This is a genomic window from Microcoleus sp. PH2017_08_TRC_O_A (genome assembly GCF_020738665.1).
Classification (GTDB): Bacteria; Cyanobacteriota; Cyanobacteriia; order Cyanobacteriales; family Microcoleaceae; genus Microcoleus.
This window is the reverse complement of sequence record NZ_JAEQCE010000047.1, coordinates 1-41432: the sequence shown is the minus strand read 5'-3', so window position 1 is coordinate 41432 and position 41432 is coordinate 1. Positions and strand designations below refer to the sequence as shown.

The 41432-nt window shown below is 46.6% G+C and carries 25 protein-coding genes and 3 pseudogenes; 13 read left to right on the top strand and 15 right to left on the bottom strand.

From position 1 onward, the window contains the following. The first annotated feature begins 351 nt into the window (after positions 1 to 351). From JGK22_RS17915 to JGK22_RS17895, 5 genes are all read left to right on the top strand, one after another. On the top strand, positions 352 to 1524 hold the full coding sequence (locus tag JGK22_RS17915) for an RNA-guided endonuclease TnpB family protein (protein WP_293206648.1): 1173 nt from the start codon (positions 352 to 354) through the stop codon (positions 1522 to 1524). Positions 1525 to 1746: 222 nt separating this feature from the next. Continuing rightward, complete coding sequence (locus JGK22_RS17910; protein WP_293313336.1) at positions 1747 to 6072, top strand: hypothetical protein; 4326 nt, start codon at positions 1747 to 1749, stop codon at positions 6070 to 6072. 274 nt (positions 6073 to 6346) lie between these two features. After that, complete coding sequence (locus JGK22_RS17905; protein WP_293185763.1) at positions 6347 to 7057, top strand: sugar transferase; 711 nt, start codon at positions 6347 to 6349, stop codon at positions 7055 to 7057. Between the two features lie 428 nt (positions 7058 to 7485). Next, the gene (gene pgsA / locus JGK22_RS17900) at positions 7486 to 8004 is read left to right on the top strand and encodes a CDP-diacylglycerol--glycerol-3-phosphate 3-phosphatidyltransferase (RefSeq protein ID WP_293185762.1); all 519 of its coding nucleotides are present in this window, start codon (positions 7486 to 7488) and stop codon (positions 8002 to 8004) included. A gap of 635 nt (positions 8005 to 8639) precedes the next feature. After that, entirely contained in the window at positions 8640 to 10091 is a 1452-nt protein-coding gene (locus JGK22_RS17895) for a methyl-accepting chemotaxis protein (RefSeq protein ID WP_293185761.1), read from the top strand. 158 nt (positions 10092 to 10249) lie between these two features. Here the strand turns inward: JGK22_RS17895 and JGK22_RS17890 are convergent, their stop codons facing one another. From JGK22_RS17890 to JGK22_RS17880, 3 genes are all read right to left on the bottom strand, one after another. Then, positions 10250 to 11995: a diflavin flavoprotein gene (locus JGK22_RS17890; protein ID WP_293185760.1), complete on the bottom strand. Its 1746-nt coding sequence runs from the start codon at positions 11993 to 11995 to the stop codon at positions 10250 to 10252. 348 nt (positions 11996 to 12343) lie between these two features. Continuing rightward, positions 12344 to 14071 carry a diflavin flavoprotein gene (locus JGK22_RS17885; RefSeq protein ID WP_293313334.1) on the bottom strand — a complete coding sequence of 576 codons (1728 nt, stop codon included), beginning with the start codon at positions 14069 to 14071 and terminating at the stop codon, positions 12344 to 12346. Positions 14072 to 14485: 414 nt separating this feature from the next. Continuing rightward, positions 14486 to 16582 carry a GAF domain-containing protein gene (locus tag JGK22_RS17880; protein WP_293313332.1) on the bottom strand — a complete coding sequence of 699 codons (2097 nt, stop codon included), beginning with the start codon at positions 16580 to 16582 and terminating at the stop codon, positions 14486 to 14488. A gap of 318 nt (positions 16583 to 16900) precedes the next feature. Here JGK22_RS17880 and JGK22_RS17875 point away from each other — a divergent pair, with 318 nt between their 5' ends. Further along, a complete protein-coding gene (locus tag JGK22_RS17875; protein ID WP_293185755.1) occupies positions 16901 to 17800 on the top strand; it encodes a pantothenate kinase in 900 nt (299 codons plus the stop codon). 398 nt (positions 17801 to 18198) lie between these two features. Here the strand turns inward: JGK22_RS17875 and JGK22_RS17870 are convergent, their stop codons facing one another. From JGK22_RS17870 to JGK22_RS17850, 5 genes and pseudogenes are all read right to left on the bottom strand, one after another. Continuing rightward, complete coding sequence (locus JGK22_RS17870; RefSeq protein ID WP_293185754.1) at positions 18199 to 19005, bottom strand: alpha/beta hydrolase; 807 nt, start codon at positions 19003 to 19005, stop codon at positions 18199 to 18201. A 158-nt stretch (positions 19006 to 19163) separates the two neighbouring features. After that, on the bottom strand, positions 19164 to 19619 hold the full coding sequence (locus JGK22_RS17865) for an NUDIX hydrolase (protein ID WP_293185753.1): 456 nt from the start codon (positions 19617 to 19619) through the stop codon (positions 19164 to 19166). A 69-nt stretch (positions 19620 to 19688) separates the two neighbouring features. After that, positions 19689 to 19988: pseudogene (locus JGK22_RS17860) on the bottom strand (peroxiredoxin); the annotation flags it as partial. Between the two features lie 63 nt (positions 19989 to 20051). Then, on the bottom strand, positions 20052 to 21350 hold the full coding sequence (iscB, locus tag JGK22_RS17855; protein WP_293270809.1) for an RNA-guided endonuclease IscB: 1299 nt from the start codon (positions 21348 to 21350) through the stop codon (positions 20052 to 20054). A 239-nt stretch (positions 21351 to 21589) separates the two neighbouring features. Further along, positions 21590 to 21751, bottom strand: a pseudogene (locus tag JGK22_RS17850) (redoxin domain-containing protein); the annotation flags it as partial. Positions 21752 to 22636: 885 nt separating this feature from the next. Between JGK22_RS17850 and JGK22_RS17845 the strand changes: the two are divergent. Beyond that, positions 22637 to 22828, top strand: a complete 192-nt coding sequence (locus JGK22_RS17845; RefSeq protein ID WP_194066729.1) for a hypothetical protein — start codon at positions 22637 to 22639, stop codon at positions 22826 to 22828. A 104-nt stretch (positions 22829 to 22932) separates the two neighbouring features. Here JGK22_RS17845 and argH read toward each other — a convergent pair whose 3' ends face one another. From argH to JGK22_RS17815, 6 genes are all read right to left on the bottom strand, one after another. Further along, positions 22933 to 24318 carry an argininosuccinate lyase gene (gene argH, locus JGK22_RS17840; protein WP_293174966.1) on the bottom strand — a complete coding sequence of 462 codons (1386 nt, stop codon included), beginning with the start codon at positions 24316 to 24318 and terminating at the stop codon, positions 22933 to 22935. A 315-nt stretch (positions 24319 to 24633) separates the two neighbouring features. Continuing rightward, complete coding sequence (locus JGK22_RS17835) at positions 24634 to 24873, bottom strand: hypothetical protein (RefSeq protein WP_293174963.1); 240 nt, start codon at positions 24871 to 24873, stop codon at positions 24634 to 24636. Beyond that, positions 24863 to 26350 carry a PP2C family protein-serine/threonine phosphatase gene (locus JGK22_RS17830; RefSeq protein ID WP_293174960.1) on the bottom strand — a complete coding sequence of 496 codons (1488 nt, stop codon included), beginning with the start codon at positions 26348 to 26350 and terminating at the stop codon, positions 24863 to 24865. Before JGK22_RS17830 ends, JGK22_RS17835 begins: the two co-directional genes overlap by 11 nt. Before the next feature lie 614 nt (positions 26351 to 26964). Then, entirely contained in the window at positions 26965 to 28668 is a 1704-nt protein-coding gene (ftsY, locus tag JGK22_RS17825; RefSeq protein ID WP_293206663.1) for a signal recognition particle-docking protein FtsY, read from the bottom strand. Positions 28669 to 28905: 237 nt separating this feature from the next. After that, the gene (gene nusB / locus JGK22_RS17820; protein ID WP_293174954.1) at positions 28906 to 29538 is read right to left on the bottom strand and encodes a transcription antitermination factor NusB; all 633 of its coding nucleotides are present in this window, start codon (positions 29536 to 29538) and stop codon (positions 28906 to 28908) included. A gap of 508 nt (positions 29539 to 30046) precedes the next feature. Then, on the bottom strand, positions 30047 to 30772 hold the full coding sequence (locus JGK22_RS17815; protein ID WP_293155504.1) for a DUF502 domain-containing protein: 726 nt from the start codon (positions 30770 to 30772) through the stop codon (positions 30047 to 30049). Between the two features lie 359 nt (positions 30773 to 31131). Here JGK22_RS17815 and JGK22_RS17810 point away from each other — a divergent pair, with 359 nt between their 5' ends. The 4 genes from JGK22_RS17810 to JGK22_RS33305 all read left to right on the top strand — a co-directional run bounded on the left by JGK22_RS17810 (position 31132) and on the right by JGK22_RS33305 (position 38151). Beyond that, positions 31132 to 31284, top strand: a complete 153-nt coding sequence (locus JGK22_RS17810) for a hypothetical protein (RefSeq protein ID WP_293206666.1) — start codon at positions 31132 to 31134, stop codon at positions 31282 to 31284. Positions 31285 to 31493: 209 nt separating this feature from the next. Further along, entirely contained in the window at positions 31494 to 34292 is a 2799-nt protein-coding gene (locus JGK22_RS17805; protein ID WP_293206669.1) for an NHL repeat-containing protein, read from the top strand. A gap of 729 nt (positions 34293 to 35021) precedes the next feature. Next, positions 35022 to 37844 (top strand): PAS domain S-box protein, encoded by a 2823-nt coding sequence (locus JGK22_RS17800; protein WP_293206672.1) that lies wholly within the window; start codon positions 35022 to 35024, stop codon positions 37842 to 37844. A 64-nt stretch (positions 37845 to 37908) separates the two neighbouring features. Further along, positions 37909 to 38151 (top strand): hypothetical protein, encoded by a 243-nt coding sequence (locus tag JGK22_RS33305; RefSeq protein WP_366026045.1) that lies wholly within the window; start codon positions 37909 to 37911, stop codon positions 38149 to 38151. Positions 38152 to 38931: 780 nt separating this feature from the next. Here the strand turns inward: JGK22_RS33305 and JGK22_RS17790 are convergent. Continuing rightward, positions 38932 to 39126, bottom strand: a complete 195-nt coding sequence (locus tag JGK22_RS17790) for a hypothetical protein (RefSeq protein WP_293155487.1) — start codon at positions 39124 to 39126, stop codon at positions 38932 to 38934. Positions 39127 to 39508: 382 nt separating this feature from the next. Between JGK22_RS17790 and JGK22_RS17785 the strand changes: the two genes are divergently transcribed. After that, entirely contained in the window at positions 39509 to 39853 is a 345-nt protein-coding gene (locus JGK22_RS17785) for an STAS domain-containing protein (protein WP_293174936.1), read from the top strand. Positions 39854 to 40008: 155 nt separating this feature from the next. Then, a pseudogene (locus tag JGK22_RS17780) lies at positions 40009 to 41331 on the top strand (radical SAM protein); the annotation flags it as partial. Positions 41332 to 41432: the final 101 nt, after the last annotated feature.

Below are 41432 nucleotides of genomic sequence, written 5' to 3'. Positions count from 1 at the left end.
TATTCCTGTAGTTTTAGGACTGTGGACTAAAATTACCAACGTAGATGTCTAACATTGACTACTTTTGGGTAGCTTTGTCCATGTTTTTACGAGCGGTTATGGGTGAGGCAGTGGCAGTTCGGGCGATCGCTGCTATCCGTCTTCGGGTATCGCCTGTCTGTGTCCGGAAACAAGGAAAGCAGCCGCAGAATTGGAGAGCGCTTGCAGTCAACAGAAGCGGGCATTTGATGCGGAAGTACCGCCTAACCTATCATCAGAAAAATGGGTAGAAACCCCGTCCTTATAAAACGGATTTACAAAAATATACAAAACAAATCGATTGCCTTACAAAAGACCTGATACTATGTGAAGATGGAAAAAGCCTACCGCTACCGATTCTACCCAACCACCGAGCAAGAAAATATCTTGCGACGGACAATGGGTTGCACTCGGTTAGTGTACAACAAGGCTTTAGCCGCTCGCACGGAAGCCTGGTATGAGCGTCAAGAGAGGGTTGGATACAAAGAAACCTCCTCAATGCTAACAAATTGGAAACAAGAAGAAGAGCTTGATTTCCTGAACGAAGTTAGTTGTGTACCCCTTCAACAAGGACTTAGACACCTTCAAACAGCTTTTACCAACTTCTTTGGAGGACGAGCTAAATATCCTAATTTCAAGAAAAAGCACAGCGGCGGTAGCGCTGAATTTACTAGATCAGCTTTCCGTTGGAAAAATGGCCAACTGTTTCTCGCAAAGTGTAACGATCCGTTACCTATTCGCTGGAGCAAGCAAATTCCCGAAGGGTGCATCCCGTCTACTGTTACCGTAAAACTAACACCCGCTGGACGTTGGTATGTCTCCATACTCGTAAATGACTATACGATTAAACCGCTTCCTAAAACCGATAAAACTATCGGATTGGATGTAGGGATCGCTAGCCTGATTACCACCAGTAATGGCGACAAGATAGCTAATCCCAAACAATTCAAAAAACTTCGCAAAAAATTAAAAAGAAAGCAAAAAGCCCTAGCCAAAAAGCAAAAAGGAAGTAACAATCGATACAAGGCACAGTTGGAAGTGGCTAGAGTCCACTCACAAATAGTCGATATTCGCAAAGACTTCTTGCACAAGCTGACAACTCAAATTATTCGTGAAAACCAAACGATTGTAGTTGAGGATTTAGCTATCAAGAATATGGTGAAAAACCATAAATTAGCTCTTGCTATTAGTGACGCTAGTTGGGGTGAGTTGATTCGCCAACTAAGTTACAAGTGCGAGTGGTATGGGCGAGAGTTTGTAAAAATAGACCGCTGGTTTCCTAGTTCTAAACGCTGTGGAAACTGCGGTCACATTGTTGAAAAATTGCCGTTGAATGTTCGAGAATGGGAATGTCCTAAGTGTGGGATAAACCACGATCGCGATATTAACGCTGCAAAAAATATTTTGGCGGCTGGGCTAGCCGTTGCAGTCTGTGGAGCGACCGTAAGACCCGAACAGAGCAAGTCTGTTAGGGCGGGTGCTATGAAGCAGAAACCCGATCGGTGACGATTGGGAATCCCCGCTCATCAAAAAAGTGGGTGGATGTCAAGGCAATAGAAGTCAACAGCAGGCAAAAGCAAAAGGTTAATTCAAAGTTGTCAGCAAATATTAGTCAATTATTGACCGACTCGCATTCAGATGATTCTATCTATTGGCATAGCTGCCGCCTGATTTCAATCTTTTTTCAATTAAAATTTCTCTCTAGCCGCATTCCCAGAGGTTCCGCCCTTGAATTCTCAGAAGTATAAAATTCAAGCACTGATTGCTGAGATTGATGAGGTACTCAGCAAGCCCGCACCCCGCTTGCCTTGGACGGGTTCGATCGATACTGTCCACCAGCGCCAACTTTTAGAGCGAGTTCGCACTTATCTGGTTTCCTCAGAGTCAAAGGTAGCTGCCCGCAAGGGGCCCGCCAGCCCAACTGTCCGCCCGGAACCAGTTCCAGTACCCAAAATGCCCCCGAGGGTCGATCGCCCCTCAGCAACAGAGCAAATTATGCTTGCCGTCACTGAGGAAATCACCAACCTGCGATCGGGTTTGACGGGGCCGCTCCAAGAAGAAATAGTAGCTCTGCGACAAGAGCAACAAGCCCTCATTCAAGAAATCAAACAGCTAGAAGCAAAACGGCAGCAACAACAATCCCTAGCTCAGCAACAAGCAAACCAACAGCAAATCATTTCTGAATTCTTGCAGGTACTGACGGGGCGCTTGGAAGAAACCTTGGATCGCGATTTATCCCAAATTTTTGGTAGCCTAGAAAATCAATTATTACCAAGCACTGCTGCACAATCGCAGCAATCGGCTTTCAGCGCACAAACCTCAGAAGAACTCCCGCTGCTAACACCGGCTCAGAGATTGGAGCAAATGCAACGGTTCCAAGCTAGTGCTGACAGTCTGCTGATGAGGCTCGATTCTACGATGGGTATCGTGTTCGAGGCTTTGGAAGCAAATCTGCAAAGCTATCAAGCTTCCTTGTCCCAAGGACTTGAAAATATGCATGGTTTGAGCCAGCAGAGCGAGGCAATGTTCGCGACTTTTGTTAATCACTTGGTCGCACAGTTGGGACGAGAAGCCTCTTCCTACGTGCAGCAGCCGATCGCCCTGGCAAATGTCCAAACAGGTTCCCCAACCGCATCCGATCGCTCTGTTGCTACTGGCGGCTTCTCAAATACCAAGATCCACTCATCAGCCGATGCCGAAAGTGAAGAGCGCAGTGGCGAACTCCCAGAACAAGACAGATTGCCCTACGCCGGGACAGAAATTTCTTCGCAATTCGGAAAGTTGAGGCGCGATCGCGATCGCATTGAAACTCCTCTCTCGCTCCCGGATTTGGAAGATAATTTGTTCGGTTCTTCACCGGAAATCCCTCCACAGCCAACTCGCTTTTCGGGTGCTGATTCGGAAAATTTCTTAGCAGAAAATGACGAAAATGTTGAGGATTTGTACGCTAGTTTGTTCGCGGGAGAAACAGTCGCAGAACTAGAATTAGAACTGGAAGATTTCACGATCGAAAATACGGAAAGTGCTGCCGCGACAGAAGCGGTACTATCTCCATCAGTGGCAGAGCGTGAAACTACAGAACCCCTAAATTCTGCGGAAGATTTGTTTGCAAATCTACTGGATGAAGGCGAATCGCTGGAAGATGTTCTAGCAGATGAAGATTCAGAATTTGCAATCGGTAATTCTGTAGAGGCTCTAACTTTAGATACTGAAGATTTATTTGAACCGCAAGTTACAACAGTAGCTGAAGTTTCAGCACCGTCAGCCTTAAGTTCGATCGAGCCTCAACTTGAGTTGGACGATCGAGAAAATCTAGAAATGGCTCAAAACCTAGGCGAGCATTTCGACACTGCTGCTGTGCCGGGGCCGCGTCCTGAGCAGGGGCCCCCGACTGCGAGCGCGGGCGATCGAATTAGCTCGAACCAACCCAGGAACACCCGTGTACCCAGTGCCCGTGATGTTCAAACTGGAGATTTTGGAAGCTCGTCCCAAGGGCTCAACGATGTTTACATCCAAGCTTCGCCGGAGGAGGATTTGCTGCCGGTTGAGGCATTAGAAGATGACCTGGATCGAGCTCTCAAGTTGGATGTGAGTACGATGGAACTGTTGGAGGCAGACCTCTACAATCTCGAGGGTTCGGATAATAATGCTCCAAGGCGATCGACTTCAAGTGCTTCTAACAACTTGGATTTATTGGGGAGTTCCCCTGACGACGGTGCAGACAATCCCTTTGCGGAAGCGGCGGAGGAAGAACTCGGATCGCTGGAGGATTTGTTCTCCGATGAGTTGGAACTTTCATCTGAAGATGAACCCTTTGTTTTGGAGGATGAACTTGAGGATGATTTGTTTGCTGGTGAAGATGAATCGAATTTGACGCTAGACGAGATTTTGGCGAGTTTGAAGGATACCGATCCAGAAGTGGCCCAAACTCCGGAAACCGAGGAACTGCCGTCAAATCCTCCAAAAAGTCAAAAAAAAAACCTAATTTCCAGACAGAGTAAAGCCGGGGTTGTTGAGGAGATAACCGAATCTAGAGAGTTTGCTGTTGGGCAGCAGCAAGAGTCAGCGCTACATTCTGTTCCAGGTGCGATCGCCCCTTCATCCTCTCAATCCCAAAAACGCCCGAATTCTCTCTGGTATTTGGGCCTTGATTTTGGTTCCAGCGGGCTGTCGGCGGCTTTGCTCGATCGCGCCAGCGGCCAGTTGCACCCAATTTACTGGGAAACAGCCCAGGCTGAGGTTTCCGCAGCCAGCGCGAGCTTTCGGATTCCCTCAGTCGCGGCGATCGAGGAAACAGCCCCAACCGCCACCAGCGGCCCGCAGGTGACAGTCAAGTCAGTGGGATCCCCGCAGTTGGATTTGCGTGCGGGAGAATTTTTATTGCAAAATTTTAAATTGCCTTTAAAGGTGGGCATTCCTTATCAGCGGGCAACTGGTGGGATGTACGAACCGCTGTTGCAGTGGTCATCCGATCTGGCTGTGTCGATCGCCCTACCGCTGCACGCTGTGCGGGCGCTGCTGGCTACTTTGAATCGAAAGCACCAGGGGAAAAAATTTCGCACATCGCCGGAAGTTTTGGATTCTGCCAGCCCGGAGGCGAATTCTGCTCTATTGCCAATTTCCCATTTAATCTGTAAAGCTTCGGGACTGACGCCAGAAATTCTGGATGCGGCGCTGCAAGACTTGCAGGGCGTGATTTTGGGGACTCCAGCAAGCTGGTCTCAGGCCTATGGGTTTAACCTGCGGGAGGCTGTTTTGGGCGCGGATCTGGTGGCTTCGGGCGCGCAAATTTTTGTGGTTCCCGATGCGATCGCCACTTTGGTTGCTGCTGTAACTCCTATAAAAAATGCCACAGGAGTGCAATCTGCGGCAATGGATACTATTGAAAGCTCCCTTGCAGAAGCTGCACCGCTAACTGTCAATGCTTCCTCTTTTAGCGGGGGAACTTTGATTGTGAATGCGGGGGCTGCCACGGTGGAATTAGCTGTAGTTGAGTTGCAGGAAAATCTTCAAAATTTAACTCGTGCTGATTTTACTTGCCAAAGTTTTGATGCGGCTGGCAATGCTTTCGATCAAGATATTATTTGTCAGTTGTTGGCTAAGAATGAAACTTGGGGAATGTCGATCGATTTGCCGCGTCCAGGGCATCCAGATTTGCCGAGTCGCTATCAATTGCAGCAGCGGTTGCAAGGTTCAGATTTTGGCCTGCAATTGTTAGAGGCGGCAAGGCATTTGAAAGTTATTTTGCAACATCAAGAAAGTTTTGCTTTTGATATTGACCAGCAGCATTGGGAAGTGAAGCGTCGAGATTTGGAAAGTTTGGTTTTAGTGCCTTTTGTACAGCAGTTGAATCGTGAATTGAATGCTTTGCTCAGCCGCGCGGGAATGTCGCCGGCCCGAATCAATCAGGCGATTTGTACTGGGGGCATGGGTGGTTGGCCTGCGATCGCCCGATGGTTGCGGCAAAAGCTGCCGAATGCGATCGTGGTTCAAGATCGCGAATTGGAGAGCGATCGAGATATTTCGGAAATTTACAATTTTGCCTCAAATTCCGTATCTCAAAGCACAAACTCTTCAAAAACAAGCGGTCAAGTTGCCTGCGGGTTGGCAAGTTTAGCTCTCTATCCTCAAATTTTGGATGTGCGACAGCAACAGTACAGCGACTTTTTTCTGCTGTGGGAATTAATGCAGATTTTGGGCAGAAAAACTCTGAGCTTTGAGGAAATTTTGCAGTTGCTCGAACGCCAGGGCGTGAACACCCGCACCTGCGAGCCCCGAATTCTGCGGATTTTGGAAGGAAGATTGCCGGCGGGGCTTTTGCCGGAGGAGGAAGATTTCATGCTGCTAGCCGAGGAGTCGAGGCAAAATCCGGATTGGCACGCAATTTTGGCCGAGCCCCTTTTCTTTGAAGATGTCTCGCGGGGTTATCGTTTGAATGTGGAACACGCCTCTGTTGTTCGCGAATATTTAGGCCTCCTTGCCTCTAGCAGCCAGCAAAAATTGTTAGAGCCACTAACAATTGCTTGGGATATTCGCACGGATATCGATCGGTAAACTGCAAAAAACCGGTTTTCTCAGTGGAATCTTTTTTGTCTTCCCCAAATATTCTCCGTAGAAACCGGGTTTTTGAGCACAAAAACTCAGTTTTTTCAGTAAATGTACTTGATTTTACGGAATATTTATATTTTTATAAATGAAATATACAGAAACTTTATAAAAGTGTTGCAGCTTTTTAAAGATTGTGCAAAGCCAAGGAGTTCATCTTCTTCAGATGGGGAGAGTCTCATAAGATAGACGTGAGTTCTAGTTAAATCTTGAGACAAATCAGATGAAATTAGTGATGGGTGCTTCTAAATTATCAGTATTATCAGAAATGCTTTCCTTATTTATCCCGAAACCTACTTACAGAGTTTGTGTATCAAAACAGCCCCTTCACCGATCCGTAACAAGTAAGGTCAAGCGGTCGATCGATATTTTGGGCTCGTTGTTAGGACTGGCAATTGCTGTGGCGTTAGCCGTGCCGGTAGCGCTAGTGATGCTTTTGGACAGTCGGGGCCCGCTGCTGTACAGTCAGGTTCGCTGTGGCTTCAAAGGACGGCATTTCAGAATCTGGAAATTTCGATCGATGGTTGTAGGTGCAGAAAATCTCAAACACCTAGTTACCAACCAAGCCAAGGGTCACATTTTCAAGAATGATAATGACCCGCGAATTACCCCCATCGGTCGCTTTTTGCGGTGCACGAGCTTGGACGAGTTGCCTCAATTCTGGAACGTGCTAGTCGGGGACATGAGTTTGGTGGGAACTCGACCGCCAACTCCCGATGAGGTCGCAGGCTACGAGGACTTTCACTGGCAGCGTTTAAATGTCAAACCCGGTCTGACTGGGGAGTGGCAAGTCAACGGACGCTCTGGAGTTAAAGACTTTGACGATATTGTGCACATGGATCTAGACTATCAGCGCAAGTGGTCTGTTGTCTACGACATCAGCCTGATTTGCAAAACTATTTGGGTTGTATTGAATAAACACGGTGCGTGTTAATTGATTTAGTCGATCGGTTGTTTTGGGTTGTTTTTTGTGAGCTTCGATTAGATGAATATTAAGTTAAAAGCTGTTTTGCTCAAAGTTAAACAGCTACCAAAAAATGCTAAATTAAGGGCAAGCTTGTAAAAAGCTTGCCCTTAATTTTTTTACTATTCTTTTATTCCTTCATCTTTCTTCTTTCGGTCAACTGTCAGCCCAACGACCAGCTCTCTTCGACTGCGATCGGGGGCATCTCAGTTTTGCATTTACAGTGCGAGCGGGGACGCTCGCACTACCATAAAAAATGCTTCTTGCAAAACTGAGATGCTCCCTCTTCGACTGCGATCGGGGGGCAGGCTGTCAACTGTCAACTCTTCGACTGCGTTCTTCGGACAAGCTGTCAACTGTCAACTGTCAACTGTCAACTGTCAACTATTAACTGTCTTATGAATTTGCCTAATTTGATTACTTTTTCTCGCTTATTGGGAGTGCCGTTTCTGCTCTACGGTTTGTACGACCCAAGCGCGCAAAGCCGTTGGATTTGTACCGCGATTTTTGTGGTAGCGGCGGCTACTGATTGGCTGGACGGGTATTTGGCTAGAAAGCTGAACCAAATTACCGATTTGGGTAAGTTTCTCGACCCTTTGGTGGATAAATTGTTGGTACTCGCACCGCTTTTAGTATTGATTGAGTTGGGTAAAGTCCCGGCTTGGGCAGTGTTTTTAATTTTGGGGCGGGAGTTGACAATTGCGGGGTGGCGTGTTAATAAAACTACGATTTCGGGAGCTAATATTTGGGGCAAGTTGAAGACGGTGAGTCAGATTGTGGCGATCGCACTTTTAATCGCTCCCCTCTCCGAAGACTGGAACGTTCCGGCATTAATTGCGTTTTGGGTTTCTGTGGGTTTAACTTTAATTTCTGGCGCTATCTATCTCTGGCCGTCCAAGACTGCTGAGGAAAAGTAAGGATGAGCAAGTTATTGGTTTGAATACAAATTGGATATTCTAGCTAGCTAAGGTCGCAACGGGCGATCGAACTTTGCTGGAATGTACACAAAAACGTTTTTGACGAAGAATTCTGGATGCACTAATCTGCTATACAAGCACTTTGTGGTATGGCAAATTGCCATGCTTGAGATCGCACATTCCGCACCCGCTTAGGAATAGGCTCACACAGTATAATTACTGAGAATAATCCATCCTTACAGTAATAAATTATGCCTTTAAAAAAGTTTTTCATTACTTAACACGCGGTATAAAAGTATAATTTATAGCTTAATAGCTCTATAAAAACAAGTAAAAACCGAGGGCGCCCAATGTGGGAAGAGCCAATCTGTGGCGTTCTTGCGTCCATAATTGACCCAAAAATATCCTGGATTGCGATCGCCACAATTGAAACAGTAGTTGACTAGACTGGAATTGTATCTGCGGTTAACATATCAGTCAACCGCAGATGTAAGGCAGATCGACGCAGATGAACGCAGATCGTTCAAAGAAAAGCGAGCTAATGAATGCCATGCAAGTCTATTGAATGTTGGTGCGTCCATAACTGCTATTAATAGCGCTGCTAGGAAATACTCTATTGCAAATTAGCAAAAATAATGAACTTAGGAATTCGGGCTAAATTGTTGGCTAGCTTTGGAGCTTTGACGGCTTTACTCGCAGTAGTCGGATTTGTGGGTTGGCGGAATACTGTTGAATTAGCACAAGATGCGGAGAAAATGTACGCATATCAAGTTAAGGGGACGGTGGCTCTAGCCAACTCAGAGTCAGCTTTGTGGAAGCTGCGTTACGGCTTCCCACAGTTTCTAGTTTTACCATCCAAGCGATCGGACATTTTGACCGAAGAGCCACAATTATACAAAATAATTGACGATAACCTGCGAGAATATGCCAAAGGCGAACTCACCGCAGAAGAGCAAGTTGCTTTCCATAAGCTGCAAGATGCTTATCACAGGTATATTGCGGCCAGACCTAAGTGGTTTGAGTTGCAGCAAGCAGGTAAACTTAAGGAAGCAGCAGAGTATCGCGCAGCTACGACAACTCCTTTTGGTGCCGAAACAGTTGAGGCTTTTTCAGAACTAATCCAACTCCAGCGAAAAGTTGGCGAAACAAAACATCAGGAAATTGAAGCCAATATTCAGGGTTTGACAGTTTTGCTAGTCTGTACTCTGAGTTTTGCTTTGTTGTCCGCAGTAATCTTGACTGCGATCGTCAGCCGCGATATTGTTAACCCCATAGTGCAATCTGTCAAGAAGATTGCTTCTTCTTCCATGGAAATTACTGCCGCAGTCGAGCGACAAGAATACACGATATCTCAGCAAGCTAATGCTGTGAATCAAACTACTGCGACGATGAACGAGTTAAGTGTTGCATCGTCTTTGTCGGCCAAGCAAGCAGAAGCATCGGCAGTCTCGTCGCATCAAGCACTAACCCTAGCTGAGTCTGGAAATCAATCTGTAGAAAAGACGATGAAGGGAATAGTAACTCTGCAAGAAAAAGTAGACGCGATCGCCAAACAGATTACATACTTGAACGAAAATACTGTTAAAATTAGTGGGATTTCTGACCTGGTAGCCGATCTCGCTAACCAAACAAATATGTTAGCTCTTAATGCTGCTGTGGAAGCAGTCCGTGCTGGGGAAAACGGCAAGGGTTTTGCTGTTGTCGCGACAGAAATTCGGCGACTAGCTGATGAAAGTAAACAATCAGCCGATAAAATTAATGTTCTAGCTAAAGAAATTCAAGTTGCGATCGGCTACACGGTGATGGTAACGGATGAAGGTTCAAAAACCGCAGCACAAGGAATTACACAAGCTAGGGGGACAACAGAAATTTTTGCTGGTGTAGCAGAGGCGATAGACAAGGTATTTTTGAACAATCAACAAATTGCTCTAAATGCTAACCAACAGGCGATCGCAATTGAACAAGTGCTCGCAGCAATGAACCATGTTAATTTAGGAGCAACAGAAACTGCTACTAGCATTGCTCAAGTTAAAGTTTGTACGGAACTGCTCAACCAAACCGCAGCAGAACTAAATAAAATGGCTTAGTAGAAGGAAGAAGTAAAAAGCTGTAAGGTGCGGTTTAATTGTCAGGATAGCATATATAAAACTACCAAAAGGCTGGCTAAGGTATGTTGTTGCGCTTCAGCGCTCTTTCCGGATCTTAGGAAAGAGCGCGCTGAAGCGCAACAACGTACCTATGCAGCTTAATAATGACTCCCCGATTTCCGGTAGTGCACGGCTGTCACCCCGTCATTTTTCAACAAATGACCGCTTTCAACCGCCGCATAAACCACCCAGTGATCCCCGCATTCCATCCGACCGATCACTTCGCATTCGAGATAAGCTAAAGCATCAGTCAAAACTGGACAGCCGTTGCTAGCTTCTGTTGTTTCAACTCCGGCAAATCTGTCTTCTCCCGGAGCAAAGTTTTTCATGAAATACTTCCGCAACTGTCGCCCTTCTGCTAAGATGTTGAGCACAAATTTATCTCCGGCGTACATCAAAGCTTCGATCGATCGATCTTTAGCCACCGCAATCGTCAAACCCGGAGGGCTAAACGTGGCTTGCGACACCCACGAAGCCAACATCGCACTCGTGACATCCCCGCGCCGCGCCGACAGTACACACAGGGAACCTACCAATCTTCCTACAGCTTGTTCCGTGCGATCGCTCCCACCAGTCAACTGCGGTTTCGGCGCCCGCAATTTTTGCGACTTAATCAAGGCTTGAGCAAAATCCGTTCCCGCTTCTTTGCACTCGTGAATCGTCGCAGCCGTCGGCTTAAACTTGGCTCGAATCGGCTCAAATCCAATCCGATAGCCAGCATCTTTTAATTTTCCTTCCACTAAGTCGATCGCCTCGCCACTCCAGCCAAAAGAACCGAAAACCCCCGCTAATTTGCTTTTAGTTGCTGTAGACAACACAATTCCCAAAGCCGTTTGAATTTGCGTCGGTGCGTGTCCGGCTAGCGTCGGAGTACCGATGATAAATCCGGCACATTTCTCGATCGCCTCTTGAATTTCTCCCGGTTCGGCAAATTCGCAATTGATGCTTTCTACAGCAACACCGGCCTTCGTAATCCCTTTGGCGATCGCCTGCGCCAAAGTAGCAGTATTGCCGTAAGCCGAAGCATAAATCAAAGCAACTGTCAAGTCTTTTGAATTTTGTTGTTGGCTCCATTCCCGATACAAATTGCTCAATTCGTGGAGGCCGTAACGGACGATCGGCCCGTGACCGGGAGCGTAAAATGCTGTTGGCAAATCAGCTAATTTATCCATTGCTGTCAGCACTTGTTTCGCCTGAGATGCGTGCAGGGAATCGTAATAATAGCGCCGATCTTCGCTGTAAACGCTCCAGCCTTCATCAAATACTTGATCGCCGCAAACGTGAGAACCAAAAAATTTGTCAGTGAACACGATTCGAGTTTGCGGATCGTAGGTGCAAAGTTCATCAGGCCAGCGCGGAGTCGGAGTCGCCAGGAATTTTAATTTGTGACCTTTACCTAAATCAAGAGTTTCTTCACCCCGAACGATCATAATGTTTAACTCTTGTTCGGGAAAAGCCGATCGCAAACCAATAGCCGCCGGATTCGTACAAACAAAAGCTACTTGTGGAGCCAATTCTAACAAAGCTTTGATCGTGACGGATCTGTTAGCATTGAAATGCCCCAAAATTATGTAATCCAGCATTTTCAAGTCCACCCGTTTCTGCAAAGATTCCAGATAATTTTGGGTGAAAGATTCTCCCGGCGGGTCGAACAAAGCAGTTTTGTCAGCTTGAATGAGATAGCTGTTGGCTGTTGTCCCCCTTTGCAGGGAATATTCTACTTCAAATTTTAGTCTGTCCCAAGTGCGCGATCGCACTGCTGCGGTATCTGTGGCAATTGGGACAAACTGCACGTCGCGGGGTTTGGTATTAGATGCGAGTCTAGGAGTCAAAGTATTAGTCATTAATTGCACCTATCTATATTAAGTTTGCAAGGGGGAAACTGTTGATTTTGTGAATGAGATTTTTTTTATTAACCGCAGAGGACGCAGAGGACGCAGAGGGAGAAAGGAAGAAATACAGTAGCATCGTCCTGTGTTTAAATGTAGGGTGCGTCAGCAGATAGTTGATGATTAACTCGAATAAAACTTCGGCTGACGCACCTTACTAATACCTTTGGAGTGTGTTGACTCAGACAAGAAAGACAAAAAACTCGAGGGTTTAATTTCTCTCTTGCTTTTGACAACACTCAACAGTCAACTGACAACTGACAACCGTCAACTGTCAACTGTCAACTGTCAACTGTCAACTGACTAATAGTGATTGCCGACTTTGCGGTGGTGAACTGCCGGCAGTGCTTCGGGATTGGAGACGCGGCCGCTATCGACCGTAGCATATACGATATGATGATCCGAAAGTTCCATCCTGCTGACCACTTCGCATTCCATGTAGGCCAAAGCATCGGTCAAAATCGGAGAACCGTTGGTAGCAGGTTGAGTTTTAACTCCGGCAAATCGATCGGCACCTGGGGCAAAACGCTTCAAAAAGTGCTTCATCAAGCTTTGATAATTGCCTTCTTCCAGCACGTTGAGTACAAACTTATCACCCGCGTGCATCATCGATTCGATCGCCCGATCCTTCGCAACTGCTATAGTTAAACCCAGCGGTTTAAAGCTGGCTTGCGTCACCCAAGAAGCCAACATCGCACTGCTAACCTCGCCTTTTTGAGCAGTAATAATGTACAATCCGCCGCTGATGCGTCCCAAAGCTTTATCAACATCGCTATCCAGGGATTTCATCTGTTTGACAGCCTTGTCCCGCGACAGCCACTGTCCCAAGTCGGTACCGGCTTCGTCGCAAACTTGATAAATCGCTTCCGTCGGCGCTTCTTTAATCAAAATGTTGGGAAATGCTTCTTTCAAACCCAACTCTTTGAACTTGTTTCGCAGCGGATAAATCGATGCGTCATCGCCACCGCCGGATTCGCACAAACCGAAGGATTGTTTGTTGTTAGCTGCAACTAAAATTGTGTTAATAGCAGCTTCGGCATTCTCCGCAGCAGCGCCATTACTCGGTGGCGAACAAATCACAATCCCCGCAGCGCTACCGACAAGTTCCCGCACTTCCTGCAATTCGGCGGTTTTCAAGTCCATCATTTCTACGGCGACACCGGTTTTGGTAATCCCGTGGGCAATGGCTTGGGCGAGGCGATCGCTAAATCCGTAATCAGAAGTGTAAAATACCGCTACAGTGGTTTCTGCCTTAGCTTGTTCTTGGCTCCACTTTTTGTAACGTCCGGTAAGTTCCACCACATTGTACCTGAGCAGCGGCCCGTGACCGGTTGCCACCGTACCGATTTCTCCCAACTCGGCCATCCGCTTCATTGCACTCAGTACCGATCGAGCATTTGGAGCCATCAAACACTCATAATAAAAGTGATAATCCTCCTCAACCGCCGCTAAATCCTCATCATAGGTACTGTCAGAACAGTAGTGCATCCCGAAAGCATCGCAGGTGAACATCACCTGAGTTTTGCTGTCGTAGCTGAAAATAGTATCAGGCCAGTGCAAATTCGGCGCCGACACAAATTCGATAACGTGGCCGTTTCCTAAATCTAGTTTGTCCCCATTTTTGACTACAAGTCGCTCAAATGGCTGGTGTATCAGGTTTTCTAAAAATTGAATTGCTACCTTCGCCCCCACGACAATCGCCTGGGGTGCCAAAGCCAGCACATCTTTCACCAAACCGCTGTGGTCTGGTTCAGTGTGGCTGATAATTAGATAATCAATCTCTTTCGGGTCGATTTCCCCCGTCAGAGTGTCCATATATTGCTGGCGAAACTTCTCGTGCGAGGTATCTACGAGGGCTGTTTTTTCGCCGCGAATGATGAAAGAGTTGTAAGTTGTACCGTTTTTGAGCCCGAATTCTATGTCAAAGCGGTCTCTATCCCAGTCCAGGCATCGAATTGCCGTTGTATCAGAGGCAATTTCGACCTTTTCCACCGTCAATCTGCGTTGGACTCGTTCAGTCAGGGCTACCATACTCTGCCTCCTTGTCTGTTATCCATTACCTTATTGTTTCCATTCTGACACGTTTCTTTTGTAAATCTTCATAAAATTTCTTATGACGCTGTTAAGTAACTTCAAAGTTATTAATGTGTGCAGCGGGCGATTCCCTACCCGATAGATTCGCTTCACGCCAGTTTTTGCACAAATCTACCGATCGGGTCTTGACAAAATTATGATTTTGCCGAGCGAGCTAAAAAAAAATACACGCACCCGCGACCTCAGAAACCCGGTTTCTTCGTATATTTCTCGTTCCCAACAAAAAACTCGTAGAAACCGGGTTTCTAGCCGCTCATAGGGCGGCCCTGAAACTCTCCGAAGTGTTGTTACGTTGGGGCCAACGATCGAATTTTATTGTGGGAGTTCTCGGAGGAAATAATATGACAAATCTTATCCCTTCTGATTAGTAAGTGGTAACTCCACAATCAACTCAGTGCCTTCACCAACCTGACTGACGCACCGAATCCGCCCGCCGTGAGCTTGTACAATTACCTGATAGCACACTGAAAGCCCCAAACCAGTACCTTTTCCTACAGGTTTAGTCGTAAAAAACGGGTCAAAAATCTTGTCTTGAATGTGCGCCGGAATGCCACTTCCTGTATCGCGCACAGAGATTGTTACCCAGTCCGGCTCGCTTTGCCAACTGCGGATCGTTAATTCTCCCGGTTTGTCGGCCCAGGCGATCGCATCTAAGGCATTGTCAATCAAATTATAAAATACTTGGTTGATTTGACCGGCATGACATTTGACTGGCGGCAGATTTCCGTATTGCTTGTCAATTTTTATATTTGATTTTAGTTTATTTTGCAGCATCAATAAACTGCTTTCCAAACCTTCATGCAAATCCACAGCTTTAAATTCTGCGTGATCTAAGCGAGAAAAATTTCGCAGCGTCATCACGATCGCTCTAATCCTGCTGCTGCCTTCCCGCATCGAATTGAGCAGTTTGCCAAAGTCATCTCGAACGTAATCGAGTTCTAGTTCTTCATTGATTCTGACAATTGCCTCCGCTGCTTCTGGGCAGGCATTTCCGCACAATTCTATAGCTTCGTTCAAGACTTTAAAATATTCTTGAGCGTGAAACAAGTTAGCGTGGATAAAATTGTTGGCGTTGTTAATTTCGTGAGCAATTCCCGCCACCATTTGCCCCAATCCAGACATTTTTTCGGTTTGAATCAATTGCTGTTGAGTCGATCGCAATTCTTGCATTGCGGCTTGCAATTGCTGGGTTTGAGCTTGAGATTTGACCGCAGCTTCTCGGACTTGGCTGTAAAGTTCTGCTTGCTGAATCGCGATCGCCATTTGGTCGGCTAGCTGCGACAGCAACTCCATTTCTTGGCGCTGCCAATTTCGCGTATCGCCGCACTCGTGAGCAATCAGCAAACCCCACAGTTTACCGGGAAATTTTACAGGACTTCCGGCTGTAGCGAGTAAATTTTCTTCGCTACCGGATGTAACAATGGGTACGATCAGATTAGCTTTTACCTGCAAGCTGTCTAAGAAATCAACGTGACAAGGCTCTAAACCGGCATTAAAAATATCATTAATTGCTTTGACTCGCCCTTGCTGGTAAAGATCGGCGTAATTTCCCCTAAAACACTTATCTTCCCCCATATCTCCTAGAATAGAAGGCCAAGGAACTGTCATATCTTCAACGACAACTTTTCCTTGCCAGTTATCTTCAAACTGGTAGATAATTACCCGATCGCACTGCAACCATTGGCGGACTTCTCTCACCGCTGTTTGCAGGATAGTTCCCAGATCCAGGGTACTGCGAATTTGGTTGCCAATCAGTCGCAGCAGAGATTCTCGTTCGGCTTGACGGCGGGTTTTGCTGTAGAGTTTGGCTTGATTGATCGCGATCGCCAATTGCGATGCTACCCCTTCTAACAGTTGCCGTTCCCAATCAGTCCATTCCCGTTCGCGATCGCACTGATGCAAGCCAATTATGCCATTCACTTCACCTTGATAGCGAGTAGCGACTGCCAGCATTGACTTAATTTCCAAAGTCTCGGCAATTTTTCGGGTTTGTGCATTTAACCCCGGAAAATCCAGAAACTTCGTCAATGCTAGCGACTCTTGTCCAGACACGACTGCGGCCAAGTGCGGGTTGTCAGTAATCGGTACTTTCATCCCCAGTTGTATGGGATAGTCTCCCGCGTTGTACTCTCCCCGCGTGACCAACGTTTTTTCTGTATTGGATTCTTTGACTAAAATACTCGCGCGGCTGCACTGTAGCGCTTGCCCCAGCAATCGGCACGCCGATGTTAAAATCTGTTCTATATCAAGGGTGCTGCGAATTTCGTTATTAATTTCGTTGAGCAAGTTTGATAGCTGAACTTGCTGCTGCATCTGCACGATGATGGCTTTTTGTTGGTCTACTTCCGGCAGCGAAAGACCTTCTTCTTGATTCCAGTTACCTGATTCAGGCAACCGCGCAGTCAGTCTCTGCCAGGGGGTTTCTTGTTGTTGTATTTTTAAAGACATATTTACTCAGCACTTGTACAGTATTTTGATAGACTCTGGTTGTTTACACATTTGCTTACCCCGCCAACAGCAGATCGTCGCTACCACGAATTTAGGACGATATTAAAACATTATAAATGATATATCCCGAGCATAGCAATTATTTGCTTTACAAATATTTATAAATAATAATTATGGTCAAGGAGCCGACAATACTAATGAGGCACGCGCCATCTTTTTCGTCAGATGTCAATTAGAGTTAACCGTCCCCCTAAGCGAATAAAATTAATCTAAAATCTATCTTTAGTGATAATGTTTGCGCGCGATCGATCGATGAACATGAAAAACTCAATTGCCGACAATTTTTGTCCGGGATCTGGCACTGACAACCCGATCGCTGGATTGACAGGTAAAAGCCTGGTTAAAATAGCTTTGGCGATCGGCAATTCGCGGTTGCACTGGGGATTATTTAAGGGCAGAACTTTGGAGAGAACATGGGATACTGAGCATCTCAAAACTGATGCTGTTTCCCGGCTCTGTGAGGCAGAAAAAGCGGAATATTTGGTGGAAACGGTGATGAGGTCGATCGAGCAAATATCAGCTCAAAATCTGCTTTGTCTTCCTGCTACTCCCGCTGTGTCTAGTCCTCACACACTTTCTGTAGTGCCGCCACCTTTAGTTTTGGCCTCAGTAGTTCCCCAGCAAACAGCAATTTGGCAGAGTTATCCTGAAGTCCGAATTATTACTTTAGACCAGTTACCGATCGGGGGACTCTATCCTAGCCTGGGGATTGACAGAGCTTTAGCTTTATTGGGTGCTGGCAACCAATTGGGTTGGCCAATTTTACTGATAGATGCTGGTACAGCTCTAACATTTACTGGGGCTAATGTCAATAGGTATTTAGTCGGGGGTGCCATCTTACCGGGTTTGGGTTTGCAGTTGTCCTCGTTAGGGAAAAAAACCGCTGCATTGCCCTCAGTAGGCTTACCAGAAAATTTGCCGCGTCGCTGGGCTACAGATACTGCTGGGGCAATTCAAAGCGGGGTTGTATATGCGGCGGTGGCAGGAGTTAGGGATTTTATTGAAGATTGGCGGAGGTTGTTTCCGAATAGCAAAATTGCAGTCACGGGGGGCGATCGCATTTTGTTATTGAAATACCTGACCGCACTATTTCCCGATACGGCTTCCTCGGTAATTGACGCACCAGAGGCTATTTTTTGGGGAACCGTGGGATTTTAGATTTTAGATTTTAGATTTTAGATTGAGGGATTGGGGGATTGACCAATTGATTGAGATTTGATGTTGAAGAATTGGTAATGATTGATTCCGTACAGGTTTGGAACAGGGGCATACGGTTGTATTTTTTTTGAATTCATATTAGTTTGTTAAATGTTGACGGCGACCAATTCTTTGCAATCAATCGGAATGGGAATAATAAGAACAGAAAAAATCTGCCTCAATCAACACAGTGTTAAACGCAGCAACTGGCTCTATTATGCAGGTTAATGTTTATTAGGCACGTTGTTGCGCTTAAGCGCTCTTGCATATTAGGCACGTTGTTGCGCTTAAGCGCTCTTGCATATAAAGAGCGCTCAAGCGCAACAACATACCTTTTTAAAGGTGTACCAATGACCAATTCATTTGGCAAACTGGCGAATATAGCGAGCAACAATATCCGGGACTTCCTGCGGCAAATTGATGTCTCCCGGACTGACAGATTCCAGTTCGGCATTAGGAGCCAGAGCGGCATAGGATTGACACAGAGACAAAGCTGCGGGGGTATCTTCAGAACCTTGCAAAACCAAAACAGGCGCTTTCAGCAAGGCCAAATTCTCATCAACTAACTCTGCTATAATTTCAGACCGCCGCCGCCCGAACAGCAACTGCACGGCAACTGGGGACTGCATCAACTGCTGTCTCAAGTTTAGCAGTCTGTCAATCTGCTTTTGACCCCCCAGCAACTTAGCAATTGGATAGATCGATCGCAACAACCAGTATGCCAACGGAGGTTGAGCTATCAGCCAGCTAGCCGTCTGCCACCGCCCCCCCTGGTTGCCAGCCTTGACGCCTTCTGGGGCTAACAACACTAAACCCTGAACTCGATCGGGATATTTGATGGCGTAGCTAGCAGCCACCCAGCCGCCCAAAGAGTCACCAATTAAATAAACCTCTTGCAGGTTCAAAGCATCGAGGTATTGGGCGAGACATTCTACTTCCAGATCGATCGAATAATTAACATTTGGGTGTTCCGAGTCGCCAAAGCCCAGCAAATCTGGTGCGAAGCATTGGAAGTCCGGGCTCAAAAGCTCGATCGTCCGCAGCCACTGACTGCCGTCGCCCCAAGAACCATGCAAAAATACTAAATTTGGGCCTCTGCCGACTTCGCGCCAGAAAATGTGTCCTAAAGAGAGTTTGACCCGAGAATTGCGTAACGGTGAGTACATCCGGTTTAATATTCAGCAATAAAAAGATTATTAAATTAATGTTCAGATATCATAAATTAAAGCATGGAAACATTAAAAATTAATTCCCTACTAATAAAAGGTAGCTTGTTAAGGTGAGGTAATTCCCAACGTTGCTCAAATGTAGATGCCCTGAGAATTTACGCTAAAGTTGTCAGGCCTTGAAAATAGTTCTGCAAGTGTTCGCCATTATCATGGCTAAGCTGGTCTTCCGGCAGCGCAGTCGGCAAAAAAGCCTCCACCTCGCTGATTTCAAGCGAATCCTGAACTTGCATCTTGCCCTGCACCTCTGCTTCCACCACGATACAAATCGAGTGCAAGCGAGGATCTCGATCGGCAGCCGAATAAACGCCCACCAAGCGACGAATTTTGACTAAATCGAGTCCTGTTTCCTCCGCCAATTCTCGGCGCACTGTTGTCGGAATATCCTCTCCCCAATCCACCATACCTCCCGGAAGTGCCCAGCGACCGTTGTCGCGGCGTCGAATTAACACTATTCGCCCGTCAGGTAACACAGGAATCACGGCGGTACCAGTGACGGGATGTCGAAAAATCAGACCCAGCACAGTCTGTACAAATTGCCACAATCTACGCATACACTCAAAAGCTTGTTTAGGGGAAAGTAATTTTAGACCTGCTATCTCGCAGATTTGGGGTCAGAATTATTATATTCTTCTTTCAGGCAAAATGTCCGGCAACTGTCCTAAAATCTCCGCTGCGTGAGATTCTGGTTTGACTTTGCGCCAAACATTTTCAATCCTACCATTAGGGTCGATCGCGAAGGTCGATCGAGTAATGCCCATAAATTCTTTGCCCATAAATTTTTTGAGTCCGTAACAACCGTAGGCGGTTGCCACTTCGGCGTTTGAGTCGCACAGCAAGGGAAAAGGCAGTTGATATTTAGCTGCAAACTTGGTGTGAGATTTTGCCCCGTCTGTACTGACACCGATCACTGCAATATTTCGCGACTCGTAGTCCGATCGCTAGAAATCGTTTTATTGGAGTAATTCCGAGTCAACGGGAGCAAATTAAAGCTCATAGCCATAGCCGTCACTCCTATGTACGAAAACTACATTGCTCATGGTTGAGAGACTTATTCTTGCGCCATCGATCAAAACCTCAAACCCTTTTGGAGTAGGTGTTTTAACTCTTGCCGTATAAGTTCCAGCTTGAGCTTTTTTCCGGTCTTTGCCGATAGTAAACCTGACTACATCACCTGCTGCAATGTGAGTAAAAACAGTTTTAGCGTTTTTCACTGCCGGAAATCCAGAAGCATTAACTCGAATGGATTGGCGGCTGCCATGACCTTTACAGGTAATCAATAGAGGTCGATCGGTGAGAACTCGAATGCTTGCCCCAGACTCGCCAACACAAGCAGCATCAAGGCTGTGAGTTTTTTCAAGACCTTGACGCACTCGGTTCATTTTCGTTCTTGCACCTGAGGAGCATTTCACGTTCTCGCAAATAGATTTAGCCATTTTCACTATTGCGTATCTGGTTGAATTGACCGCAGCCGCATCTTTTAACGGTTTTGTGGAATTCTCTAAAACTTGATTCAAAATGTCAGGTGATTTTGCCAAGAAATCGCGAACGTCCAAGTTACCTTTTTTGACATTACAGACATGACAAGCTAGAGTTAGATTTCCAATGCGGCTACTCCCCCCTTTCGACTTAGATTGAATATGCTCAACTTCTAGCGGTACGTTTTCTGTGCCACAGTAAGCGCATTTTCTACCCCACTTTTGCAACAAGTATTCACGCACTTCGTATCCTTGTAATTCACCTTGTTGGTATTCAACTCCATCTATTTCTGGATTAGCTAACTTTTGGGTATCAAACCGAATTTGTTCAATTTCGATCCAGGCAATTGGACAATACCGCATAAAGCGTTTAATCCAAGTTTCAACTGTTAGCACTCTGTGTCGAATTGATGGAGCTAACCAACCCTCTGGCTTGGCACGATTCAATCGTTTCTTGCGATAGCGTAAATTGCGCGAACGTCTTCCACGTCTAAACCCTGCCCGTTTAACTAAATCGAATTTGATTGCTTCTCCTCGGTGATTTAGTTCTGCTCGAAACAAGATATCATTACCACATTGAATGGCAAACCCTGTCCACTGACTACCTGGGTCAATCTTGAGGATGTATTCCTTTGTTTGGGGATTTTCGATAGTTTGTTGCTGGATTACGACATAAGGGAATCTGCGAAAACTGGCAAGCTTCCCACGATTTTGTAATTCTCGGCATCTGCCGGGGTTAATCATATCTAACGGTTGCTTGTCTCCGTTGATTTGAAATACCCAGTTCTGTTGTTTGGTTGGTTGCATTTCTGCTTCGCCTTTCGGGTGATGTTTGCTTTGAAAATGCTCCTGAGACTTGTCACTGGCAATAGTGTTTCACCTTCAAAAACTAGGCAATGTTCTATTTGCCAAACCGCTTAGAACTAGCGAATTCTATTGGGGTTTTGACCTCAGGTAGCGTAGATCTCAAGGATCTTATTCTGGCGTAGCAGGGTTTTTATCCCTGGGGTAAACTGGAAACTCCGATTTACTCCATTTCTTTGCTACTCGCGAAAGGCACAAGCTTCTTTGGTACAGCCGGGGGTGTTATCCCGAGGATAAAAATAAAGTACAACTCGTCGGCCTCGAAAATCTGCGAGGCCCACAAGTTGGCCGGCAGCGTCGGGCAGGCTGAAAACAGGGGCTACATCACCAGGATTTAGTGTCATTTGTGGTATTTTTGAACCTCCCCAGCGCTGAAGCAACGGGGATTCCTGCCCACCTAGAAAAGGCGACAGCGGGACATTCAAGTGTCCCTCTAGACCCTCAAGATCAACTATCCGAAGATGTTGCGATTGGGCTTACTTTTAGTATGTTTTGCTTGCTTGAGTCCATCACTTTTGCCAGTTAGGTACACTCCTCAATCTGCCTTTATTTGCCCTTTAAGTATTCTGGATCTCGCGCCAGATATCTCGGTTGCCGGGATTTCTCCGTACTAGATTGATTCAACGTGTAGATGGTGATTCTTAATCGCTTCTACTATTTTATCACGGTGGCCGGGGCCGCGCACTCGTTTCTAGGCGGCGGTCGCCGCTACAGGCCGGGGCCCCATATCTGAAGCTAGGGGCCCCGGCCCCGCTTCTCGGTCAAGAGTTTTTAGAATATTTTCGCAAGTAAAAAATGTTGCGTCCCGATCGCGCGCTGATGAAGAGCGACTCAAGAGACTCTCAGTCGAGGGACTGTTCTTGTCGATCGGTAATAGTGCCGGGTGTGATATAATCGTCATCGGTCTAAAATTGAGTATAACTAGACAACGTAAAAACTCGCACTCAATTAGTTGAGTTCGCAGTCACACCGATCGGTGTTGCGGTTTAGGAAAGCTAAATTTGAACAAAACCTAACTACATTAAAGAGAATCGATCGAGTACGGTAGGGTATACCGGAATTCACGCTTGGGGAGAAGACACCTCTAAAGCCGCTGGAGCAATCCTGTCGGAAACAAGTGACTTCACCCAAGCCAGAATCTCAGTCACAAGCAAGTGCTGAGAGTTTTAACCTGAAGAATCCCCTCGCCGAAAGCTTGGGGAATGTCAATGTTTATTAGTGAGGTCAGAATGGCTAAGCGCCGCAATCTCAAGAAAGAGAAGGCACAACGAAATCAAGCATACGCTCGCAAGTTTCGCAAGCGGAGAAATCAAGATATGTTCTCCAACAAGAGAAGGCGATTTGACGGCGGCAACGGCGGCGGGATGGGCGCCATGAGCGGCGGCGGACGGGACAAAGATATGGCTGCTGCTGAAGAGTAATATAGTCAGGCTATCTGCCCAACTTAGAACCGAGAGTGCAAAACACGATCGTTCTAAGGAGAGATAGCCATTCTGAATTTGCCTAAGAATTCAACGAGGATAGTTTAGGCGATCCGATCGCGCGCAGCAATCAGTGATTTTCTCACTTGTTCAAATCCGGTGCCACCGTAACTATTGCGAGCAGCGACCACTTGAGTCGGTGCGATCGCGCTATAAATGTCTGTATCAAAAGCTGGGTGCAAGTCTTTCCACTCCTCAAGTGTCAAATCTTTGAGGAGTTTGCCCCCCGACAGACAAGTTTTCACAACTTTGCCCACAAGGTTGTAAGATTCCCGGAAGGGAACGCCCTTAGCAGCCAAATAATCTGCTACGTCTGTAGCGTTAGAAAAGTCTTCTGTAACGGCACTGGCAAGGCGATTGGTGTTAAACGCGATTCCTTCCCGCAGCAAAATCGTCATTGCTTCCAAGCAACCTTGTACAGTTTTGACGGTATCAAACAAAGCTTCTTTATCTTCTTGCAAATCTTTGTTGTAGGCCAAAGGCAATCCCTTCACTACTACAAGCAAGGCTTGCAAATGACCGAAAACCCGCCCCGCCTTGCCCCGCACCAACTCCGGCACGTCGGGATTTTTTTTCTGGGGCATGATGCTAGAGCCCGTAGCGCAGCTATCTTTGAGCGTAATAAATCCAAATTCGTGAGAAGACCACAAAATCATTTCTTCTGACAAGCGGCTCAGGTGTACCATAATTAAGCTGGCGGCTGCGAGAAATTCGATCGCAAAATCTCGATCGCTCACTCCATCTAAACTATTAGCATAAACCTGGTCAAACTCCAAGAGTTCTGCGCTATAGTGTCGGTCGATCGGGAAAGTCGTCCCCGCCAGCGCGCCGCAACCCAAAGGCGAAATATTCACCCGCTTCAAGACATCGCCAAGGCGTTCCCAATCGCGATCGGACATTTCAAAATAAGCTAACAAGTAATGAGCCAAACTGATTGGCTGAGCGCGCTGTAAGTGCGTGTAACCGGGGATTAAAGTTTCGACGTTGAGTTCTGCAATTTCGAGCAAAACCCCTTGAAATTCCCGCAATTGCTCGCGAATTTCTGCGATGCGATCGCGCAAATACAAACGAGTATCGGTGCCGGCTTGGTCATTGCGCGATCGGGCCGTGTGCAGCTTTTTGCCCGCATCCCCGACGATATCCGTCAGGCGCTTTTCTACAGCAAAGTGAACGTCTTCTGCATCAACTCCCGGCACAAAAAGACCTTGGCGGTATTCGCGGCGGATTTGTTCCAAACCATTGACTAGCTGTTCGCCTTCTGATGCGGAAATAATCCCAGTTTTGGCGAGCATCTTAGCATGAGCGATAGAACCGGTCAAGTCATACTCAATCAGTTCTATATCGAAGCCAATACTAGCATTGAATCGGGCGATCGCTGGGTGCAGCGCCGACTCAAATCTTTGACTCCAAGTTTTCGGTTGTGTGGTCATTGCTGAATGTAAAACTAAATTATATCTCTCTTGCAGAACTCTCTAAAAACTGTTTCGTAGTAAGGACTTTAGTCCTTCGGTTCGCACTCAGGATTTGAGTCCTCCGGTTCGCAGTAAATAAGGCAAGTCCTTCGTCCCAAATTCGGCAAGAAAGGACTAAGGTAATTACTACAAACTTTGTATACCTGTATTGACACTAAAAAACTGAATTCTAGACTACAAAATTATTAAAATTATGCTGCTGCATCAGAAAGGACTGAAGTCCTGACGGCGAACCTTTGAAATCCCTTCCTGACGACCTCTTAGAGAATAACTCTAAGGAATAATCCCTTTAATGAACCAGCCAATGAAAATACCTATAAAAAAAGCTCCTATCTGACCAGTCGAAACAAAATTGTTCCAAGCTTTCTGGAAATTAGTAAAAATCTCGTAGCTTTGACCCAATATCACAGGCGAACTCAAATGAGATTTCACAACTAACAAATGAACGGCGTCATGCCAATGAATCGAGCTGGTAAATCCAGTAATAATTTCCGGCATTAAATTAACTATCATGGTGATTTTCTCCTGTGGTCGGTGTTACCCTAAGTACAACCAGTGTCATGTCATCTTCATTGCGGTTGCCGATGCCGATAAACTGGTGAACGCGATCGAACAAATAATCCAGAATTTCCTCAGACTGCTGATAATTTTGACAAGCCCACTGAAAAGCCGCGGTCAAGTTATCCTCATCAAAGCGATCGCCCCTTTGATTAGCAGCATCAGTAAATCCGTCTGTGTAATAAATAATAGTATCACCAGGCTGCAATTGCACGTGGGCTTCTTGGTAGTGCGAATCAGCATCCAGGCCAATCAACATTCCCTCCAAAGTATCGAGCCGAACAATCGAATTAGTTGCAGCTTGCCACAGCAAAGGCGGGTGGTGAGCAGCATTACTGTAAGACAGAATGCGAGTTTTCGGATCGTACTCCGAATAAAACAGAGTCACAAAACGGTGAGAATTCTCCAAATCCGCGTGCATTACCCGGTTTAAATGTTGCAAAATTCTCGCAGGCGAATGGCGGTTCAAAACCTCCGCCCGCAGCATACCCCGCGTCATCGTCATCAACAGGCCAGCCGGTACCCCTTTGCCCATCACATCGCCAATGACGATGCTCCAGCGACCCTTGTCGATTTTGGACTTGAGATTTTTAATCAGGGATGGGGGGTGTTCCCCCTCATTCTCCTTGCCGATCGGGTCATAGTCAGCGGGAATAAAATCATAATAATCACCGCCGACTCTGCTAGCAGTTTGGCAGCGCGCGGCCACATCAAGACCGGGAATTGTGGGACAACTGCGGGGTTGCAGCCGCAATTGAATTTCCGCCCCAATTTCTAACTCTCTGTCCAGGCGTTCTTTTTCGGCCAACTTCACCGTCAGTTCGTCTTTGCAGATTGCCACGGCGGTTTGATCCGCCACCAACCGAACTAATTTCTGTCGGCCCGGAGTCCAAACATATTGTGGGTCACTGCTAAAAACAAACAGCCGTCCGCGTTCCAAATTCTTGACTAAAATTGGCGCCCCAAACAAATGAACATCCGGGCCCAAATAACGGCCGACTTGCAAGTCAAGACTAGAAGTTTGCCCAGAGGTTTGAGAAAAAGATTCACCAGCCGCGCCCGCACCTGCTGTAGCTTGCCTGGTGGCTATTTCCAGCGCTTTCCGCATATCTTGGCACTGCCGTCCTTCCTGACAGTGCAACTGCTGGAACCGAACTTGACCGTTGGGTTTGAAGAGCACCAGAGCTCCCCCGTCGGCGTCGGTAACGCGAGTTGCCACCAGAGGCACCAACTCCAAAAATTGGTTGAGATTGTTAAAACTACGCAGGGCAAATCCCAGCGAGCCCAACATATCTTGAACGTTGTGCTGGTATCGGTGCAAGCGCGCCACCAGTTCTTTGAGGGCAAATACTGGCGTCGCGTCGGTGGAATTGCGACCCGTAGGGCGGTCAGCAGGTTGAGGTGAGGGGCGAGGCAAGGGCACAGCAGTCATTTTAGATTGGTGATTTTCGATCTTAAAAGGAGATTGATTGAGTGAGGAATTACGCACCACACGAACAGAAATCCGGTTGTTTTTGGAGCAAGTAGTTTGGGCAGTAGGTCATTGGTGTGAATTTAAGCCTGAAATCCTCAAGAAATCTCGTTTATAGCTGAGTCTAAATCCCCCTTAATAAGGGAGACTTTGAGCCCTTCTGAAACTACTTAATCAAGGTATGTAGTTGGGATGCGAGCCCTCTTTAGGCGTATAGATAAAGAGGGCTCGCATCCCAACTACGTACCTAATTTATCTGATGACAATAAAACCACACTGCTTTTTAAGGGGGCGCCAGGCCGATCGGCGGGCCTAAGCCTCAGAGAGTAAAACGTTACTACCTGAGACCTTAAGTTGACACCAATTGATGGCGCTTCGTCGATCGCAAGCAAGCAATAACAGAAGGTTTTAAGGTATTGTTTCTAGATATTTAGTTTTCCACAGACCGTCAGGTGGCGATCGGCACAAGTCCTGCGATCGTAGTTTGAGGTTAAGGATTTGATATGTTGAAGCTCTGTATTCGCTTTCCCAAATCGGGACGGCTAGAGATACCTCATCAATCTAAAATCTAAAATCTAAAATCTAAAATCGAGTAGGGCTTCGACAAATTCGTAACTAGAAAACGGGCGCAAATCTTCGATGCTTTCCCCCACTCCAATAAACCGGATTGGCAGACCTAGCTGCTGCACTACTGCTAGGGCAACACCACCTTTAGCAGAACCGTCAAGTTTTGTCAATACTACTCCGCTTAATTTTGCCGATTCTGCGAAAACTTCTGCCTGTCGCAAACCATTTTGACCTAGGGTGGCATCCAAGACCAGTAGAGATTCTACGGTAGCGCCTGGGGCTTTTTTGTCTACAATGCGACGGATTTTACTTAATTCGTCCATCAGATTTTTTTTGTTTTGCAGGCGGCCTGCGGTGTCTACGATCAACAATTCTGTGCCTCGGGCGCTGGCGGCGGCGATCGCATCAAACACGACAGCAGCCGGATCGGTATTTTTCCCTGGATTGGCAATAATTTCCACGCCGCTGCGGGAACCCCAAACTTTGACTTGTTCGACGGCGGCGGCGCGGAAAGTGTCGGCAGCGGCAATCAGGGTTTTGTAGCCGGATTTTTGGGCGATGTGGGCTAGTTTGCCGATCGTCGTAGTTTTGCCCGCACCGTTGACTCCTACAATTAACCAGATGTTGAAGGTGTCTTTTTCTGGGGCAAATGTCAGGCTGTAGGCGGGATTGCCGGCGGCGGTTTCGGCTGTCGGAGCGTCGAGAATGTCGCGCAGGATGCTTTTGAGAAAGGCTAGAGCCTGTTCTGGCGGCAAGACTTCTTGTTTGAGTCTTTCTTGGAGGCGGTTGATAATGATGTCGGTGGCGGCGACTCCGACATCGGCTTGTAGGAGCAAAGTCTCAATTTCAGCTACGGCGTCTTGATTGAGCGGGCCTTGACCGACGATCGCCTTTAGTCGATTAATTAAGCTGCGGCGAGTTCTTTCCAAACCTTTCCGCAGTTTTTGCAGCCAACTGATTTCCTCGACGGATACTTGATCTGGCCGGCGCCCTTGACTGGCTAGGATTTCAGATGACCAGAGGAAGCCTTCGTCAAAGGCAAAACCGGGAATTTCTTCGATTATTGCGGCTCTTTCGGCGGCCGCTGCGATGACTTCTGGTTCCTCAAGGGCGGTTTCCTTGAGGCGTTCGATGCGATCCATGCGATCGGCCCCAGCTCGGGCCCAAAACGGCAGGGCTTCGGCTGTAGAGTCCTCAGATGCGATCGATTCTGTGTCTGCAAGCTCAGTTGCAGGTTGGGCAATTGCTATATTTTCTGCTGTAACTTCTAATTTTTGAGTAACAGGTTGAGGCGCGATCGACTCGGATGATGGTGGCAGAGGTTCGGGAATCTCTACTGGGATGGCTGCATCTGGTTCTTGACCATCGGTACTTTCATTCTGCGGTGGTGGTGCAACTTCTGGAACTTCTGCAACAGTTGGTGCAACTTCTGGAACTTCTGCAACTTCTGTTTCGGCTGCTGGAACTTCCGCCGATGCTGTCTGGGCAACTTCTGTTTCAGGTTTTTGCTGTTTTTGAATATTTTTGTAAGCAGCTTTGGCCCAATTGAGATAATCCTCAGCTACAGCGGGGGAAGTTTCCTCAACTGCTGCATCTGTTTGAGGCTCAACCGATGCGGATTTTGCCGCCTCATCTTGGGGCTGTTCGGGGGGAGTTTCTGGTTCAGAAGATCCGCTTTCGCTGTACTGGCGACGAAACCAATTAAATACCATAGAAGTAAATGGGGAATAGAGAATAGTTATTAGTCATTTAGCCATCAGTCCTTAGTGTAGAGCGGATTGCGGATTGCGGATTGCCGATCGCGAATGACCAATAACCAATGACCAATGACCAATGACCAATGACCAATGACCAATGACCAATGACCAATGACCAATGACCAATGACCAATGACCAATGACCAATGACTACTGACCAATGACTACTGACTACTGACCAATGACTACTGACTACTGACTTACAACTTCTGCATTGATTTTATCGACGACTCGGCGGAGGACTCCGTTGATGAACCGATGTCCTTCGTCGCCGCTGTAGCGTTTTGCCAGTTGGACGGCTTCGTTGACGCTGACTTGTTCGGGTAAGCCGAGATAGAGGATTTCGGCGATCGCGATTCTCATGATATCTCGATCGATCCTGGGCAGGCGATCGATTTGCCAGTCTACCAGGGCTTCCGAGAGCAATTCATCAATTTGAACGCGGTTGGCGCTGACTTTGGTCAGGATTTGCAAAGCATAGGTGCGGACATCTTGCTGGTTGGCAAGCTGAAGCAGTTCTGGAAACTCCATCGATGAACCGAGACGGTTGATGGCGGTTTGGGTGAGTTCGAGTGCTTCGCGCACCATCGCTCTAGCACTTTGTATATCAGCGGCGCGGATTTCGCTAGCCAGGAGTTTGTCGCTACCCCGCTGTACTTCCGAAGCTGCTGCTTCTAGGGATTCTTGAACTTCTGTCGTCAGAGTGCGGATGGCTGCGAGGAGAACATCTTGCAGTTTCTTAGCTTCTAAGAGTTCTGGATTAGTCGGCAGTTGGCTGATGCCGAGGAGTGCGAGTTCGCGTGAGGTTTCGCGTGCTTTTTTCATATTTTTTAGATAGAAATTGGGAGTTTAGGAATTTCAGAATTGTTGAGATTGCTAAGCGCTGGTTCAGAGCATAGACTTGGACTTTAGCAGAAAAACTCCCAAAAAAACCTGCCCTCAGTAACGATTGTTTCTGGGCAGGTTTTAGATACCTAGGATCAATTATTATTGGGAAAATTTACTGGCTAGAAACCCGGTTTCTTAGGAGCGTCCCACGGAGGCTGCCCACCCGTTATGGATGAAAGAAACTCTTTCTCCCCCTCTCCCCCCTCTCCCCCTCTCCCCATCGAGTTTCTTAGGAGATACTTCGCTTTGAAACCCAAGATGTATCAGAGAAACCCGGTTTCTGAGTGTAGGCTTTCTGCGCTTCCAGTTGGTTCAATATACGTGAGTTGCAAAAATAATTCGGACGGGCTAGAAGCCCATCCCACAATTTTTTTGTTTTGTGGGATGGGCTTCTAGCCCGTCCGAAAATTTGATTAAAAGATTAAAAGGACTTTTACAGCCTTGTCTAATCTTCTTCGACTGGTACAGGCTGGTATCTTGATTCGGATAGCAAGGGTTCGAGTGTTTTGCCGGGGGGGTTGTCGGCGGTGACCGCAACTGAGTTGCTGGGGTTGACGATGCCGCCGGAGATCACCACTTTAAAGGCATCTTCGATCGACATTGACAAATTAACGACATCTGCTTCCGGGACTATAGCGTACCATCCGGTGGTGGGGTTGGGAGTGGTGGGGATGAAAATGCCGATCGGGCTTTCGCCGGACAAATGAGACGGAATGTCGTTACTCTCGATCGTACCGGTCACAAATGCCAAAGTCCAGATTCCCCGCCGGGGATACTCTACCAACACCACCCGGCGAAATTTATCATTAGATTTGAGGATAGTTCCCAGCAGTTGTTTCAAGGTTTTGTAAACCGAACCCGCTAGGGGAATTGCCTGTAACAGGCGTTCGCCAAAGTCTAGCAGCCACTTCCCGAAGATGTTGCGGGCCATCAAACCAATGACTAAAATGCTCAGCAGGGGTACAGCCAGCCCTACTAAGAGATTTAGCAGGTTGACCAAAATCGGGTGGAGTCCGTCAAAAGGATTAATCTGCTTGGGAATTTTGGTAAGAAAATTGATTACCCAACTGGCGACGGTAATTGTCAGCCAGATGGTGGTAGCTAAAGGTATCACTACCAGCAGACCTGCGATCAGGTCATTTTTTAAGTCTTGTTTGATGCGTTGGAGCACGGCGGTTCAAATCTCCTCGTAACTGGTTGCAATCACCTGATAAACCTGAGAATAAAGCAACTGCACGGGCTTTACTGGAATTGACCATTTTGGATCGTCTTCTCTGCTGCCAAACCCTACGCTTGCCGAGCGCGGAAGAGTTAGGGATCGGCGGTGCTGTATCTATATTTTAAAGAATTATTGCAGGCAAAGCGCCTGATTTTAATATATGCGGGCTGTGCAACAGCTCACCCTATTGTATATTTTAAGACATTTTAGCTCGGAATCAACCAATCAGATCGCTGTGTTGAGGTGGCCGGAGTCGGGGTGTTTCCTGTAGAGGGCTTTTGGGCTGCTTCCACAATTGATAAATTTTTAGCATGGGGCGGGCTAGAACAATGCCAGTGGCGATCGTACCGCGATCGCGCCCGCTCCCATCGGACAATCTCTTTTTTGAGAACTTGCCAGAACTGCGATCGAGAAAGGTGAGAGACTTTAGATTAAATGTTTCTCAAATGCCAGCTACTTCTTAAACTATTTGACTCCCCTAAAAAATGGATGCCGTGCCACGTAGACTCCTGATTGGAAGGTCAAAAAAATTACACCAAAGTTCATAATCCCAAATTCAATTCTGCGAGTAAATCTCCAATCTCAAATCTCAAACTGGTTGACTATTCTTTGAAAAACCGTAAAATATAGTCAAATTTATCTGCGATCGCGGGAATCTCGCCAATAATAGCTTATGTTGAATACAGCCGGACTGTTTGAAGCAAAACCTCTTCAGGGAAATATTGCGGGTGTTTCAGCAGAAATACCAGACTTATTTGGCAGTAAGTTCGTTAGCGAAGCCCTCGTAGAGGATCGCCTAAATCGATTGACCCAAATTGCGATCGGGGATACGAATGTTTTATTTGATACCAGCTATGGTTTGACTCAAACATCCGATTTGGTTGCCGGTGCGACTGGTAGTGCGATCCTCTACGAGGGCTTCGCTAACGACCTTTTTGACCAAATCACCGACTTCCGGCTCCCGCACTCACCAGACGACAATCTTAAAGTCGATCGCAGTCTAACATCCCAGACCGATATCTCCACTCAACTTCACAGAGACGAACTTACAGGCATGGATTTTGCTATCGGTGATACTGGTATAGTTCCAGAGCGATCGCAATCCCGAACTGCTGCGCTATTACCTTCAGAAAAATGGGCTTTCAATTTCCCAGATTATACCATCGACCACCAAGGTTTAAACACCCTCAATATCAAAATTGGTTACGGCTTAAAACCCGGAATCACCAAAAATGAATATCCCGATTTTGTGCCAATCTACAAAAGTATTGATAACTTCCTAGTTAACTATCCCAACGAAACGGACACCTGGGAAAATATCAACAAAAATCTCAGTCAAAAAGTGCTAGACGAAAATCCGGCACTGACCGATGTTACCATCCAACTCGAAGTTTTGCCAACGAACAGATTGCCCTACGAACGAGCAACTACAGTTTTCCGCAGTCGTGCCGGTCAACCAAAAGAAAATGGCAACTTTTCCTTGAAAAACTACGCAATTAATCACCAAGGATTGAACAAGCTCAATCTCGATGTTGATTACCAGTACAAACCGGGGATTCCCCCAAACGAATATCCCGATTCCCTGTCAATTCTCAAGAGCATTGATAACTTTTTAAGCAAGTATCCCAATGAGACAGATTTCTGGGAAATTGTCAACAAAAAATTAACTCAAAATATCCTCAACGAAAATTCTAGCTTGGCAGCAATTAAGATCGACTTGAACGTTTTGCCAAGCCAAACATTACCCTATAACCGCACCAGCAAAGTTACTCGCACTCAACCAAGCAATCCTCAAGGAACTTTCCTAGTTGGCAATACCAGAGGCAATAATGTACTGCGGTTTGACGGCAGTACGGGCAATCTTCTAAGCGAATTTATCCCAGCGGGCAGCGGCGGTTTGTCTAGTCCAGATACAATTCTTTTTGGCCCAGATGGCAACGGCGACGGTAAGCCGGACATTTACATTGCCAGCGGTGACAAGCCAGGGAATTCCGGACAGCCGACAGCATCTGCCGTATTGCGATATGACGGAGTTAGTGGCAGATTTATTGATAAGTTTGTCGGCGACAATCCGAACACTACTGCTGATGAAACTGGCGGATTATCTCGTCCTTACGGTTTAGCTTTTGGTGCCGACGGTAATTTTTATGTCAGCAGTTTTTTGACCGATCAAATTCTTAGATACAACGGCAAAACAGGACAATTTATAGATGTATTTGCAACGGGCAAACAGCAAGCGGGAGGATTGAATGGGCCGAACAATTTACTGTTTGCTCCTGACGGCAATTTGTACGTGACAACGCAGGGGAGTGTTGCTCGTGATGGCAAAGCTGATTTTAGTGCAGGTTTCGCCAGCCAGGTGCTGCTTTACAACCCGCAAACTGGGCAGTCAAGTATCTTTGCTTCCCCCGATCCTTCGCCTCGGAGTCAGGGATTTGTGAGTCTTTTGGGCATGGCAATCGGGCCCGCTGACGGCGACCTTTACGTGAGCGATTTTGCTAACGATATCAGGCGCTACAATTTAAAAAGTGGGAATTTGGTCAAGGTTTTATCTACCAATTATACTGATACTTCCCCCAGTAGCAATTATGTAGGTGGTTTGGCATTTTCGCCGATCGGCAATTTGTTTGCAGTTGGCTTTGACAACCGCGCCAATGCTAACAATGTTGGTGCAGTTTTGCGGTACAATGGCAAAACTGGGGAACCGCTGCCAATATCGAGCAATCCTTTGTCGAGTAACAGTTCTATTTTTGTCCCTCCCGACAGCAAGTTACAGCGTCCGATAGGAATTGCTTTCTTTCCTTCCGATGGTAAGCTGACCGAGAAGTGGAATTTTACAGCGGCAAATTACCCAATTAACCATCAAGGGTTAAACAACCTAAATTTTGCTGTAAATTATCAGTACAAAGAGGGCATTCAAAATTATCAGTATCCCGATTATGTGCCGATTTACAAGAGCGTTGATGATTTTTTAGTTAACTATCCTAACGAAACTGATTTTTGGGAAATTGTTAACAAAAATTTGACGGAAAAAGTGCTTGCCGAAAATCCAGCAATTTCTTCGGTGACTGTTGATTTGAATGTTTTGCCGACGAACCAATTGCCTTACGATCGCAGCAGTACCGTTAGTCGCACTACAAATGGTAAATTAGGGGAAGCCTGGGATTTCAAGATTCCTAATTATTCGATCGCTCACCAGGGTTTGAATAACCTGAACATTGATGTCAAGTATCAGTACAAGCCAGGAATTACGCAGGCTGAATATCCCGACTTTGTGCCGATTTACAAAAGCATAGACAATTTTTTGGTTGATTATCCAAATGAAACGGATTTATGGGAGATTTTGAATAAGAATTTGACCGAAAAGCTGCTAGCACAAAATCCGGCTTTGGATTCGCTGGAAATTAGTATCGAGGTTTTGCCGACCAACAAATTGCCTTACGAACGAGCTAGTATTGTGTCGCTGGCTTAGCGTCTAATTCAATACGGTTAACTTAACGATTTTTGACGAATTTCACTTCGCGATTTTCTAGGCAATACAGGCATTATTTGCCAGTCGGATTGTTCTTAAGTTAAGCGTATTGGCTTCAAATTGTTTTTTTTGTGGACAATTATTGACAGGGAATACATTCCTTGCTAAGGTGATATGTAATTCAGTAGGTTGCGTAGAAACCGAGTTTTTGTGCATCCAGAACAAACGCATTTAAATTGTCTGTTGTGGTCAAAAAACAATTTTTTGAAGAAACTGAGTTTATGAATTAAAGCGAGTTTGCAAAGATCTATCTTGGGATAGATGAGTATGTTTCAGGCAGTTGCTATAAAACAGTGCGGGCCTTAGGTGGGTCAAAAACCCGGTTTCTGGGTTAAGGTCGATCGCTCAAAGGATTTGAAATTTGAGATTTGAGATGGGTCATGACTTATTCTGTATGGGTTTGCAGCTTGGCTAAAGTTGCATTGTTTTTTTAAACAGGTATCACAGATTTTGGGTAGAAATCGGGTTCTTCTGTGTTCAGAACTCAGAAAGATAGTTGTTTTGCGATCGCAACTCAGGATGCAGTCGCTTTCCTGGCGCAGAGGTTCCAGCAGTAAGCTGAGCATTTTTTTATCTTTTCTTTAGAATGGCGATGGAAATTAGGTAAATAATGGAAGTATTCAAGGATTTTTGATTGCATTTTTCTGTAAAATATATTAAGGAATTTTTGTGAAAACGCTCAATATCCTCTTGGTAGAGGACAGTCCCCTAGATGCCGAGCTGATTGAGGCATATCTCATGGATGGCGGTCTAGACTTTTCTTTGCTGTGCGTGGAAACTCGGGAAGATTTTGCCGTAGCGCTGGAAAAACACTGTGTTGATATTATTTTGGCAGACTATATGCTGCCTTGTTTTAACGGGATAGCAGCGCTGGAAATGGCCCGCGCTACTTGTCCGGGAGTGCCGTTTATTTTTGTGTCGGCTACTTTGGGTGAGGAAGTGGCAATTGAGACTTTGAAAAGTGGCGCTACAGACTACGTTCTCAAACGGCGTTTGACGCGGTTGGTGCCGTCGATCGAGCGGGCCCTGCGGGAAGTTAAAGAACGGCTCGATCGCAAAGCAGCTCAAGCACAGCGCCAAGAAAGCGAAGCCAGGTTTCGGATGATGGCAGATACCGCGCCGGTGATGATTTGGATGTCGGATATCGATCGACTTGGCGATTACTTTAACAAAGTTTGGTTGGAGTTTACCGGTAAAACTTTGGCGCAAGAAATCGGCATCGGTTGGATGGAAAGCTTGCATCCTGACGACTTGCCAAAATATATGGATGTTTACCGGAGAGCCTTCGACGCCCGCAGCGAGTACCGGATCGAGTACCGCTTGAGGCGCTATGACGGGGAGTACCGCTGGGTTGTGAGTACAGGGGTACCCCTGTACAGACCCGATCGCACTTTTGCCGGTTACATCGGTTCTTGCATCGATATTAGCGATCGCCAACAGGCAGAACAAGAACGTGTTATGGCTTTGTCCCGGGAACAAGCAGCTCGCAAACAAGCAGAACAAACAGCTCAAGCGCTACTATCGGCAAACGCTCGAATTACTAACATTCTCGAAAGCATTACCGACGCTTTTGTCGCCTTCGATTCAAACTGGAAATTCACCTATATTAACCACAAAGGTCAAGAGATTTTTGGCAACTTACAAGCAGAACTGATCGGGAAAAATATTTGGGAAATATATCCCTGGGCCGTGGATTTACCGTCTTACAAAATCGCCACCAAAGCATTAGCAGACAAGGTAACAGTCGAATATGAAGAATTCGTGCCGTTATGGAATAAGTGGTTGAAAGTGCGTTTTTATCCTTCCGATTCTGGTTGCTCGGCTTACATCCAAGATGTGAGCGATCGCAAGCAATCAGAAGCAGCACTCAAAGCTAGTCAAGAAAAGCTGAGAATGTTGGCAGAATCTAACTTGATCGGAATTCTCTTCGGCGATGTTGACGGCGGTATCAGTGAGGCTAACGACGAATTTTTGCGCCTCGTTGGCTACACGCGGGAACAGTTGCAGCGCGGGGAACTCCGCTGGATTGACATTACACCGCCGGAGTACCTACCGCTGGACGAAATCGGCATCGCAGAGGCAAAGGCCGAGGGCGTTTGCAGTCCCTACGAAAAGGAATACATTCGGCCTGATGGCAGCCGGATTCCGGTGTTGGTGGGGTATATTTTGTTGGGGGAAAAGCGGCAAGAATCAGTGGCTTTTATTCTCGATTTGACGGTTCGCAAGGAGTTGGAAAAAGAACTGCACGATCGAGCTGAAGAATTGGCGCGGGCGAACCGGATTAAAGACGAGTTTCTGGGAACTTTGTCCCACGAATTGCGGACGCCGTTGAATGCGATGCTGGGATGGGCGCAACTGCTGCGCCACCGCAAGTTTGATGAAAAAACGACTGTTAAGGCTCTGGAAACGATCGACCGCAATACGCGATCGCTGGGGACGCTAATTGAGGATTTGTTGGACGTGTCGCAGATTATGACTGGCCAACTGTCGCTGAATTTGCGGTGGGTAGATTTGATTTCGACTGTTGAAGGTGCTATCGATACTCTCGCTCCGGCGATTGGGGCAAAAAATATTGAAATTGTGACGGATTTCGACCAAACTGCGGGGCGGATGTTTGGCGATTCCGGCCGCTTGCAGCAGGTGGCGTGGAATTTGCTGTCGAATGCGATTAAGTTTACTCCTGACGGAGGACAGGTGAGGGTGGCGCTGCACAAGGTGGAGAGGACGAGTATGCCCGGACAATCCGCCTGTTGTGAAAATTTGTCACCGCCTAGTGTGGAAATTGAAGTCAGCGACACGGGACAAGGGATTCCAGGAGAGTTTTTGCCGCACGTTTTTGAGCGTTTCAGCCAAGCTGATACCTCTACAACGCGATCGTACAACGGATTGGGTCTAGGTTTGGCTCTCGTGCGCCATTTTGTGGAAATGCACGGGGGAACAGTGCAAGTAGAATCGGCTGGCCAAGGACAAGGAGCGAGCTTTTTCGTTAGATTGCCAATTAAACAGCAAGAGGGCGACAGCGGATTTTCTGTTACCGGGGCTGGGGAGTTTGTGGTTCGAGAAACCCCGGCCAGATCCCCTATAGATCCGTCTTTTGTTAGCAGCAACCTTTCGGGAGTGCGGGTGTTGGTGGTTGATGGCGACGGGGATTCCTTGGATTTTGCGCGTACAGTGCTCGAAGATTGCGGAGCTGAGGTGGAGACTGCTATCTCGGGAATGGAAGCCTTGGAAGCGATTTCTAGGCTGAATCCGGATGTGTTGGCGATCGATCTCGGCATACAAACCGCTGAAGGAGAGGCTCTGCTGCCGCAAGTGCGAGAGCAAATGGGGGACAGGGAAATTCCGGCGGTGGCTTTCACAGCTTACGGTAGGCTGGAGGAACGGGTGCGGGCGCTGCGACAGGGTTTTCAAATTCACCTACCCAAGCCTCTCGATCCTGCTGAGTTGGTGGCGGTGGTGGCAAGTTTGGTGTCGCGGGCGATCGATTTTTGATTGACTTGGCAAGGATGGAAATCCTCACTTAAAAATCAGTTTTCTTGGATAGGAGCGATCGCAAATTCATTATATAACGACCAATTACCAATTACCAATTACCAATTACCAATTACCAATTACCAATTACCATACCAATTACCAATTACCAATTACCAATTACCAATTACCAATTACCAATTACCAATTACCAATTACCAATTACCAATTACCAATTACCAATTACCAATTCCCAATTCCCAATTACCAATTACCAATTACCAATTCCCAATTACCAATTCCCAATTACCAATTACCCAACCGTTAATCGCTCAATCCCCTTCGGCAATTTGCTTTAAAACCCACTTGTTTATGCCTTCAGGGGAAATAACATAGCGATAGTAAGTAGAGCCTCGAATAATTACTTGGATTTTTTTCGGACTGATTTTTTCGCTCTCAATAGTTAGGCATCCGTGGCCTGTTTCTTGCCAAGTCTGCATCAGCAAGGTCTCGATTTTGGCAAATAGACTGTTGATTGAAGTTTCCGTGCTATCTGGTTCTCTTGACATATTACATAAGTTGAGATACAAGTTGACAGACTCTCTCGCCACTAGGACGCGAGCCTCTCTATTTGAGCTATCGGCGCAACTTGTTCTTTTTTATGCAAATCCCGTATACTTTTTACAAAACTTTACACAACTGGCGATCGCGCCTGATTATATATATTCCGGTAAAATAACCGTTATCACTTTCGATCGTTCGGACTGAACTCCTCTCTTGTTTGATGAGGACTTCAGTCTGAAAGATCGAACAAATTTAATTGCGATCGTTCCAAACCGGTTTTCCACCTCAGCTAGGTAACAGTAATCATTAATAAATTACTATTACACCTCATTTGTCAAGCCCCAAAAGTTATATATTTAATTGAAGTAAAAGTATTTTTTTGATAGTGAGGTGAACAAACCATCGCCTCAAATATCAAGCTCATCAACTGGGTGCGAGCTTTTAAAAGTACCGTGCCGGGGTAAATGCTTCTGAGACTCCCGTCTTTCCCACCGTGCAAGGATTTTTTTTCAATCTGTGATTTTTCCGCGCTCTCCGGTTCCAACTATCTACTAGATACCAATTGCACCCGGCCAGCATCCATTTCATCCATTAATAACTCTAAAGCCTCATAATCAATATCCGAGATGTAGCCCAAACGGGTGAGCTCGTTGTTGATTTCGTTTTCAATGTCAGGCGTCAACTGCTTAATGTAGAGGGCTTTTTCTACAAGTTGACGAATAGCATGAGTTGCTTGCATAGTATATCGGAGAACTCCGTACAGTATTATTGTCATCTTAACAGTCGATGGAGTGAGTGATCCAAATCAGAACTAACCAGTGATTTCAATTACATTGCTCAGTTTAACCTAACAGCTAGGATAAGGTCGATCGCAATCTTTACGATTGCCAACACTAAACCTCGTCGCACAAATAAAAAATAGTATAGTAGCTTACCTTTACTCCGTAAATCTTGCACAAACTTTTATAAAAAAGACTAAATAAATAAAGATTCAGTAAACTACTCAAAACTACCGATCGGTTTTCCTCAGGTAGGGTTACGCTCGTAGGTGTCAAGTAGGTTTAGGCTTACCTCCGTCCAGTACGGTAGTTGAAAATACGTAGCAACCATAGGTTTGATATATGCAGACACTTCTTGCCCATAAACCACTTAGGGTGATTCGACCCCTAGACCACCTAAATGCAGCCACAGCCGGAGAATTCACAGAGCAACTAACCACAACAATTTCAGCCCCTGGAGTAGTAGCGGTACTCGTAGATGTTGGCGCAGTAACATTTATTGACAGCGCGGGTTTGATGGCATTGATTTCCGGCCTCAAGCAGGCGAAAAAAATGGGACGCAGGTTTAGTCTGTGTTCAGTTACCGCCGGAATTAGAATGATTCTGGAACTCAGCCAACTCGATCGAGTTTTTGAGATATTTGAAAATGTCGAAAGCTTTGAAGCAGCAAACTCTTGTCTTGTGTAAACAAGCACTTCTAGAATCTACTCACCAGTGAAAACAAGTAAGCAAACACAGCAACTTGAGTTAAAGGGCTCCAAAGAGATAGGACTGCCGTTGGCGTATTGGCAGATTTTAAGGTAGGCTGCTTAAGAGTCGCAAATATGAGAGCGAGTCGAGCCGTGGCAGTAAAAATCGAAGAATTACTTACAGCAGAAATCAATCAGCCTGCTCGTTATCTAGGAAACGAGTTGGGGGCTGTACGCAAGCCTTGGGATGGGGCGTCTGTACGCTGGGTGCTCACATATCCAGAAGTGTATGAAGTTGGTGCTTCCAATCTGGGACACATCATCCTTTACAATATTTTGAATGCCTTGCCGAGACAGTTGTGCGATCGAGCTTATTTGCCCGCACCAGACTTAGCAGCAAAACTGCGATCCTCTCCGAGGGCTGCGCTAACGACCAAAACTCCCCTGTTTGCTGTAGAATCTAGGCGATCGCTCACAGAATTTGATATTCTCGGCTTCAGCCTCAGCTACGAACTCGGAGCAACAAACATTCTGGAAATGCTGGATTTAGCCGGCATTCCCCTAACTTGGAAAGAAAGAGCGACAAATGCCCAAAATGGCGGCGATTTGCCGCTAATTTTTGCTGGCGGACAAACCGCAACCTCCAATCCCGAACCCTACGCTGACTTTTTTGACTTCATCGCTTTGGGAGATGGAGAAGAATTGCTGCCAGAAATTGGCTTGATTTTGGCAGAAGGCAAAACTAATAATTTGAGCCGAGAAGCACTATTGCTGGATTTAGCGCAAATTCCCGGCGTTTACGTGCCCCAATTCTACGATATGGCGGCAGATGGTTCTGTTCATCCCAACCGCCCGCAAGTCCCAGAAAAAATTCTGCGCCGCGTAGCAACTCCCATACCAGCTTATTCGATCGGGCTAGTACCCTACGTCGAGACAGTACACGACAGACTGACAGTCGAAATCCGCCGGGGATGCACCCGCGGCTGTCGCTTCTGTCAGCCGGGAATGCTGACTCGCCCCGCCCGCGATGTGGAACCGCAGCAAGTCGTAGAGGCGATAGAAGAAGGAATGAAAGCCACCGGGCACAGCGAGTTTTCCCTGCTTTCCCTGAGTTGTTCCGACTATCTAGCACTTCCGGCTGTGGGGATGGAAATCAAAAACCGCCTCAAAGACAAAAATATCTCTCTGTCTTTACCCAGTCAGCGGGTTGACAGATTTGACGATAATATTGCCGACATTCTCGGCGGCACGCGACAAAGCGGTTTGACTTTTGCCCCGGAAGCCGGCACGCAGCGGATGCGCGACATCGTTAACAAAGGTTTGACAAACGAAGAATTGTTGCGGGGTGTCAAAACTGCGGTCGATCGCGGTTGGGATAAAATCAAGCTGTATTTTATGATCGGTTTGCCCGGAGAAACCGATTTTGATGTTCTGGGAATCGCCGAAACAGTCCGCTGGCTGCAAAGGGAATGCAGGCTTAAGGGACTCGCGGACAAATAAAATACCAGTCAAAATGGGATAATCGTGATATCCCATTTTGGTAAAGTTTCAGAACGTTGCCATGAGGGCAAATATTG

What these genes read in the sequence shown, in the direction of transcription:
- JGK22_RS17915 (WP_293206648.1), top strand. Translation starts at nt 352, where the DNA reads ATGGAAAAAGCCTACCGCTACCGATTCTACCCAACCACCGAGCAAGAA.
- JGK22_RS17905 (WP_293185763.1), top strand. Translation starts at nt 6,347, where the DNA reads ATGAAATTAGTGATGGGTGCTTCTAAATTATCAGTATTATCAGAAATG.
- pgsA (WP_293185762.1), top strand. Translation starts at nt 7,486, where the DNA reads ATGAATTTGCCTAATTTGATTACTTTTTCTCGCTTATTGGGAGTGCCG.
- JGK22_RS17895 (WP_293185761.1), top strand. Translation starts at nt 8,640, where the DNA reads ATGAACTTAGGAATTCGGGCTAAATTGTTGGCTAGCTTTGGAGCTTTG.
- JGK22_RS17890 (WP_293185760.1), bottom strand. Translation starts at nt 11,995, where the DNA reads ATGACTAATACTTTGACTCCTAGACTCGCATCTAATACCAAACCCCGC.
- JGK22_RS17885 (WP_293313334.1), bottom strand. Translation starts at nt 14,071, where the DNA reads ATGGTAGCCCTGACTGAACGAGTCCAACGCAGATTGACGGTGGAAAAG.
- JGK22_RS17880 (WP_293313332.1), bottom strand. Translation starts at nt 16,582, where the DNA reads ATGTCTTTAAAAATACAACAACAAGAAACCCCCTGGCAGAGACTGACT.
- JGK22_RS17875 (WP_293185755.1), top strand. Translation starts at nt 16,901, where the DNA reads ATGAAAAACTCAATTGCCGACAATTTTTGTCCGGGATCTGGCACTGAC.
- JGK22_RS17870 (WP_293185754.1), bottom strand. Translation starts at nt 19,005, where the DNA reads ATGTACTCACCGTTACGCAATTCTCGGGTCAAACTCTCTTTAGGACAC.
- JGK22_RS17865 (WP_293185753.1), bottom strand. Translation starts at nt 19,619, where the DNA reads ATGCGTAGATTGTGGCAATTTGTACAGACTGTGCTGGGTCTGATTTTT.
- iscB (WP_293270809.1), bottom strand. Translation starts at nt 21,350, where the DNA reads ATGCAACCAACCAAACAACAGAACTGGGTATTTCAAATCAACGGAGAC.
- JGK22_RS17845 (WP_194066729.1), top strand. Translation starts at nt 22,637, where the DNA reads ATGGCTAAGCGCCGCAATCTCAAGAAAGAGAAGGCACAACGAAATCAA.
- argH (WP_293174966.1), bottom strand. Translation starts at nt 24,318, where the DNA reads ATGACCACACAACCGAAAACTTGGAGTCAAAGATTTGAGTCGGCGCTG.
- JGK22_RS17835 (WP_293174963.1), bottom strand. Translation starts at nt 24,873, where the DNA reads ATGATAGTTAATTTAATGCCGGAAATTATTACTGGATTTACCAGCTCG.
- JGK22_RS17830 (WP_293174960.1), bottom strand. Translation starts at nt 26,350, where the DNA reads ATGACTGCTGTGCCCTTGCCTCGCCCCTCACCTCAACCTGCTGACCGC.
- ftsY (WP_293206663.1), bottom strand. Translation starts at nt 28,668, where the DNA reads ATGGTATTTAATTGGTTTCGTCGCCAGTACAGCGAAAGCGGATCTTCT.
- nusB (WP_293174954.1), bottom strand. Translation starts at nt 29,538, where the DNA reads ATGAAAAAAGCACGCGAAACCTCACGCGAACTCGCACTCCTCGGCATC.
- JGK22_RS17810 (WP_293206666.1), top strand. Translation starts at nt 31,132, where the DNA reads ATGGGGCGGGCTAGAACAATGCCAGTGGCGATCGTACCGCGATCGCGC.
- JGK22_RS17805 (WP_293206669.1), top strand. Translation starts at nt 31,494, where the DNA reads ATGTTGAATACAGCCGGACTGTTTGAAGCAAAACCTCTTCAGGGAAAT.
- JGK22_RS17790 (WP_293155487.1), bottom strand. Translation starts at nt 39,126, where the DNA reads ATGCAAGCAACTCATGCTATTCGTCAACTTGTAGAAAAAGCCCTCTAC.
- JGK22_RS17785 (WP_293174936.1), top strand. Translation starts at nt 39,509, where the DNA reads ATGCAGACACTTCTTGCCCATAAACCACTTAGGGTGATTCGACCCCTA.